The 57,671-nt window shown below is 35.6% G+C and carries 49 protein-coding genes and 1 tRNA gene (1 of these 50 running past the window's edge); 12 read left to right on the forward strand and 38 right to left on the reverse strand.

Annotation, left to right across the window (positions count from 1 at the left end; translation table 11 throughout):
* Positions 1-450: 450 nt before the first annotated feature.
* From BCR26_RS04070 to BCR26_RS04090, 5 genes are all read right to left on the reverse strand, one after another.
* A complete protein-coding gene (locus BCR26_RS04070) occupies positions 451-1,950 on the reverse strand; it encodes a HAMP domain-containing sensor histidine kinase (protein ID WP_069697700.1) in 1,500 nt (499 codons plus the stop codon).
* Entirely contained in the window at positions 1,947-2,633 is a 687-nt protein-coding gene (locus BCR26_RS04075; protein ID WP_069697701.1) for a response regulator transcription factor, read from the reverse strand. Before BCR26_RS04075 ends, BCR26_RS04070 begins: the two co-directional genes overlap by 4 nt.
* 173 nt (positions 2,634-2,806) lie before the next feature.
* Positions 2,807-4,228 (reverse strand): NADP-dependent phosphogluconate dehydrogenase, encoded by a 1,422-nt coding sequence (gene gndA, locus BCR26_RS04080; protein WP_069697702.1) that lies wholly within the window; start codon positions 4,226-4,228, stop codon positions 2,807-2,809.
* A gap of 382 nt (positions 4,229-4,610) precedes the next feature.
* Complete coding sequence (rpmF, locus tag BCR26_RS04085; RefSeq protein WP_069697703.1) at positions 4,611-4,790, reverse strand: 50S ribosomal protein L32; 180 nt, start codon at positions 4,788-4,790, stop codon at positions 4,611-4,613.
* Positions 4,791-4,846: 56 nt separating this feature from the next.
* Positions 4,847-5,416 carry a YceD family protein gene (locus tag BCR26_RS04090; RefSeq protein WP_069697756.1) on the reverse strand — a complete coding sequence of 190 codons (570 nt, stop codon included), beginning with the start codon at positions 5,414-5,416 and terminating at the stop codon, positions 4,847-4,849.
* A 154-nt stretch (positions 5,417-5,570) separates the two neighbouring features.
* On the opposite strand from BCR26_RS04090, the gene BCR26_RS04095 reads away from it, so the two are divergent.
* The gene (locus BCR26_RS04095; protein WP_069697704.1) at positions 5,571-6,350 is read left to right on the forward strand and encodes an ABC transporter ATP-binding protein; all 780 of its coding nucleotides are present in this window, start codon (positions 5,571-5,573) and stop codon (positions 6,348-6,350) included.
* A 90-nt stretch (positions 6,351-6,440) separates the two neighbouring features.
* Here BCR26_RS04095 and pyk read toward each other — a convergent pair whose 3' ends face one another.
* The 3 genes from pyk to dnaE all read right to left on the reverse strand — a co-directional run bounded on the left by pyk (position 6,441) and on the right by dnaE (position 12,737).
* The gene (pyk, locus tag BCR26_RS04100; protein WP_069697705.1) at positions 6,441-8,198 is read right to left on the reverse strand and encodes a pyruvate kinase; all 1,758 of its coding nucleotides are present in this window, start codon (positions 8,196-8,198) and stop codon (positions 6,441-6,443) included.
* A gap of 67 nt (positions 8,199-8,265) precedes the next feature.
* Complete coding sequence (gene pfkA, locus BCR26_RS04105; protein ID WP_069697706.1) at positions 8,266-9,228, reverse strand: 6-phosphofructokinase; 963 nt, start codon at positions 9,226-9,228, stop codon at positions 8,266-8,268.
* Positions 9,229-9,404: 176 nt separating this feature from the next.
* Positions 9,405-12,737: a DNA polymerase III subunit alpha gene (dnaE, locus tag BCR26_RS04110; RefSeq protein ID WP_069697707.1), complete on the reverse strand. Its 3,333-nt coding sequence runs from the start codon at positions 12,735-12,737 to the stop codon at positions 9,405-9,407.
* A gap of 187 nt (positions 12,738-12,924) precedes the next feature.
* Here dnaE and BCR26_RS04115 point away from each other — a divergent pair, with 187 nt between their 5' ends.
* Entirely contained in the window at positions 12,925-13,119 is a 195-nt protein-coding gene (locus tag BCR26_RS04115; RefSeq protein ID WP_069697708.1) for a YjzD family protein, read from the forward strand.
* A 74-nt stretch (positions 13,120-13,193) separates the two neighbouring features.
* Here BCR26_RS04115 and BCR26_RS04120 read toward each other — a convergent pair whose 3' ends face one another.
* From BCR26_RS04120 to BCR26_RS04135, 4 genes are all read right to left on the reverse strand, one after another.
* Positions 13,194-14,390: a multidrug efflux MFS transporter gene (locus BCR26_RS04120; protein ID WP_069697709.1), complete on the reverse strand. Its 1,197-nt coding sequence runs from the start codon at positions 14,388-14,390 to the stop codon at positions 13,194-13,196.
* A 210-nt stretch (positions 14,391-14,600) separates the two neighbouring features.
* Entirely contained in the window at positions 14,601-16,007 is a 1,407-nt protein-coding gene (locus BCR26_RS04125) for an NCS2 family permease (RefSeq protein ID WP_069697710.1), read from the reverse strand.
* 311 nt (positions 16,008-16,318) lie between these two features.
* A complete protein-coding gene (locus BCR26_RS04130; protein WP_245676910.1) occupies positions 16,319-18,583 on the reverse strand; it encodes a bifunctional metallophosphatase/5'-nucleotidase in 2,265 nt (754 codons plus the stop codon).
* Between the two features lie 81 nt (positions 18,584-18,664).
* On the reverse strand, positions 18,665-19,330 hold the full coding sequence (locus BCR26_RS04135; RefSeq protein WP_084387012.1) for a DUF1361 domain-containing protein: 666 nt from the start codon (positions 19,328-19,330) through the stop codon (positions 18,665-18,667).
* 184 nt (positions 19,331-19,514) lie between these two features.
* On the opposite strand from BCR26_RS04135, the gene BCR26_RS04140 reads away from it, so the two are divergent.
* The 3 genes from BCR26_RS04140 to BCR26_RS04150 all read left to right on the forward strand — a co-directional run bounded on the left by BCR26_RS04140 (position 19,515) and on the right by BCR26_RS04150 (position 22,512).
* Entirely contained in the window at positions 19,515-20,327 is an 813-nt protein-coding gene (locus tag BCR26_RS04140; RefSeq protein ID WP_069697712.1) for a Cof-type HAD-IIB family hydrolase, read from the forward strand.
* Positions 20,328-20,453: 126 nt separating this feature from the next.
* Positions 20,454-21,770 carry a putative DNA modification/repair radical SAM protein gene (locus tag BCR26_RS04145; RefSeq protein WP_069697713.1) on the forward strand — a complete coding sequence of 439 codons (1,317 nt, stop codon included), beginning with the start codon at positions 20,454-20,456 and terminating at the stop codon, positions 21,768-21,770.
* Positions 21,757-22,512, forward strand: a complete 756-nt coding sequence (locus tag BCR26_RS04150; RefSeq protein ID WP_069697714.1) for a TIGR03915 family putative DNA repair protein — start codon at positions 21,757-21,759, stop codon at positions 22,510-22,512. The genes BCR26_RS04145 and BCR26_RS04150 overlap by 14 nt, the downstream gene beginning before the upstream one ends.
* Before the next feature lie 120 nt (positions 22,513-22,632).
* On the opposite strand, the gene BCR26_RS04155 is transcribed toward BCR26_RS04150, so the two are convergent.
* The gene (locus tag BCR26_RS04155; protein WP_069697715.1) at positions 22,633-23,133 is read right to left on the reverse strand and encodes a prevent-host-death protein; all 501 of its coding nucleotides are present in this window, start codon (positions 23,131-23,133) and stop codon (positions 22,633-22,635) included.
* Between the two features lie 171 nt (positions 23,134-23,304).
* Between BCR26_RS04155 and BCR26_RS04160 the strand changes: the two genes are divergently transcribed.
* Positions 23,305-24,249, forward strand: a complete 945-nt coding sequence (locus BCR26_RS04160) for a DMT family transporter (RefSeq protein WP_069697716.1) — start codon at positions 23,305-23,307, stop codon at positions 24,247-24,249.
* Between the two features lie 184 nt (positions 24,250-24,433).
* Here BCR26_RS04160 and purD read toward each other — a convergent pair whose 3' ends face one another.
* The 9 genes from purD to purC all read right to left on the reverse strand — a co-directional run bounded on the left by purD (position 24,434) and on the right by purC (position 34,305).
* Positions 24,434-25,699, reverse strand: coding sequence for a phosphoribosylamine--glycine ligase (gene purD, locus BCR26_RS04165; protein ID WP_209591826.1), 1,266 nt, complete (start codon positions 25,697-25,699; stop codon positions 24,434-24,436).
* Positions 25,700-25,726: 27 nt separating this feature from the next.
* On the reverse strand, positions 25,727-27,268 hold the full coding sequence (gene purH / locus BCR26_RS04170; protein ID WP_069697717.1) for a bifunctional phosphoribosylaminoimidazolecarboxamide formyltransferase/IMP cyclohydrolase: 1,542 nt from the start codon (positions 27,266-27,268) through the stop codon (positions 25,727-25,729).
* Entirely contained in the window at positions 27,231-27,848 is a 618-nt protein-coding gene (gene purN / locus BCR26_RS04175) for a phosphoribosylglycinamide formyltransferase (RefSeq protein WP_069697718.1), read from the reverse strand. The genes purH and purN overlap by 38 nt, the downstream gene beginning before the upstream one ends.
* Positions 27,849-27,850: 2 nt before the next feature.
* Positions 27,851-28,891 carry a phosphoribosylformylglycinamidine cyclo-ligase gene (gene purM, locus BCR26_RS04180; RefSeq protein ID WP_069697719.1) on the reverse strand — a complete coding sequence of 347 codons (1,041 nt, stop codon included), beginning with the start codon at positions 28,889-28,891 and terminating at the stop codon, positions 27,851-27,853.
* A gap of 94 nt (positions 28,892-28,985) precedes the next feature.
* Positions 28,986-30,431: an amidophosphoribosyltransferase gene (gene purF / locus BCR26_RS04185; protein WP_069697720.1), complete on the reverse strand. Its 1,446-nt coding sequence runs from the start codon at positions 30,429-30,431 to the stop codon at positions 28,986-28,988.
* On the reverse strand, positions 30,416-32,638 hold the full coding sequence (gene purL, locus BCR26_RS04190) for a phosphoribosylformylglycinamidine synthase subunit PurL (protein WP_069697721.1): 2,223 nt from the start codon (positions 32,636-32,638) through the stop codon (positions 30,416-30,418). The genes purF and purL overlap by 16 nt, the downstream gene beginning before the upstream one ends.
* Complete coding sequence (gene purQ, locus BCR26_RS04195) at positions 32,635-33,318, reverse strand: phosphoribosylformylglycinamidine synthase subunit PurQ (RefSeq protein WP_069697722.1); 684 nt, start codon at positions 33,316-33,318, stop codon at positions 32,635-32,637. The genes purL and purQ overlap by 4 nt, the downstream gene beginning before the upstream one ends.
* 1 nt (position 33,319) lies before the next feature.
* Positions 33,320-33,568: a phosphoribosylformylglycinamidine synthase subunit PurS gene (purS, locus tag BCR26_RS04200; RefSeq protein WP_069697723.1), complete on the reverse strand. Its 249-nt coding sequence runs from the start codon at positions 33,566-33,568 to the stop codon at positions 33,320-33,322.
* Positions 33,569-33,588: 20 nt separating this feature from the next.
* Positions 33,589-34,305: a phosphoribosylaminoimidazolesuccinocarboxamide synthase gene (purC, locus tag BCR26_RS04205; protein ID WP_069697724.1), complete on the reverse strand. Its 717-nt coding sequence runs from the start codon at positions 34,303-34,305 to the stop codon at positions 33,589-33,591.
* Positions 34,306-34,596: 291 nt separating this feature from the next.
* On the opposite strand from purC, the gene BCR26_RS04210 reads away from it, so the two are divergent.
* A complete protein-coding gene (locus BCR26_RS04210; RefSeq protein ID WP_069697725.1) occupies positions 34,597-34,983 on the forward strand; it encodes a hypothetical protein in 387 nt (128 codons plus the stop codon).
* Between the two features lie 121 nt (positions 34,984-35,104).
* On the opposite strand, the gene BCR26_RS04215 is transcribed toward BCR26_RS04210, so the two are convergent.
* On the reverse strand, positions 35,105-38,530 hold the full coding sequence (locus BCR26_RS04215) for an FtsX-like permease family protein (protein ID WP_069697726.1): 3,426 nt from the start codon (positions 38,528-38,530) through the stop codon (positions 35,105-35,107).
* A 9-nt stretch (positions 38,531-38,539) separates the two neighbouring features.
* On the reverse strand, positions 38,540-39,241 hold the full coding sequence (locus tag BCR26_RS04220; RefSeq protein ID WP_069697727.1) for an ABC transporter ATP-binding protein: 702 nt from the start codon (positions 39,239-39,241) through the stop codon (positions 38,540-38,542).
* A gap of 181 nt (positions 39,242-39,422) precedes the next feature.
* Here BCR26_RS04220 and BCR26_RS04225 point away from each other — a divergent pair, with 181 nt between their 5' ends.
* Both BCR26_RS04225 and BCR26_RS04230 read left to right on the forward strand, forming a co-directional pair.
* On the forward strand, positions 39,423-40,085 hold the full coding sequence (locus BCR26_RS04225; protein ID WP_069697728.1) for a DNA/RNA non-specific endonuclease: 663 nt from the start codon (positions 39,423-39,425) through the stop codon (positions 40,083-40,085).
* 11 nt (positions 40,086-40,096) lie between these two features.
* Positions 40,097-40,480: a hypothetical protein gene (locus BCR26_RS04230; RefSeq protein ID WP_069697729.1), complete on the forward strand. Its 384-nt coding sequence runs from the start codon at positions 40,097-40,099 to the stop codon at positions 40,478-40,480.
* A 60-nt stretch (positions 40,481-40,540) separates the two neighbouring features.
* On the opposite strand, the gene nagA is transcribed toward BCR26_RS04230, so the two are convergent.
* Both nagA and BCR26_RS04240 read right to left on the reverse strand, forming a co-directional pair.
* The gene (nagA, locus tag BCR26_RS04235) at positions 40,541-41,689 is read right to left on the reverse strand and encodes an N-acetylglucosamine-6-phosphate deacetylase (protein ID WP_069697730.1); all 1,149 of its coding nucleotides are present in this window, start codon (positions 41,687-41,689) and stop codon (positions 40,541-40,543) included.
* Between the two features lie 98 nt (positions 41,690-41,787).
* Positions 41,788-42,615, reverse strand: a complete 828-nt coding sequence (locus tag BCR26_RS04240; RefSeq protein ID WP_069697731.1) for a helix-turn-helix transcriptional regulator — start codon at positions 42,613-42,615, stop codon at positions 41,788-41,790.
* Positions 42,616-42,781: 166 nt separating this feature from the next.
* Between BCR26_RS04240 and BCR26_RS18475 the strand changes: the two genes are divergently transcribed.
* The gene (locus BCR26_RS18475; RefSeq protein WP_169818855.1) at positions 42,782-42,958 is read left to right on the forward strand and encodes a hypothetical protein; all 177 of its coding nucleotides are present in this window, start codon (positions 42,782-42,784) and stop codon (positions 42,956-42,958) included.
* A 174-nt stretch (positions 42,959-43,132) separates the two neighbouring features.
* On the opposite strand, the gene BCR26_RS04245 is transcribed toward BCR26_RS18475, so the two are convergent.
* On the reverse strand, positions 43,133-44,350 hold the full coding sequence (locus BCR26_RS04245) for a pyridoxal phosphate-dependent aminotransferase (protein ID WP_069697732.1): 1,218 nt from the start codon (positions 44,348-44,350) through the stop codon (positions 43,133-43,135).
* Positions 44,351-44,942: 592 nt separating this feature from the next.
* On the opposite strand from BCR26_RS04245, the gene BCR26_RS04250 reads away from it, so the two are divergent.
* Positions 44,943-45,024: transfer RNA gene (locus BCR26_RS04250), tRNA-Leu, on the forward strand.
* 143 nt (positions 45,025-45,167) lie between these two features.
* Here BCR26_RS04250 and BCR26_RS04255 read toward each other — a convergent pair.
* From BCR26_RS04255 to BCR26_RS04295, 9 genes are all read right to left on the reverse strand, one after another.
* Positions 45,168-45,437 carry a type B 50S ribosomal protein L31 gene (locus BCR26_RS04255; protein ID WP_069697733.1) on the reverse strand — a complete coding sequence of 90 codons (270 nt, stop codon included), beginning with the start codon at positions 45,435-45,437 and terminating at the stop codon, positions 45,168-45,170.
* A 98-nt stretch (positions 45,438-45,535) separates the two neighbouring features.
* Positions 45,536-46,828 (reverse strand): transcription termination factor Rho, encoded by a 1,293-nt coding sequence (rho, locus tag BCR26_RS04260; RefSeq protein ID WP_069697734.1) that lies wholly within the window; start codon positions 46,826-46,828, stop codon positions 45,536-45,538.
* On the reverse strand, positions 46,825-48,108 hold the full coding sequence (locus tag BCR26_RS04265) for a UDP-N-acetylglucosamine 1-carboxyvinyltransferase (protein ID WP_069697735.1): 1,284 nt from the start codon (positions 48,106-48,108) through the stop codon (positions 46,825-46,827). Before BCR26_RS04265 ends, rho begins: the two co-directional genes overlap by 4 nt.
* Before the next feature lie 267 nt (positions 48,109-48,375).
* Positions 48,376-49,242 carry a class II fructose-bisphosphate aldolase gene (locus tag BCR26_RS04270; protein WP_069697736.1) on the reverse strand — a complete coding sequence of 289 codons (867 nt, stop codon included), beginning with the start codon at positions 49,240-49,242 and terminating at the stop codon, positions 48,376-48,378.
* Between the two features lie 169 nt (positions 49,243-49,411).
* Positions 49,412-49,864, reverse strand: a complete 453-nt coding sequence (locus BCR26_RS04275) for a hypothetical protein (protein ID WP_084387013.1) — start codon at positions 49,862-49,864, stop codon at positions 49,412-49,414.
* A gap of 12 nt (positions 49,865-49,876) precedes the next feature.
* Positions 49,877-50,638 (reverse strand): MurR/RpiR family transcriptional regulator, encoded by a 762-nt coding sequence (locus BCR26_RS04280; RefSeq protein ID WP_069697737.1) that lies wholly within the window; start codon positions 50,636-50,638, stop codon positions 49,877-49,879.
* A gap of 146 nt (positions 50,639-50,784) precedes the next feature.
* The gene (locus BCR26_RS04285; RefSeq protein WP_069697738.1) at positions 50,785-52,116 is read right to left on the reverse strand and encodes a 6-phospho-alpha-glucosidase; all 1,332 of its coding nucleotides are present in this window, start codon (positions 52,114-52,116) and stop codon (positions 50,785-50,787) included.
* 30 nt (positions 52,117-52,146) lie between these two features.
* Positions 52,147-53,733 (reverse strand): alpha-glucoside-specific PTS transporter subunit IIBC, encoded by a 1,587-nt coding sequence (locus tag BCR26_RS04290; RefSeq protein WP_069697739.1) that lies wholly within the window; start codon positions 53,731-53,733, stop codon positions 52,147-52,149.
* 194 nt (positions 53,734-53,927) lie between these two features.
* Positions 53,928-54,860, reverse strand: coding sequence for a YitT family protein (locus BCR26_RS04295; RefSeq protein ID WP_069697740.1), 933 nt, complete (start codon positions 54,858-54,860; stop codon positions 53,928-53,930).
* A gap of 175 nt (positions 54,861-55,035) precedes the next feature.
* Between BCR26_RS04295 and BCR26_RS04300 the strand changes: the two genes are divergently transcribed.
* Complete coding sequence (locus BCR26_RS04300; RefSeq protein ID WP_069697741.1) at positions 55,036-55,530, forward strand: YajQ family cyclic di-GMP-binding protein; 495 nt, start codon at positions 55,036-55,038, stop codon at positions 55,528-55,530.
* Between the two features lie 244 nt (positions 55,531-55,774).
* On the opposite strand, the gene BCR26_RS04305 is transcribed toward BCR26_RS04300, so the two are convergent.
* Positions 55,775-56,740, reverse strand: a complete 966-nt coding sequence (locus BCR26_RS04305; RefSeq protein ID WP_069697742.1) for an asparaginase — start codon at positions 56,738-56,740, stop codon at positions 55,775-55,777.
* A protein-coding gene (locus BCR26_RS04310; RefSeq protein WP_069697743.1) for an ATP-dependent DNA helicase crosses the window boundary here: on the reverse strand, positions 56,737-57,671 show its 3' portion. 1,465 nt of this gene lie beyond the right edge of the window; only the last 935 of its 2,400 coding nucleotides appear in the window; its start codon lies beyond the right edge, outside the window; it ends in the stop codon at positions 56,737-56,739. The genes BCR26_RS04305 and BCR26_RS04310 overlap by 4 nt, the downstream gene beginning before the upstream one ends.

Genomic DNA, 57,671 nt, shown 5'->3' on the forward strand with positions numbered 1-57,671 from the left:
TTTTTCAACTCGTTCTCTCTGTTTTAAAGAGACAACTGTTATAGTTTACCAACTTGTTTGTTATTTGTCAACAGTTTTTTTGTTGATTTTTCAAGTTGTTTCACTGCTTTTGTTTCAGCAACTCTGTTATTCTATCATGACTTTTTTTATTAGTCAATAATGAATTAAAACTTTTTTTTCGATTTTTTCTCTGAAAGAAATTCATCAGAATAAATATAAATATATCAATACTTCGTATAAAATGCAACTAGAAAATCAACAAATTTGTTGTTCTTTTTCATTATCGAACAAACCAGTTTTTGAAAGGATAAACATTCGTTTTTTCTACGATTTCCATTTGAACCTACTCTTATTTGTTCGCTTCTTAATATTTTTGAAACTTCTTGTTTTTGTACGCTAAAGAGAAAACCTTGGATGTGAAACTACTCACACCCAAGGTTACTATTAATTTCACTTTACAATCGGAAGATATATCCTAAAAATAGTTCCTTGGTGCACGACACTTTCAGCATCTATTCTACCTTTGTAATTTTCTACCAATTTTTTCGCAATGGATAATCCCAATCCATTTCCGCCTTTATTTCTAGCTCGAGCTTTATCTACACGATAAAAACGATCAAATACTCTATTTAACTCTTCTTCTCTTATCCCTTCACCAAAATCTTGAATTGCAATTTCAAATTCGTTTAGTGTTCTAGAGATTGATATATGAACTTCTTTACGTTCTGTAGAGTATTTAACTGCGTTATCTAAAATAATTATTAACAATTGTTCAAAGTGGTTACGATAAATTCCTAAAGTTAATTCTTGACTTAGATCATCATCCAATGTGATCGTAAAGTTTGGATAAAGAATTTTAAAATTATTGAACACTTGATAAACAACTTGCTTTGCATTTGTTCTATGATTTAAATACTGAATATCAACTTGTTCCATTCTTGATAAATCAAGCATTTCTTGAACCAAACTCTTCATTCTAATTATTTCTTGTAAGCTAGCCTGTAAAGATTCATCCAAAACTTCTGGATCATCTTTTCCCCAACGATTGAGTAAATTCAAGTGTCCTTCTATTATAGCTACCGGTGTTCTTAGTTCATGAGAGACATCTTCAACAAATTGTTCTTGCTGTTCGATATATCGACGCATTCTATCCAGCATCTCATTGAAAATCTCTGCCAAATCAGCTAATTCATCTTTAGAATGAATTTCTGGAACATGTACATCAGATTGAGGATCTTTTCTAATTGTAACCATTGTATCCCTTAACACTTTGATCGGCCTCAAATAATAAGAAGATAGTAAAAAGCCTAGTATACTACTTACAATTAATGAGACAATTTCTAAAATAATTAATGTCAGTAATAATTTATTCTGAATATCATAGAAAGAGGAGAGTTCATAGAAAGATTGAACATACCCTATTTTTTCTCTACTTGTTTTAGAATAGATTGGTTGAATAGCTAAAAAACCAGTTTTTTCATTTAATGTTGTAATTTTATTTTCTACTTTCTCTTTTTCAATAAGCTCTTGACGAATCTTTTGTGTTTCAAAGATTAATTCTCCATCTAAGTTATAAATAGAAAGAAACAATGCTGGCTGCCCTAGTTCTGAAATAAAGTTGTCCATTTCTACCAAAGAACCTTCTACTTTTAGTTTGTTACTATATTGTATGTCTTCATTTTCCTTAGGTGGTTGGAGCCATTCGAAAACCTCTGTAACAGTTAACTCTTCTTTTGCATTTGATAATCGATTGGTTACATTCGCTAATATTTGTTCTGCATTTTCTCGTTCTTTTGCTACAATTAGATTTACGGACGACTTGTATGTAATCACAGCAAAAATTGTAAACACGAAAAATATGAAGAAAGAACTTGCCAAGGCCCACTTTATAGTTAAAGAAGGCCCCTTCAGTTCTCTTTTTATTGCATTTTTTAGTTGTAATCGTTTCACGAGCGCATCACGTAACCTGTTCCACGAACGGTTTGGATATAACTTTCTTCCCCAGGAACATCGATTTTATTACGCAAATAACGAATATAAACATCTACAACATTTGTTTCTACTTCTGTTTCATATCCCCATACTTTATTTAGTAACACATCACGAGCCAGTACGACATTCACGTTTTCCATCAAAGTTAAAAGCAACTCATATTCACGTTTAGTCAGTTCGATCATTTCAGAGCTACGACGAACGACACGATTTTCTTTTTCAATTGTTAAATCACGATAAGTAATTGTTGTTTGTTTAGCAACATTTTTATCACCTTCGATATCGATACGACGAAGTAACGCACGTAAACGCGCAAGTAATTCTTCAATAGCGAAAGGTTTTACGATATAATCGTCAGCGCCATGATCTAAACCAGACACACGATCTATAACAGAATCTCTTGCTGTCATCATAATAATCGGTGTATTTTTTACTTGGCGAATTCGACGGCAAACTTCTAATCCATTTAATTCAGGTAACATCAAATCTAAAAGGATAGCATCCCAATCATTATTTAAAGCCGCTTCTAATCCTGTACGACCGTTGTAATGGACTTCTGTAGTGTAGCCCTCATGTTTCAACTCCAGTTCAACGAAACGCGCTAAATTTTTCTCATCTTCAATAATTAGAATATTACTCATTGGTTATTTGTCCTTTCTCTCTAAAAAGCAATCTTAAAGCCTACTCATTATACATACTTTTCTCTAAAAAAGCCAGCGTCAACCATTTGAACTTTTCTACCTTTACGATTTATTTACTTTAAAACCATAAGAAATAAATTTTTCTCACGGTTTCAAAGCAAAAAGAATTTCTTTTATTCTTCTGTATACCAGTTATAGTGATAGGTGCCATCCATGTCAATACGTTTGTAAGTGTGTGCTCCGAAGTAATCACGTTGTGCTTGAATCAAGTTCGCTGGTAAGCGTTCTGATCGATAAGAATCATAGTAGGAAATAGCTGATGAGAATGTTGGTACTGGTACACCTGCTTGAACAGCTATTGCTACAACATCACGAAGGGACTGTTGATACTTCTTAGTAAGGTCTACAAAGTAGTCATCAAGTAACAAGTTTTCAATTTCAGGATTTTTATCATAAGCATCTGTAATTTTTTGTAAAAATTGTGCACGGATAATACAACCAGCACGCCAAATTTTAGCAATCTCTCCAAATGGCAGATCCCAATTGTATTCTTCTGAAGCAACACGTAATTGAGCAAATCCTTGCGCGTAACTCATAATTTTACTGAAGTACAAAGCTTCACGAATTTTTTCTACTAATTCTTTTTTATCTCCAGAGTAATTGTATGCATCAGGTTTAGATAAAATTTCACTGGCTTTCACACGTTCGTCTTTGTAAGCAGAAATAAATCGAGCAAAAACTGATTCAGTAATTAAAGGCAGTGGCACACCTAAGTCGAGTGAGCTTTGGCTTGTCCATTTACCAGTTCCTTTATTTCCAGCCGCATCTAAAATGACGTCAACAACTGGTTTCCCTGTGCCCTCATCATCTTTACGCGTTAAAATATCTGCGGTAATTTCAATTAAGTAACTATCAAGTTCACCGGTATTCCACTCTTTAAAGATTTCTGCCATTTCATCAACAGACAAACCAAGAATGTTTTGCATTAAATCATATGATTCTGCGATTAATTGCATATCACCATATTCAATGCCGTTATGAACCATTTTTACATAGTGCCCAGCACCATTTGGTCCAATGTAAGCAACACAAGGTTCGCCGCCATCTACTTTAGCTGAAATTTTTTCTAAGATAGGTGCAACTAATTCGTAAGCTTCTTTTTGTCCACCCGGCATAATTGAAGGGCCTTTAAGTGCTCCTTCTTCTCCACCTGAAACTCCTGTACCGATAAAGTTAATACCTGAATTTGCTAACTCTTCATTACGACGAATGGTATCTTTAAAGAATGTGTTCCCTCCATCAATCAAAATGTCCCCTTTATCAAGATATGGCAATAATTCTTGAATCGTTGCATCTGTTGCAAAACCAGCTTGCACCATCAACATAATACGACGTGGCTTTTCAATAGATTCCACAAATTCTTCAATTGTGTAAGTTGCTTTAAAATTTTTGTCTGGATGTTCTTCTACCACTTCTGTTGTTTTTGAACCAGTACGGTTATAGAGCGCTACTGAATACCCTCTACTTTCAATATTTAAGGCTAGGTTTTTACCCATTACTGCCATTCCTACTACACCAAATTGCTGTTTTGTCATTTCGCGTCCTCCTACTATGCTTTAAGAAAGAATTCATTAAAATTCCCTTATAATCTCCATTATTATAACTTAGAATCTGTCATATGAAAACAAAATAGTTCCAATAAGTTCAAATCTTTTCTGAAATCTTTAAAATAAATCAAAATCTAAAATATCGTTCGCATTAAAGCGTTTTCTAGCAAGCTACTTTCTAAGGATAGCCTCTTCAGCTTTTTATTTCCCAAAATATTAGCGAACTCTTGTTTATTAGAATCAAATGAAAATAGTTGAGTTATTCCTTGTAAAAGAAAGACCCTCTATATAGGTATTAATAAATAAAAAAAGAAATCCCTTAGGCTCCATGGTTAGCCTAGGGGATTTTTAACATTTTCTAAAAAATGTTTTACGCTTCTTTAGACATTACGTTCTTTCCATCATAATGACCACATGCTGGACATACGTGATGGCTCTTTCTTACTTCTCCACAGTTAGAGCATGTGCTCAAACCATTGATTGTTAATTTGTAATGTGTACGACGCTTTGCTTTTTTTGCTTTTGAAGTTCTTCTAGCTGGTACTGCCATTGGTGTTCCACCTCCTTGTAAAAATTTGTGCAGTTACTGCACAATATATTCCAATCTTACTTCTTATCCTCTTCGTTAGCACTATCGCTAAACAATTCCGATAATTTGGCAAGACGAGGATCCATTGTTTGTTGCGATTCTTCTTGTCTTCGATTTAAAAAATCCTCTTCAGACAAAACTTCCCAATCTTTACCTTTAGGCATTTCATCGCTTTCTTTTTCTAATTCAGAAAGGACTTGGATTGGAATAGATAACAATATGTTATCTTCTACTGATTCATCCAAATCAATTGTAGGTTTTTCCAACAATATAATCTCTTCTTCAGCAATTCGTTCATCTTTTTGTTTCAACTGTTCTTCTGTCATAAATACTTCACTAACTTCTAACGTCATATTTAGAGGAACAGGTGTCAGCGAACGAGAAGATGGGACAGTTACAATAACACTAACTGAATAATGTAAAATGTACTCACCAGAACCTACTGTTATAAGACCATCTACTTTAGCTGGACCGACATCAAGGATTAGGTTATCTCTTTTTATCAACGATTCTTTCAAATCTAGTGTCTCTGAAAAATTGTATGGTTCATCTTTAAATTTGTTTAGTTCTAACAAGGACCACTTCATATTCATCACCCCTAAGCAACAAAAGCAATTATACAGGGCTATGAAAGCTTTGTCAATGAAATTTTCTTGACAGCCTTTTCTTAAATTCATTTTTCCCATTATTTTTTGATTCTCTCGACTTTTTAGTGCTAAAATAGAGAGAAGGAGGGTGCTTATGAAAGCTTTTGAATTTAAAAATGTTTCTTTTATTCGGGATGGAAAAAAGTTATTAAATAACATTAATTGGAAAGTAGAGAATAAACAAAATTGGGCGATTATCGGCCTCAACGGGGCTGGTAAAACTTTGTTACTACAGTTAATTTGTGGCTATCTCTGGCCCTCTTCTGGTTGCTTAGAAGTATTAAATCAAACGTTTGGCCAAACGTCAATACCTGACTTACAAAGGCGGATTGGTTGGGTCAGTACTGCTTTACAGTATCAAATCAAGAATGGGGAAACTGCTGAGAAAATTGTTTTATCTGGAAAATTTGCTAGTATTGGTATTTATGAATATTATTCAGACAAAGATCTAAATCAAGCGAAAGAAATTTTAAAAAAAGCTGGCGGCAGCTCTTTAGTTGGTAAAAAGTATCAAGTCTTATCTCAAGGCGAGCGCCAGTTAGTCTTAATTTCTAGGGCGCTTATGGCCCGTCCAGAATTACTTATTCTAGATGAACCCTGCAATGGACTTGATTTATTTGCTCGTGAAAAATTGTTGAAACAAATACAAGCTATTGCCGAAGAACCAAATAGCCCAACTTTATTATATGTTAGTCATCACACTGAAGAAATCCTTCCTTGTTTTGAACATTTAATGTTATTGAAGGACGGAACCATTTTCGCCCAAGGCATGCAACAAGAATTATTTACTGAAGCTAAATTAAGTGAATTCTATTCTGATTCGATAGAAATTATCCCATTAAAAGATACTCGCTTTGCAGTTTACCCCAGATAATCTTCTATACAATAAAAGCTCGCTTTTGACAGTAACTGTCAAAAGCGAGCTTTTTTGGACAACAGGACATTGTCCAACTTTTCTATTTAATTAAATCGCTGTTGTTGCTCCACGATAGACAATACCACGTCGAGGATCAACTGTGATTAATTCATCATTAGCAACTAGTGATGTTGCATCAGCAGCACCTACGATAACAGGAATATCTTTAGCGATAGCCACTACAGCAGCATGAGAAGTCAAGCCGCCTTCTTCAACTACTAAAGCAACAGCTTTATCAATTGCAGGCATATAATCTTTATCCGTTGTTTTAACAACTAGAATTGAACCTTCTGTTGTATTTGCAACAGCTTCTTCAGCGGTAGTTGCAACAACTGCTTTTGCAATAATCGCTTCTTCCCCAATTCCTTGACCTTGGACTAGTTTTGAACCAATCATTTGAATCTTCATTAAGTTAGTTGTTCCTCTTTCACCAACAGGAACTCCAGCAGTAATAATAATCAAATCGCCTTCACTTGCGTAGCCTTCTTCTTGCGTAATTGTTGAAGCCAAGCTGAACATTTCATCAGTACTACCTGGTTTTTCAGCAACGGTTGCATAAACTCCCCATGAAAGAGCCAAACTACGTGCTTTTTGTTCAGAGAAAGTAATTGCAACAATATGTGCTCTAGGACGATATTTTGAAATCATACGCGCTGTATGACCTGATTCTGTCGCCGCAACAATTGTTTGAATACCTAAATTACGTGCAGTATGACCAACAGACTGTCCAATTGCTTCTGTCATATCTGTTTTGCTGTATAGTTTCAAAGCAAAGGCATCTTGATTGATTAAAGCTTCTTCTGTACGAACAGCTATACGAGCCATTGTTTGGACCGCTTCTAAAGGATAGTCTCCAGCAGCTGTTTCTCCAGAAAGCATTACCGCGTCAGTACCATCGTAAATAGCGTTGGCAACGTCATTCGCTTCCGCACGAGTTGGACGAGGATTACGTTGCATAGAATCCAACATTTGCGTCGCTGTAATAACAGGTTTTCCAAGTGCATTACATTTTTGGATTAATTCTTTTTGAACAACAGGAACATCTTCCGTTGGAATCTCAACACCCATGTCTCCACGAGCAACCATTAAACCATCAGAGACTTTCAAGATTTCATCAATATTATCGATTCCTTCTTGGTTCTCGATTTTAGGAATGATTTGAATATGTGTTGCATCTTTATCTTCTAAAATTTTAGTAATTTCTAAAACATCCGTTGCACGACGAACGAAACTAGCAGCGATAAAGTCTACTCCTTGTTCGATACCGAAACAAATATCAGCAGCATCTTTATCTGTGATACCAGGAAGGTTTACAGATACACCAGGAACGTTTACCCCTTTTTTATTTTTTAGTACCCCTTCATTTTTAACAAGAGTTACAATTTCATTAGCAGCACGATCAATATCAGTAACTTCCAAGTCGATTAAACCGTCATCTAAAAGAATATGAGAACCAACATTTACATCGTCAATTAGTTCTGGATAGGTAATTGAAAATCTTTCATTTGTACCTAGTACTTCTTTCATTGAGATACGAATTGCATCACCTGTTCTTAAAGTGATTGCACCATTTTCCATCTCATTTGTACGGATTTCAGGGCCTTTTGTGTCCAGTAAAATAGCGACTTTTTTTCCAGTGATTTTTACTGCTTCTCGAATATTTTTAATACGGTTGCCATGTTCTTCAAAGTCACCATGTGAGAAATTCAAGCGACAAACATTCATCCCTGCATTAATTAAGTTTACTAGCGTATCAACGGATTCACTAGCTGGTCCGATCGTACATACGATTTTCGTTTTTTTCATTACTAAACGCTCCTATTCGATTTTTGTTTATACAAAAGCTAAAAAAGCCTATATATTATTTAGTAGTTTAAAATGAGATTTCTTGATTTAAGCTGTAAAGTGATAAATCTGGTTTATGTTTATTATTTTCTAATGTGTCAATGATATCCGCTGAAACAACTTGATTGTCTAACATTCCAATACAAAGTCCACCTTTTCCAGCTTTCAACAATTCTACGGCATATGAACCAAATTTACTTGCTAAAACACGATCACGAGCGCTTGGTGAACCACCACGAACAACGTGTCCTAAGATTGAAACGCGTGTATGGAAATCGCCATGCGTTGATAATTTTTCAGCAAACTCATTCCCACCCATAACACCTTCAGCCAGAATAATTAAGCAATGTTTTTTACCTCGGTCACGTCCATCACGGATACGTTGCGCAACGACAGCCATGTCAAAGTCGTGCTCTGGAATAATAATTTCATCTGCTCCACCAGCAACACCAGACCAAAGAGCTATATCACCAGCTCCACGTCCCATTACTTCAATAACAAAAGTTCGTACATGAGAAGTTGCTGTATCACGAATGCGGTCAATGGATTCCAATACAGTGTTAATCGCTGTATCGAAACCAATCGTGAAGTCTGTTCCTGGAATATCATTATCAATCGTCCCTGGAACACCAACAGCTGGGAAACCTCTTTTAGTTAAAGCCATTGCACCGTGGTATGAGCCATCTCCACCAATAACCACTAGCCCTTCAATACCAAATTTTTTCAATTGTTCAATACCTTTTAATTGTCCTTCTTCTGTTGCAAATTCAGGATAACGTGCAGAATATAAGAAAGTTCCACCACGTTGAATTTTATCGCCCACATCTGCAACGTCTAAACGGCGAATATCGCCAGCAACTAACCCAGCAAATCCATAATTAATCCCATAGACTTCGATTCCATCAAAAATACTTTTGCGTACTACTGCACGAATTGCAGCGTTCATTCCAGGGGCATCTCCCCCACTGGTTAAAATACCAATGCGTTTCATTCGTCTCTTCACCTCATATAATTATTATACTTTAACTGTCATAGATAATTTCTTTGCAATTGTTAATTATGCGAAAATATCACGTCACTCATTTTACCATTAATGGTGCAAAAAGTCTTGAAATACGGAGAAAAAAATGAAAAAAAATGAAAACAACTAGTAATTTTTACCGTAAATCATTTGAAAGCGATATTTTCCTCTCCTAAAATAGAGGATAACTCATGTTTCACTTCATTTGTATCTTTAATCCAGTTTTCGTCACTTAAGACAATTTTTTTGCCACTTTGCTGAAAATAGAGAATAACAGGAACTGGTCCCGGATGGTTTTTCATTACTTCTTGCACTTTTTGTAACGTTTTCTTAGTATCCAGTTCTTCTGTAATTCTCAAAAAGCAGGTCAACTCACTAATTGTTCCCTCGATTTTTTCAGCTTTTTCAATAACATCTACTAAAAGCTGTAATTCTTGGTTGTACTTGCTTCGCTCAACTTTTCCTTCCACGTAATACACTTGATTTTGCTCTACCGTCTGTCGAATCTGGCGGAAAACCGTTGGAAATAGCGTTAATGATAAGTCACCAGTCAAATCATCTCCTTCGACGAATGCCATTTGTTCTCCTTTTTTCGTGCGAATCACGCGAACATCTTTGACATAAATTAGCAATCTGGCCGTTTGCTTTTCTACACACTCAGTAATATCCATCACTTTTTTTGCAAGTCTTGTCTTTTTAAATTCTTCTGTAGGATGACCAGATAGATAAACTCCTAAGTAGCGTTCTTCCTGCTCTAGTTTTTCTTCTAACGAGTAATCAGCTATTTTCTTTTCTTTTAATTCTAGTGTTTCGAATAAGTCATCACTTCCACCACTATAAATGATATTTTGGATACGACCATCTAACCCATCTGCAAGTTCTCTCCGGTTAGGAGTTAACTCATCAAAAGCGCCTATCGAAATTAAAGGAAGTATATTCTCTTCTTTTAACCATTTACCATTGATACGAATTAAAAATTGATCGAAGGATTTAAATGGACCATTCGCTTTTCTTTCATCTAAAATATTTTTGATAAAATCACGACGAATTCCTTTTAATGAACTAAAACCAAACATAATTTGTTTGTCATCATTTAAGTAAAAGCTATACTGGCTATGATTGATAGAAGGTTGAATAATGGTTACTTTATTTTTACGTGCTTCTCCGATGTATTCTTTAATTTTACTTGGATTGTGTCTTACAGAGTGTAAAATAGCTGCATAAAAAGCGCCTGGATAATGAACTTTTAGATAAGCCATTTGAAATCCTATGAAAGAATAGGCAAATGCGTGAGAGCGATTAAATCCATAATTAGCAAACCGTTCAATATAATCGTAAACCTCTGTTGCAATTTCTTTAGAGTGTCCTTGTTTTTCAGCGCCACTGACAAAATGATTTCTTTCCTCATCTAGTACATCTTTTTTCTTTTTACTAACCGCTCGACGAAGAATGTCTGCCTGACCTAAACTAAATCCTGCCATTTTTGAAGCTACCTGAATAATTTGTTCTTGATAAACGATGACACCATAGGTATTTTTTAAAATAGACTCTAATGAAGGATCTGGATAATTAATTGCTTCGATTCCCTTTTTTCGTCGGATGAATAAATCAATATTTTGCATCGGGCCTGGTCGATATAGTGCGTTTACTGCTGCGATATCTTCAATACTTGTTGGTCCTAATTTTCTCAGAACGTTTCTAATTCCTGCAGATTCAAATTGGAAGATACCACTTGTTTCTCCTTTTTGGAATAAGGTCAGGGTTGCCTCATCATCCAGAGGAATTTTATTTAGAATGATGTCTTCTTGATAGACTCTTTTTACGGAGCGAATAGTATCATCAATAATGGATAGATTTCTAAGCCCTAGAAAATCCATTTTTAACAAGCCAATCTTCTCAACATCATTCATAGTAAATTGTGTTAGAGAGATATTATTCGAACCTGGTTGTAGCGGAATTAGGTTCAGCAAATTTTCGTCACTAATAACCACTCCAGCCGCGTGTGTAGAAACGTGCCTTGGTAAGCCTTCTAAGCGAACGGCTGTCTCGTATAATAGTTGATTACTTTCAGAAGACTGGATTAAGTCAACAAAATTCTTAGATTCTTCATACGCTCGTTTTAAGGTCATTTTCAGTGCATTAGGAACCGCATTTGACCAACGATTCGATTCACTTTGAGACAAACCAAATACTCTAGCAACGTCACGCAATACCATTTTTGCTGCCATGGTACCGAACGTTGCAATTTGAGCCATATGATGAGCTCCATATTTCTCACTAACATAAGTCAATACTTCTTCCCTTTTATTATCAGGAATATCTAAGTCAATATCTGGCATGGAATGTCTTTCTGGATTTAGGAATCGTTCAAAGAGCAAATCGTATTTTATTGGATCTACATCTGTAATCGCTAAAACATAAGACACTAATGATCCTGCAGCTGAACCACGTCCGGCACCTGTAACAATCTTTTGTTTATGGGCAAAAGCCATTACATCCCAGACAATCAAAAAATAATCATCAAAGCCCATTGTATGAATGATCGCTAGTTCTTTTGCCAATCGCTCTTGATAATCAACCGTCGCATCTGGTACGCGAAGAGGCAATCTTTCTTCACAAAGTTTTTTTAAATACGTTCCCGCATTCATATTATCTGGAACTGGATAGTGCGGAAGTAATTTTTGGTGCAAAGGAATTTCTAAAAAACAATTTTCTGCCAGCCAGTTAGCATTTTTGACACCATTCGCATTTCCTAGTGTGATTAGCTGTTTTTCAGCGTCTTCGTGTTTTCTTAGATAGTAAGGTCCCTCAAGATCTGGATATCCTTGTGTTTGAATGGACATTTGACTCCCTTCATCAATATGTTTCAATATTTTCAAAGCGAAGTCATCTTCTCTATTTATATATTTAATTTCTTGCAGTGCAAGGACTGGTTGCTTTTGGCGTTCAAAAAACTGAAAAAGTTCGTGGTTATTCTGAGGATTACAGGTAAACGATATCCCTGCAAAGAAAGAGTCATTATCAAAATAACTCCTTAATAAGTGCAAACATTCTTGTGCCTCGGCTTCACTTTTAGAAAGTGCAGTGACTATTTCGCTTTTGTCCGATGGTAGTACTGCAAAAATATCTTTTAAATATTCTTTGACATCATCTAAAACAAATCGATTCTCAGCCATCATTTTTGCACTTGAAATTCTCATTAGATTTTGATAGCCTTTTAGGTTTTTTGCGTAAAAGAGTATCTCTGCCTTCTGCTCAGATTTGGCTGGAATATACTCAAGTGTTAGGCCAATAATCGGTTTGATTCCTGCTTTCTGGCAAGCTTCATAAAATTCAACTGCTCCGTGTAGAACATTGATATCTGCTATACCTAAAGTTTTATAGCCCAGTTGTTTGGCTTGTTGAACAAATTCTGAAATACGAATAGTACTTGATAGTAGCGAATAAGATGTAATCGTATAGAGTTGTGGAAAAGACATTGGAACATCTCCTTCTTGTATAAAAAATTATCATTACATAAAAATACTCAACACGTCGGAATCAATCCTCGTAGGTTCTCTTTTCAAAGTTTAAAAAGAAGAACAATTGATTCACAAATTGAATAGATAGATTACTTTACATTTAAAAAAATTGTGCTAAACTAATAGCTAGAAAAGAGGTGTTTTCATGCGTTACATCCTTGTATTATTTTGGTCATTTGCCCTTGGACAAGTTGTTGGCTATATTGGTGGAGCTTTAAGTAATGGTTCATATGACTTTATGTGGACAGCCATCATTTCTTTAATAGCAGGAGTAATTATTTTGTTCATAGGTCATTTTGCTCTACCAAAAAAAGATACCTCTAAACCTGTTCATCAATAACAACCATTAAAATAGCTCTTTAAAAAACCAGTAACTACAAATATTGTAACTGGTTTTTTTGTCTTTTCAACTGTTTATAGCTTTTTATTTAAAATTTTTCTAAAATTAAATGTAGAAAGCCCAATATTTCCTAAAACAAAACAAGCAGTTACAATAAAGACTGCTGAATATCCCATACTATGAGCAACCGTTGAACCAACCATTGGACCCAGTACTTGTCCAAAATTACTAAACATTTGATTGTAGCTATAAATACGACTGACTCCCTCGGAAGGAGTGATTTTGCTAATCAAAGTATTAATTGACGGCATCAAGGCACCTGTTGAGAACCCTAGTATAAATCTTAAAATTCCTAATTGCAGTGGTGTCTTAACAAACGCCATAGGAAGATAGCAAAACAGTGACAACGTTAAACCCGCTAATAATATTTTTTGATTCCCTATTTTATCCCCAAGTCTGCCTAGTACAGGTGATGAGATTACTGCTGATACCCCAGCCACAGAAACAATTAAGCCACTAACAAATAAAATACTCCCTGTATCGTTACTTAACGAACGGACGTATAACGTCAGAATTGGACTAATGCTGGTTACTCCTATTTGTAAAATCAATGTTGTAATGAATAAACCAATCAATATAGATAGATGATCCATTTTTGAAAAAATTTCTTTTGTAGAAATTAAGTCTTTTTTCTCAATAGGTTTAAAGTCTTCCTTTACCATGAATATAGTTAGAAGTGTAGCGATCAATAAAATTACTCCAGTAATGATAAATACGTTCTCCATTCCAAACCATTGCGCAAGTGCACCACCAATAGATGGTCCAATCAGAGTTCCTGCAACTGCACCTGTTGATAAAGTCCCAAGAGCCCAACCACTTTTTGATCGAGGAGCCTGTGAAGCAATCATCGCTGTTGCATTAGGAATATAGCCAGACAAAATCCCAGTAAAAAAACGCATGATTAGCAACCAGTATACATTGGGCACAAAGGCTAAAGAACCCATAGTCAACGTCATCCCTGCTGCCGCTCGGATCATCATTATTTTTCGTCCTTTACGGTCCGCAAGATTCCCCCAAATAGGTGCTACAATCGCCGCTGCAAATGCCGTTACAGATATCGCCAACCCAGAAAATAATTCCACTTGACTCTTAGGCGTACCAAGCTGCTCCACATAAATTGGAATAAAGGGCATTACTAAGCTAATGCTCGCTCCTGTAAAAAAGCAACCGAACCAAGTAATATACAAATTTTTCTTCCAATTAATTTTCATTTTTCTACACACCTCTTACATTCTTCACTTATAACTATACTCCATATTTGGCAAACTCTCAAAAAATCTTACGATAAAAAATCATTCTAAGCTTGTTAGAATAGGAAAATTAGAGATAAAAATATTTTTCTATTCAAAAAAACTATTCTTTCTCTCACAACAAGGCTGTCGCTTAGAAAAGAATAGTTTTTAAAATTTATAAGTTCTCTACTACAAAATTGCTAAAATAATAAAATTCAGAATGAACAAAATATTAACTACCCAAAGAATCGGAGACACTTCATTTATTTTTCCTTTAGCAACTTTTACAATCGCATAAAAAATGAACCCTGCAGCAATCCCGTAAGAAATGCTGTAGCACAACCCCATAAAGATTGAGGCAAAAAATGCTGGTACAGCTTCTTCTAAGTCAGGCCAATTTATATCTTTGAATGAGGCCATCATCATTACCCCAACTAAAATCAAAGCTGGAGCCGTTGCTTGGGCTGGCACAATTGCAATCAGCGGTGAAAATAGGCTACTTAAGGCAAATAATGCTGCAACAACTACTGAAGTTAATCCTGTACGTCCACCTGCACCAATTCCAGCAGCACTTTCTACATAAGTAGTGGTATTAGACGTACCAAAAATTGCACCAATAGACGTTGCTACTGCATCTGCAAATAACGCTTTATCCATTTTTGTTTTGAACCCTTTGCTGTCTTCCAATGCTAGTTCATCCTCTTTCGAGAAGATGCCTGTACGGCGACCAGTACCGATAAATGTTCCAATAGTATCAAAAGTATCCGACAAACTAAAGGCAATAATTGTCATTAGTACTTGGGGAATTTTTGAACTATCACTAAATAGAGATTGCATCCCATTTTTACCGAAAGCAGCACCAAAAGTTGTTCCTAAAGCATTAAATGAATTGCTTAGTGAATTTGTTTGCCAATCAATTGCTGAAGTATCAACAACTCCCATCAAAATGGCTATGATGGTTGTTGAAACGATTCCTAATAAAATTGCACCACGGATATTCAAAACAACTAAGACAGTGGTAATCACTAAACCGATTACGGCTAAAATAATCTCTGGATTGTTAAAATTCCCCAAAGCAGGAACAATACTATTTCCATTGACAGTACCTTCAACCAGTTTATCTTGAACCGTAAACGTCAGTAAACCAGCATTTTTTATGCCAACATATGCTACGAAAATACCAATCCCACCACCAATTGCATGCTGCAAACTCTCTGGTATAGCTTTAATAATTAATTTACGAATTTTAGTTACTGTAATTAAAATGTTAATTAGTCCACAAATGAAAACCATAGCTAACGCTTCTTGCCAAGAATAACCTAAACCAAAAACAACGGTGAAGGTGAAAAAGGCATTTAAGCCCATCCCTGGTGCTTGAGCGTAAGGGACATTAGCGAAAAGTCCCATGATTAGTGTACCGATAATAGATGCAATAATCGTTGCAAGGAACACAGCCTGAAAAGGCATGCCTGTTTCAGATAAAATGGAAGGATTAACGAATAATATATAACTCATTGCAAAAAAGGTTGTCACCCCAGCCATCATCTCAATCGAAACTGATGTTTTGTTCTCTTTCAGTTTAAAAAACTTCTCCATTTTGTTCATACACTCCTTAAAATAATTTACTATGCTTACTTTTTCCTGTTTTTAATGGGTTTAAATAAAAATACTACTCCTTAATTTTCTACTATAACCTATAAAACAGCGATGACTTGGAAGTTTGTTATAAAAAATAGAATAATATCGTCTTTTACTAGCCAAGTACCTACAAATTATACGTCAGTCCTTTCGTATATTCAACAAATTATTAACTTTAAACATAAAAAATACTTTTAATGTTCGTCTTTTAAGGAACGAAAAAAAGCTTGCTATCAAAAATATAGCAAGCTTTTCCATTTTAAGATTATTTACTTAATGACTTTGTTTTTCTTAAATTCCCAAACTACAAAGGTTGAAGCAATCAATACTATTCCAAAATAGGCAATTCCTTGATTTGATTCACCTGTTTTGGGTAACTTATTTTTATCTTTACTAGATGAAGAGGTTTGAATCGTAGTTTGAGTGGTACTAGAACTTTCGGAAACAGCTTTTAATACTGTTACCGGGAAAGTAACTGAATTTTGATTTGAATCTGTAATCGTAACAACCAATTTCTCTCCTTCTTTTAAGTCAAAAGAACGGATATTCAGTTTAAATTTACCATCATTCGCAGCTTGTTCAACAACTGGTTCTTCTGTCGCTACGGCTTTTACAGAGCTGTTTTCAGTCGTTTCTTTTATCACGCTTAGCTTTCCATTTGGAATCGTTACACCTGTTAAATATTCATTCCCTACATACAACGGGTCAAAAGTTGTCGCTTTTTTTATTAACTCTTCACCTTCGTTTATTTCAGTAGTACTACCACCCGTTTCCTCTGTATATTTTGCTTTTCTACCTTCTATTTTGGCTGTAATTTCTTCGCCTTTTGCTGTTTTTGATTCAATATAATTGATAAATGTTTCGGTGTCGGGTTGCATCGCATCTATTAATTTTGCCCCAACAAACCCAGAGAAACCATCACCACCACCAAATAGAAAGTCATTGATTACTACGCGGTATTTTTGATCTTTAAGAATAGGTGAGCCATCTGTCTTTTTCATTTCAACTACTTTAAATGGTTGTGCAGCATCTGCATTTTCAATGAAAGTATAAGCTAAACCAGATAATTGTAAAAAGTATTTTTCTTCTTGATCGTATTGTTCGTTTAATACTTGTTCAATTTGTGCACCCGTCATTTCGACGATTTGCATGATATTACCAAAAGGTTGTACAGCTTGAGCCGCCCCCCAAGTAATTTCTCTATTTTCATTAACAAGTAAATCTGCCCGAACTCCGCCATTATTCGTCATAGCAAAATCAACATTTATTCCTTTGGCTTTTGCCATTGCAATTTGTCCATCTGTAATTAAGTTACCCAGTGCGGACTCCTTAAACTCATTTACTTCCCTTGAAATATTTCCATTTTCTTTACTGATTCCAATTTTTTTACTTGTAACACTTATCACACGATCATCAGCATCCTTAACGATAGTCCCAACATTTCCATCTGGAGCGGGAGCATTTACTGGAGAAACAGGTAACACTTCTGCCGTCGGAGTTTCGACAAAATCTTTCGTGGCCACATCTATTTTCCCTTGGAGATCTACATACCCTTTTCCTTGAGAAGTAGACTGAACCACTCGAGTTTTGTTGACTACACCATTAGTATATTGGTGATTGTGTCCTGCGAACAAAGCATCAACACTATTATCTGGATCTAGCGTATTCACTTTCGCTAAAATTTCAGCGGCATCCCCACTTACTTGTTGCTGTTTGCTAACTGCCGGAATATGGGCCAACACAACAATAGCATTCACTCCTTGTTCTTCTCTTAATGCCTTAGAGTACTTAGCAATCGTTGTTGCTTCATCTAAAAAGTCATATCCTTCATAATGTTCTCTTAAAACTAAGTTAGGAATTTCAGTTGTTACGACTCCAATAAAACCAATTTTTACTTTTTGTTCCCCTTCACCAAATTCTTTGATTGTATATGGTTGCCAACCATAAGGAATGTCTTTTGTCCCTTTTTTTACTACATTCCCAATGACTATTTCTGCTTTGGAAGCTTCTCTTGGATAACTTGCTAAAATACCATAGGGATCTTTAGTTGGTGCGCCAGCAGTCATGATACGGTTAAACTCTCCTAGCCCTTCATCAAATTCATGATTGCCTAAAGTTCCGATAGTAAAATTCATCTGATTTAATACGTTAACAGTCGGTTCATCTTGTAGTAACGCGGAATTCGCAGGACTAGCTCCTACCATGTCTCCAGAGTGAACGCGAATTGTCTGTCCACCGATATTATTCTCAGCAAAAGTTTTTTCAGCTCGATTGAGGTAACTGCTTAATAAAGCCGCTGATCCTGCCTTTTCCACTTTGACTCCTGCATCAGTATAAAAAGAACCTGTTGTACTCAATGCGCCATGAAAATCATTAATGCCCAGAATTTGGATAGGTATTTGGTTGCCTTTTACCGACACATTCTCGGCAGCAAGCGTTGCCTCTTGACCATTAACTAGGTCCTCAGCTTTTACATTAATTGGGAAAATGGTTGCCCCGACACCCATTCCACTAGCAAATAAAAAAAATACCATTGTGCTCTTTAGTGATTGTTTCCACTTTTTCATCTTTTTGCCTCTTTTCATCATAATAACTACCCTGTACTCATCACAAGATTACCAATGGTTTAAAGCGCTGTCAATACTACTTTTTCCTTTTTCTATATTCCTTCCAAAAACCAAGAATAGCAGCACACTTTGCAAGGCAGTAAACATCGCTATAAAAACAAGTTTATTCACTGTCCACTCAAAAAAAATAAACTGGATTGTCTCAATTGGTCTTGTAAAAAGATAAACACTATGCAACCGTTGAAATCGACCAACATAAATAGCTAAACTAGCTAACAAATGAATTCCCCCTATTAAAAAAATACTTGAGGTGTTTTTCAAAATAGAGCTACTTCTTTTCCATTCCATGATAACAGAAAGCATTGATTGAACGCCCCAAAAATAATAAGGAACAATCCCGACAACAAGTAAACAAAACGCCCACCAATCTTGTAATGATGAGGAAAATATCTGACTATTTTTTTGATAAATTGATAATACTTCTAGATGAAAAAAATCGGTTAATAGATAAGGAGCATTCGGATAAAATAGGAGCCAAAGAAAACTTGTTAAATAGAAAGTTTTTCCCTGCTTCCTATGAAAACTTATCTCTATTGGAAGATAAGCCAAAAATACGTTTAATGCCATGAATTGAAAATCAGAAGCAAAATAAAACATATAAAAACAGTAACATCCTGTAAACACTCGAATCACCCAACACTTTTGCTTGTCCATACAAATTACCACCTTTAAATTCAATAAAATAAAAAAGGAACAAATGACAGGTTCTCTATTCTTTCGCCTAATTTTATAAATTAAGTTTAACATAGAGCTCTTTTTTTAAAAAACAACTTTTAAAACTTGATAATCCCTTTTTTTGTGCTAGACTAGGTAAAAGAAATGTGACAGGGGGGATTTTTTGAAAAAATTGATAGCTATTGATTTAGATGGAACAACCTTAAACACTAAATCATTGATTAGCCCACGAACTGAAAAAGTGTTGAAAAATGCGATGAATAACGGTCATTATGTAAGTATCGTTACAGGCCGTCCATACCGAATGAGTGATCAATTTTATCAACAACTAGGATTAACCACACCTATGGTAAATTTTAACGGGGCATTAGTTCATATTCCAAATAAACAATGGGCAGAAGAAACAGAGTCGCGAATTCAGCGAGATCTTGTTTTTGATATTCTAGCACAGAAACAAGCGTTGAACTTAGATTTTGTGGCAGCTGAAAATAAAGAGACTTTCTATATTGATAATTTTGACTATTTTGATGCTGCATTTTTCGCTTCTGAAGCAAACGAAAAGAATCTTTTAACAACTAAAAATTTAGTATCTGATCCTACTTCTATGATGGTACGTACTTCAAGAGAAAAAGCTAAATATGTCTCTGATACACTGACTTCACAATATGGGGAATATGTTGATGTGCGAACTTGGGGCGGGCCAACAGCTATTTTGGAAATTGTTTCAAAAGGGATTCAAAAAGCTAAAGGTGTTGAACAAGTAGCAAACTATTTGAATGTTAAACGTTCGGATATTCTAGCTTTCGGTGATGAGCATAACGATGAAGAAATGCTGGAATATGCTGGCTGGGGCGTTGCCATGAAGAATGCAACGGATCATATCAAGTCTGTGGCAAACGACATTACAGAAAAAACAAATGAAGAAGATGGTTTAGCTGACTATTTAGATCAATACTTAGATTTACAAACAAAATAATTCTTTATCACTCGTAAAAATAAATTTTACGAGTTTTATTTTTACCTAAGTTCCTCCTTTGACGAACATTTGTTCTTGTGATAAAATAAGAACAAATGTTCTTTCTTTAAGGAGATGAATACTATTATGGAACTTTCTAAGAAAATTGAAATTCTTGCTGAGGCTGCAAAGTACGATGTCTCTTGTTCAAGTAGTGGGGTCAAAAATAATAGTAGGAAAGGGACCGTAGGCAGTACAGCTGCAGCTGGAATTTGCCATTCATTCACTAGCGATGGTAGGTGTGTTTCCCTTTTAAAGTTATTATTTACAAATGCCTGTATTTTTGATTGTCATTATTGTATCAATAGGAAATCAAATAGCATTCCAAGAGCTTCCTTTACTCCTAAAGAGGTTGCCGATTTAACAATGGGTTTTTATATGAGGAACTATATTGAGGGATTATTTCTAAGCTCAGCAATTATCAAAAATGTTGACTATACTTGTGAGTTATTAATTAAAACGTTAAAAATTTTAAGACATGAGAAAGGGTTCAAAGGCTATATTCATGTAAAAGCGATACCAGGAGCGGATGAAAAATTAATTGAAGAGCTTGGTTTTCTTGCTGATAGAATGAGTGTCAATATCGAACTTCCTTCCAGAGAAAGTTTGCAATTACTTGCGCCTGATAAAGATCCTTTTGCTTTATATAAACCTATGAAACAAATCACTCAAAAAAAGAAACAGCTTAGTTATCTACCAACTGTACGAAGAGGTCCTTCCTTTGTTCCTGCCGGACAATCGACGCAAATGATAGTTGGCGCTTCTCCTGAAAGTGATTATTCTATTGTGAAGATTGCTGAAAATCTTTATCAAAAATATGACTTGAAACGTGTTTACTATTCTGCCTATATCCCAGTAAATCAAGATTCTTTGTTACCTGCCATTACAAGCGATCCACCATTATTGCGCGAACATCGCCTGTATCAAGCAGATTGGCTACTGCGATTTTACCGTTTTTCAGCAGATGAAATTCTTAACGAAAAAAAACCAAATTTTAACCTTTATTTAGATCCTAAGGCTAACTGGGCTGTTCAAAATTATGAGCAATTTCCTGTAGATGTACAAACAGCTCCATATGAGCGACTTCTTCGGATTCCTGGAATTGGACCAAAAAGTGCACAAAATATTGTCAAAGCTCGAAAGTATTACCAATTGCATTTATCGGATTTAAAAAAACTAGGAGTAGTGATTAAACGAGCACAGTATTTTGTCTGTTGCAACAAGGCAACGATACCTGGTTTAGTAAAAGATCCCGAATGGATTATTGCCTCTCTAATTTCATCAAAGCAATACGATACTCTAAAGAAAGCAAACACGCAGTCACATCAAGAGCAGCTTTCATTATTTGATGTAGAAAAACTTGAGTCTCTCACAAGAAAGGAAAAACCGTATGTCTATTCGTAAAATAAGCGCTACTTGGGAATATGATGGTAGTTTTATTGGTTTTTTAATGATTGTTTACTATGCATTTAAAGAAAAGAATGTTCCTGAAACGATTTTAACACCCGAAACAGCGATTCAATCCTTGTTTCCAAGTCGTTGGATTGAAACTGACGTAGCTTTGGCAAACAAAATAAACAAACGATTAAAAGCTTGTTTACGCAAAGAAAATTTGCAATTTATTGTCGATGGCTTCTATTGTTCTTTAAAAAATAAGGAAGTTTTTTTACTGGATGCGATTGAAATTGCTTTGAATACAAATGACTTAGTGGAGAACTACCTCGGACACCCTTCTATTCTAGCTTTACAAAAATCACTTAAATCGCTATTTAGCGAGGTCCATCTATATACGGGTTTTGTAAGATTTGAATACGTAGGAGAATTTCTTTATAGTAAAATACAACCAAAGCACTTCTCACTTCCATATTTGTGTCCACATTTTGCTGAACGCTATCCACTGGAAACAATTATGATTTACGATGAAACACATCAATTATTAGGTATTATCGAACAAGGGCAGATTTCATTTATTGAAAATATCGAAGAGCCTAATTTTGAAACGCTTGGTCTGGAAAAAGAAATTCAAACCAATTGGCAAACATTTTTACAAGCTGTAACCATTGATGAAAGAAGAAATGAACGCTGCCAAATGTCACATCTCCCTAAACGTTTCCGTAAAAACATGGTAGATTTCCAGCAATTTTAGTCAAAAAAAAGAGCGACAAAAGAGATCGCTTTTTCAATGACCGAGCAAGTAAATTAAACCTAAACTACTTGTTTTCCAAAAATCTATTTAACTTTTTTTGTTGCTCGTATATTTGCCAGTTTACTCTACACGTAAGAGAATTTTCTTGACTAAGAGTTTATCAAATGTTTGAATTTTATTGGTTTGTTCTCCAATAACTTCTGCACTAATATTTCTGCGATCTTCTTTTTTCTTTAGTGAATAGTCTATCTTCCCTGTCTCAGTTATTTCAAGCATCATTGTTAGATATGCATAATCTTCTTCAGTATTTTTCTTTGATTGAAAACCTAAAGAACTGAGCTTTTCATCTAAGTTTTTAGCTGATATGATAGAATTCATTGGTATAGTATCTTTAATTTTTTGATTGAGTTCATTTATTTCAACTTTTTCTGAAGAATTTTCTGCTTTTTTCGTCTGTTGCAATAAATCCTCGTATTGTTCAACCGTCAACATAACACCGGCAATTTCCTCTTTGTCATAAACATAGACCGCTTTATTATTTTTTCTAGCCATATGAAAAATATCCATTGGCGATTTTTTTACATTTGAAACGGATGAAACATTTTCTTTACCCCTAACCATTTTTTATTCAACCCTTCTTTCTAGGAACGATTATACCATATTCTTGCTTTTGAAATAGCTTGCTGCTAGTAATTATTTTAATTGTTGTCAATATTGTTCAATTCTTATAGAATTTTTTTATTATAATATAAGAAAGGAATTATTTCGTTTTACAAAAAAGGAGGAGCTATTTTGCATTATTTCAAGGAAACAAAGGGTCATTTAGCAGCTATCATAACTATTTTCATTTGGGGAACAACGTTCATTTCAACGAAAGTTTTATTGAAGGATTTTGACCCTATTGAAATTTTATTTATTCGTTTCTTGTTAGGATTCTTATTCCTCTATTTGATTTATCCAAAATCTATGGGGAAAACGACGGCAAAACAGAACTTGACATTTGCTTTTGCCGGCTTATCCGGTGTTACCTTGTATTTTTACCTAGAAAACATTGCTTTAACCTATTCATCAGCATCGAACATCGGTGTAATTGTTACCTTGTCACCTTTTTTCACCGCTATTTTGATGTGGATTTTTGCAAAAGAAAAACTTTCTCAACGCTTTTTCTTAGGGTTTCTTCTTTCGTTGTTAGGCGTTTGCCTCATCAGTTTTAATGGACAGCAACAATTTCAATTTAATCCATTGGGAGACTTTTTAGGTATTCTTGCTGCTTTTTTGTGGTCTTGCTATTCTGTTCTAACAAGAAAAGTTAGTTCATTTCCTTTCCATGTTATTCAATCAACCCGTCGAATCTTTTTTTATGGTTTGGCATTTATGATACCTATTCTACTTTTCTCTGGATTCAATGTAACTTCAGCAAAGCTTCTTTTACCAATTAATTTCTTTAATTTGCTTTTCTTAGGTTTGGGAGCATCTGCCATTTGTTTTGTCACCTGGGGATTGGCTATTCGAGACCTCGGAACGGTAAAGACGAGTATGTATATTTATCTCGTACCTGTTATTACGGTTTTAACCTCAGTGTTGATTCTAAAAGAGTCTTTAACTATCCTTTCTTTTATAGGAATTGTCTTATCTTTATTCGGTCTCGTTTTATCAGATACCTCTTTTTCTAGAAAAACGTTAGCATCGAAATCAAGAAGCTCTGAAATATCATCTACAAACGCAGATTTAGAATAGCTTTTCTAGTTAGGAGTGTTTATTATAAATGAGGTTTAGACTAACGTCGTTTAGGTTGGAGTAATTGAAAAAAATGTAAAGTCTTCGTTTTTTGTGAAATTGCCGAAAAAATTGACTCTTTGCACCATTTACTAAAAGATAGAATCCGAGAGAAAACTAAAGATTCGTTTTCTCTCGGATTCTTCTATTTTATTCCTTTATAGCCAATGTCTTTTCGGTAAAAAGTTCCTACAGTATCTACTTTACTAAGAATTTGATAAACTTTTTCTTGTGCTTTTTCCAGTGTTTCGCCTGTCGCTTCAACCAAGTAAACACGACCTCCATTTGATAGCAACTGTCCCTCAACTTCTTCTACGCCAGCATAATAAATATGATGCCCTTTTACCTGTTCAAAATCAGGAAGCTTAGAACCTTTTTTATAAGCTTCAGGATAGCCTTCAGCAGCAACGACGACGCCTAGACTAAAGCCTTCGTTTTTCCAATGAATGATTGGCTGATTGCCTTTTAATAAATCGTCAATTATTTCAGCTAAGTCACTATCTAAACGTTGGAGAACTACTTGTGTTTCAGGGTCTCCAAATCGCGCATTAAATTCAATCACTTTCGGTCCACTTTCAGTCGCAATTAATCCTGCGTAGAGAATTCCTGTAAAAGAACGCCCTTCATTTACTAATCCGTAAGCAGCAGGCGTTAAAACTCGCTGAATTGATTCTGAGACTGTCTTTTCAGATATTTGTGGAACAGGACTGTAAGCGCCCATGCCGCCAGTATTCGGACCTAAATCCTCGTCGTAAACTCGCTTATGGTCTTGAGCAATAACCATTGGATACACTTCTGTTCCACGAACGAAAGCTAATAAGGAAAACTCCTCACCAACTAAAAATTCTTCAATAACAACTTTAGCCCCACTATCACCAAATTTCTGCTCCTGTAACATTTCTTTTAACGCATTTATAGCTTCGGCTTCTGTTTCAGCCACTACTACGCCTTTACCAGCGGCTAGTCCATCAGCTTTGATAACAATTGGTGCACCTTGAGCGATTACATATTTTCGGGCCTGTTCAAAATCAGAAAATGTTTGATGCTTTGCTGTCGGAATTTGATACGTTGTCATAAGATCTTTGGCAAAATCTTTTGAACCTTCTATTAATGCAGCTGATTGCAGTGGGCCAAAAATTAATAACCCTGCGTTTTGAAAATCATCAACAATACCATTCAACAATGGTATTTCAGGTCCAACAAAAGTCCAGTCAAGCTGCATTTTTTGGGCGAACTCAATTAACGCTTCATGATCGGTTTCTTCTATGTCTACTAATTGAATGCCATCTCTTTTCATACCTGCGTTTCCTTTAGCACAATAAACAGCAGATACTTTAGGGCTCTCTACAAATTTTTGTGCAATAGCATGCTCTCTGCCGCCACTCCCAATGACTAAAATCTTCAATCCCATAAGTTTACATCCACCTCGTTTAGTTTATCAATGTCTAAAATGTCGAACCTCTGTAAAGAGCATTGCAATATCATATTTATCTGCCATTTCTATAGATTCCTGATCTTTTATGCTCCCTCCCGGCTGAATAATTGCTCTAATTCCATGTTTGGCCGCATACTCTACACTGTCACTCATTGGAAAATAAGCATCACTGGCTAGTACTGTTTCTTGAATGCGATATCCTGCCTGCTGAATCGCCAGTGCTACTGAGCCTACTCGATTCATCTGCCCTGCCCCGATGCCCAATGTCTGATATTGATTAGCAACAACGATCGCATTACTTTTAACATGCTTTACAGCTTTCCATGCAAAAGTTAGCGCCGTTAATTCTTCTGGGGTTGGTTTTCTTTTCGTGACTATTGTCCAATTGTCGCTTTTTTCAGAAATCAAATCTTGATTCTGTATCAATAAACCTCCTAAAACGGTTGTTTTTTCTGGTTCATTTGCTTTATTTTTCTGACTAAAGGGTAACGTCATTACACGTAAATTCTTTTTCCTAGTCAATAATTCTAACGCTTCTTTTGTAAAGTCTGGTGCAATAATTATCTCTAAAAAGAGTTCATGCATTTTTTTAGCTGTTTTTAGATCAACTTCTCTATTTAAAACAATAATTCCACCAAAAATTGAAACTGGATCTGCTTCATAAGCATTTTGATACGCTTCAAATATAGTTTCTCCAATCCCAATGCCACAAGGATTCATATGTTTTACCGCTACAACAGCGGGCTCATCAAATTCTCTAGAAATTCGAATGGCTGCATCTGCATCTCTAATGTTGTTATAAGACAATTCTTTCCCGTGTAATTGCTTGGCATTAGCAATTGAAAACGCTACTGGTATGGCATCTTGGTAAAACACAGCCTTTTGATGACTATTTTCGCCATAGCGCAAATTTTGTTTCAAATCGTAAGTTAGGGTTAAGGTCTCCGGTTCTTCCTCTTGAACAATTTCGGTCAGGTACTTTGCAATCAGTGCATCGTACGCAGCTGTATGGCGAAAAACTTTTGCCGCTAGTTTTTTTCTAGTTGCTAATGTTGTACTTTGCTGTTTAGAAAGTTCTTTTATTACTACTTGATAATCTTGTGGATCAACAACAACTGTGACTGATTGAAAATTTTTTGCTGCACTTCGCAACATACTAGGACCACCTATATCAATATTTTCAATGGCCTCTTCTTCCGTAACTTCTGTTTTCTGTATGGTTTCTTTGAAAGGATAGAGGTTGACACAAACAAAATCAATCGGTGTAATGTCATGTTCACTCATCGCTTCCAAATGTGTATCCAAATCTCTACGACCTAGTAAACCTCCATGAATCTTCGGATGTAATGTTTTTACTCTGCCATCCATCATCTCAGGAAACCCTGTAATTTCTTCAATTGAAAGCGTAGGGACTCCTTCTGCTTCTAATATTCCTTTAGTGCCTCCAGTTGAAATAATTTCAATCTCATGTGCAATTAATGCTTTTGCAAAGTCAGCTACTCCGGTTTTATCGGAAACACTGATTAGTGCTCGTCTCTTTGCCATCTAACAACCACTCCTTGTTCTTACTTATTATTTTGTCTAATACTTCTGGATAAAGGCGATGCTCTATTTGATGAATTTTCGCTTCCACCATTTCTAAAGTGTCGTTATCGTTAATCGGAACTTTTTCCTGTTTAATTATCGGCCCCGTATCAACCCCGTCATCTACGTAGTGAATTGTCACTCCAGTTTCTTTTACTCTAGCTTCAAAAGCCTCTTTAATTCCATAACGTCCAGGAAATTGTGGCAATAATGAGGGATGAATATTGATCATTCGATTTTTGAAAGTTTCTAACAATGTCGAGCCAACAATTCTCATGTAGCCAGCTAGAACAATCAGTTGAATGTTATTTTCAGTCAAATGCTTCAATATTTCCTTCTCATATGCCGTCTTTGAGCAAAATTCTTTCGGAGAAAATACAATAATTGGAATGTTCAATTTCCTTGCCCTTTCCACTACGAAAGCACTAGAATTATCACAAAAAACAAACCCTATTTCACTAGCCAGTTGCCCGTCGTTTATAGCTTCAGCAATCGATTGAAAGTTACTTCCATTGCCAGATGCAAATATCGCAATTTTCATCTTTAGGCCTCACAAAATTCAAGGGCTTGATTCGTTCTTTCAACGACTTTACCAATAACATAGCTTGGTTCGTTCATTTCTTTAAGTCTTGTTTGAACTTCCGTTATCTTTTCTGGTGAAACTGCTAGAACCATACCAATTCCCATGTTAAAGATTTCATACATCTCCATTGAATCAAGAGTACCATACTTTTCTAACGTAGCAAATATAGGCAGAACTGGCCAAGAGCCTTTCTTGACTGATGCTGCCAATGATTCTGGTAACATTCGAGGGATATTTTCGACAAATCCTCCGCCAGTAATATGAGCGATGCCATGAATCAGATTATTTTTGATCAGTGGTAATAATTGTTGAACATAAATTTTGGTCGGCGTTAATAGTTCGTTTTTTAGTGTTTTTCCGTTCAAATCAGGTGAGCTCTCCTCCATTGAGAATGAATCCGATCCAAAAAATATTTTTCGAACAAGTGAGTAGCCGTTGGAGTGAATACCACTGGAAGGCAAACCTAAAAGAATATCGCCATTCTCTATTTCTTCTCCTGTAATCAGTTGGCTTTTTTCAGCGATTCCTACCGCAAAACCAGCTAGATCATACTCGTTTTCAGCATACATCCCAGGCATTTCTGCTGTTTCTCCACCAATTAAGGCTGCTCCTGCTTGAATACAGCCTTCAGCAACACCTGCAACTACTTTCTCTAGTCTATCAGGAATATTTTTCCCAGTAGCGATATAATCAAGAAAATACAATGGTTCAGCTCCTTGAGCAACAATATCATTTACGCACATTGCTACACAGTCGATACCAATCGTCTCATGTTGATCCGCTTCAATCGCAATCATCAGTTTTGTGCCCACACCATCTGTTCCAGAGACTAAAACGGGTTCTTTAACTGCTAACATACTTAAATCAAAACAACCACCAAATCCTCCCAAAGCGCTTATCACACCTAAACGTTCGGTTCTCTTGACATGCTTTTTTATTCGTTCAACCACTTCATAACCTGCTTCTACATCTACACCCGCTTGTGAATAAGCATTTCCCATGTGTTTCATCCTCCTGATAGTATTCTGTGGTTCCTGCTGATTTTCATTCGTTTTACCATTAATCTAGTTTCAAATACTAAAATTTTTTAATCGTTTAATGGCTATTCTTCTGACTTGTTTCTTTCAGTGATGATAAATAGAAGGCTTCATAATCATATAGTGGTGTTGGGTAATCTCCGTTATAGTAGGCCATGCATAAACCTGTATAGGGAGCATCATAGTTTAATCCGATTGCATCTATTAATCCTTGTTCACTTAAGAAATTTAACGAATCAGCCGTGATTAACTCTTGGATTTCACCAACAGAATGGTTCGCTGCAATTAATTCTTTTCTTGTTTGAATATCAATACCATAAAAACATGGATATTTGATTGGCGGAGAGGCAATTCGAACGTGAACTTCTTTCGCTCCAGCTTCTTTTAACAACTGAACAATTCTTCGACTCGTAGTTCCTCTAACGATGGAATCGTCCACCATAATGACTTTTTTTCCTTCAACTACGCCGCGAACAGCCGAGAGCTTCATACGAACACCTTGTTCTCTAAGTTCTTGTGTTGGTTGAATAAACGTTCGTGCAATATATTGACTCTTTACCAACCCCATTTCATAAGGAATTCCACTTGCTTCAGCATACCCACTAGCTGCCGAAAGAGAAGAATTAGGAACGCCCACAACCATATCTGCCTCAACAGGTGCTTCTTTTGCTAAAAGTTTTCCCATATTTTTACGAGCCGTGTGGACATTCACTCCTGCAATATTAGAATCTGGTCTTGCAAAATAAACATATTCCATGGAACAAATCGCATAGTGTGTTTCTTCGGTAAAATGATCAATTTCATACCCATTATCGTTAATTACAATGACTTCTCCTGGTTCGACATCCCGAATATACGTAGCACCAATCACTTCAAGGGCACACGTTTCACTAGCGATTACGTAAGCACCATTTTTCATCTGCCCGATTGCTAAAGGTCGAAAAGCATTGGCATCTAGACTAGCAATCATTGCTGTCTCAGTCATAATAAGATATGCAAAACCACCTTTAACTTGATTTAAACTTTCTTTTAGCTGTTCTATAAAGGTTGCTTTTTTACTTCTTCTAATGAGGTGCATCAATATTTCTGTATCAGAAGTTGAATGAAAAATAGCCCCGTCTTCTTCCAATTCTTTTCTCAAACTTCTCGCATTAGTCAAGTTGCCATTATGAGCCAAGCCAAAGGAACCGTCGTAAAAATTAAACAGAAAAGGTTGGATATTATCAACACTCCCATTGCCTGCTGTAGCATAACGAACGTGCCCAATTGCTGCTTGACCTTGTAAAGATTTTAGCGACCGTTCATCATTGAATACTTCTGATAAAAGACCTAATCCTCGATAACCTGTTAGGTTTCCTTTATTGTTGGCAACAATTCCAGCGCCCTCTTGTCCTCGATGCTGCAAACTATGCAACCCAAAATAAGTCACTTGCGCTGCATCTGGATGACCCCATACACCAAATACACCACACTCTTCATTTAAGCTTTTTACTTCATAAGACATGGAATTGCTTCCTCCCAAAGTTCTTTGGCCACTAGAGTATCAACAACTATCTTTTCTTCTTTCGTTTGAATAAAGATCTCGGAATTTAGCTTGGTTTTCCCAATATATTTCACTTTCTTGCCTACTATTTTTTCAAACGCTTCTTGATTTTCTGACTTTACTGACAAAACAAAGCGGGATTGAGTTTCTGAAAATAAATAACTCGTTGGCATATCTAACGTCACATCAAAACCTAGCCCGTTTTTAAAGACAGCTTCCGCTAAAGCAATTCCGATTCCTCCTTCAGAACAATCATGTGCACTTTCAACCAATCCAGCTTGAATCGCTTGAAGAACTAGTTGCTGATTTTCTTTTTCAACGGTTAAATCAAAATTCATGATTTTTCCTTCTATGTGACCTAATTGCATTTTTTGAATTTCACTACCGTTAAAATCTGCAGATGTCTGTCCTAAAACATAGATCAAATCCCCAGTATTTTTAAAGCTTTGAGTTGTAATATGTTCCAAAGATTTTATAACACCTACCATCCCAATCATCGGTGTTGGATAGATTGCCTTGCCATTCGTTTCATTATACAAAGAAACATTTCCTGAAATAACTGGTGTTTCTAAAATCTTACAAGCCTCTGCAATTCCATCGGCGGAAGTCCATAATTCCCAGAATCCTTCTGGCTTGTCTGGCGATCCATAATTTAAGCAGTCAGTAATTGCCAATGGTTGCCCACCACTAGCTACGATATTTCGTGCTGCCTCCGCAACAGCAATCTGTCCACCAATCTCCGGATTTAGATAAAGGTATCTAGCATTGCAGTCAGTAGTCATCGCTAAAGCCTTATCGGTTCCTCTCACCCTTAATACAGCGGCATCACTCCCTGGTAAAACAACTGTATTTGTTAGTACTTGAGAATCATAGGTTTGATAAATCATTTTTTTAGAAGCTATTGTTGGTTGTTGCAATAATTCTAAAAGTGTCTTTGTTCCATTTGTAATTTCCGGTTCAAAATCAACCATTTCTTGAAATGCTTTGATTCTTGCCGGCTCTCGTTTTTCCTTATGATAGACTGGCGCGTCTTCAGCTAAAGCATCCACTGGTAAGTTGGCAACTTCAACACCTAAATGGTTAAGTCGATACAAACCATCATCCGTCACTTTCCCAATTGTAACAGCGTCCAACTCATATTTTTTGAATAATTCTATAACTGTTGATTCGTGTCCTTTTTCAACACAAATCAACATCCTCTCTTGAGATTCTGAAAGCATCATTTCATATGCTGACATCCCTGTCTCTCTTTGAGGAACATTATCTAAGTCTAAAATAAGACCTGAACCTGCTTTTGAAGCCATTTCAGCACTAGATGAAACTAAACCCGCAGCCCCCATATCTTGAATCCCAACTAAAATGTCTCCATACTCTAAAATTAGTTCTAAACAGGCTTCAAGTAAAAGTTTCTCCATAAAAGGATCTCCAACTTGAACAGCAGAGCGTTGTTGTTCTTCACCCTCAACAAATTCTTCTGAAGCAAAAGTCGCACCATGAATACCATCTCGACCAGTTTTTGCTCCAACATACATAAGTGAGTTGCCCACGCCTTTAGCTTGTCCTTTTTGAATATCTTCATGATTAATCAATCCTACACACATTGCATTCACTAAAGGATTTCCTTCATAACAGGGGTCAAATGCAACTTCACCTCCAACTGTAGGAATACCGATACAGTTACCATAACCACTAATTCCCGCAACGACTTCTTCTAAAAGATATTTTGTCCGTTCATTATTTAATTCCCCAAAACGTAGTGAATCTAAAATCGCGATTGGTCGAGCCCCCATACTAAAAATATCTCTAATAATGCCTCCAACACCTGTTGCAGCTCCTTCACAAGGCTCAACTGCTGAAGGATGATTGTGACTTTCTGCTTTAAAAACAACTGCTTGACCATCGCCAATATCAACAATCCCAGCTCCTTCACCTGGTCCTTGTATTACTTGAGGTCCCTCTGTTGGAAATTTTTTTAGAACAGGTTTAGAATTTTTATACGAGCAATGTTCACTCCACATTACCGAAAATAACCCAGTTTCCGTATAATTTGGTAAACGGCCTAAAATATCTTTTTCAATCATGCGATATTCTTCGTCTGTTAATCCCCACTCTCTATAAATTTTTTGTTCTTTAATTTCTTGAGGTGTCGGCTCTTTTACTTTCATCATTGGTTATTCGTCACCTTCCCATGGTTTTTAATAATAGATTTAAAAAATCGCAATCCATCATTGGAACCCAGAAGACTTTCAACGGCTCGTTCTGGATGGGGCATCATTCCAAGAACATTTCCTTTTTCATTGATAATTCCAGCGATGTTCTCTAAGCTTCCATTCGGATTCTCTTCCGCGTAAGTAAAAACTATTTGGTTATTCTCCTTCAATTGTTTTAACGTTTCCTCATCACAGTAATAATTCCCTTCGCCATGAGCAATAGGAAGTTGAATCTTCTCTCCCCTACCATACTCAGAAGTAAAAAATGTTTGATTATTCTCTACTTTTAAAGAAACCGTCTTACAAACAAAATGTAATCGATCATTTCGTAGCAATGTACCTGGAAGTAATCCCGCTTCTGTCAATACTTGAAATCCATTACATGTACCAAAAACCGGTTTTCCTTCCTCTGCAAATCGAATAACTTCAGGGATAATTTTAGAAAATCTGGCAATCGCGCCACAACGTAAATAATCGCCATATGAGAAGCCTCCCGGTAATAATACACCATCAAATCCAACTAAACTCTCTGCATCATGTCTAACATAGTCAGCTTCTGCTCCTAAAATATCTTTCACTGCCCACAACATATCCATGTCACAATTCGATCCTGGAAAAACAATTACTGCGAATTTCATTTTAAGCTTCCTCCGTTATTTCATAACGATAGGTTTCCATGTTAATGTTGGCTAAAAGCTTATCACAAATCTCTTCAATCACTTCTTCAATGAGACGTTCCGTTTTTTGAACCTTTATTTCAAAATATTTTCCAATGCGAATTTCTTCAATTTCAGTGTAACCCATGCGATGAACAGCACCTTTGACGGCCTCTCCTTGTGGATCTAAAACAGAATCTTTGTAGGTCACGTATACTTTTACTCCATACATTTTAATTCGCTCCTTTGAATTTATTTTTCCAGTTGTTCCAAACGATCCAATACTTCTTGATAAACGGAGACCATATCTCCTAAATTTTTTCTATAAATATCTTTGTCCAACGACTGATTCGTTTTGCTATCCCAAAGTCGACATGTATCTGGTGAAATTTCATCTCCTAATAAAATCCTACCATCAATATATCGTCCAAATTCAATTTTGAAATCAACTAGTGTAATATCAATTGCTTTAAACAACTCTATTAATGCCTCGTTAACTATTAAAGCCACTTTTTTTATTTCTTTTATTTCATCCTCCGTTGCCAATTCTAAAAATTTCATATGATCTTCATTAATGAATGGATCATCCAAGCGGTCTTCTTTGTAATAAAATTCTAAAATTGGAAAATCAATTAGTGTTCCTTCTTTTACGTCTAACCTTTTAGAAAAACTTCCAGCAGCAACATTTCGAATAACTACTTCCAATGGAACAATCTGTAACGAGTTGACCAATTGTTCGGTTTTTGATATTTTTTTAATAAAATGACTTTCAACGCCCATTGCCTTCAATTGCTTAAAAATGAAACTGCTAATTTGGTTATTCAGTAATCCTTTACCTTGTATTTCATCTTTTCTCGCACCATTTAAAGCTGTTGCTTGATCAAGGTATTCGATCCAAAGGACTGAAGAATCCTCTGTTTCAAATATTTTCTTTGCTTTTCCCTCATAAAGTAATTTTCCTTTTTCCAAAAGCTACTTAGCTCCTTTCATCTTTCAATAAAACATAAATTGTAAGAATCTTTCTCTGTATTATGCCTACAGTCTAACAATCAAATATTTTTCAGTCAACAAAAACTTAACTATTTAAACTTCAAAACTAAAAATAGTTCGTTTTTAAAGGTGTAGGTGTCGATATCTATTAAACTCTTGAAAAGTATGTAAGCGTTAAAAAAACATATAGAACATGTTATTTTATTAGTGATAAAAAGTGGCATTTGTTTTATAATAGAAACGACTGAACTTTTTGGGAGGGAAATTTATATGGATAGTGATTGTCAATTGTTAGCAACTGAGTTCCTAGCAGGTCTATCACCTAAAGAAAAGACAAACTTGTATAATGATTTATTAGCATTAGAAGACGTCCATCAATTAAACCAAGATATTACTTACTATACTTTTAAAAATTTGAAACGAGTTGCCAAGCGCCATTCCGAGAGAAGAAAACGATCCTTTCAGTACATCAACAAATATAATAATGAGTTGTTAATTCACCAAATCCACGAGCAACACTTTTTCAAAAATATCTATCGGATTCAAATCTTTATTAATTTACAAGAAGTGAATTATACTTTTGTTGAATGCCTGCTTTCTTCCTTGAGAGCACCTACTCTAGAAAATATGTTTACTTATCAAGAAATATCTATTTAGTCCAAGTTAAAAAACTTGGTTTTCTATTTTCAAAGCAAAATAAAACTGTCCGCTTTCGCGAACAGTTTTTTCATATTCATTTTCTACCTAAATTATTAACATCTAATTCAGAAATAATTGTCTATTCATTTGCCTTAAGTGCTTCGATCATATCTACTTTTTTTAATTTTCTATGCATAATCACCATGACTAGTAAAGTAAAGAATAGTGTAATTAGCGCTGAATACAGATAACTCATCCAATGAATTGTGGGTGAAAACATCAGCATGTCAACTTCTACAGTACTTAAAACATAACTATGAACTACTTTTCCAAAGAAACAGCCCACAATAATTCCCATTAAAGTTAGAATAATATTTTCGCGATAGACATACATCGTTACTTCGTTGTCATAAAAACCTAAAACTTTGATAGTTGAAAGCTCTCTTATTCGCTCCGAAACATTAATGTTCGTCAAATTATATAAGACAATAAACGCCAGCAATCCAGAAACGATAATCAATACCCAAACAACAATATTCAAGCTATGAATAGTATCATCTAAAGCATCACTTGCACTAGACAAGAAAGAAATATTAAGAACTTTTCCTTTGCTCATCAAGTCTTCTCCAACTTTCATTTCTCTGCCTTTTGTCAGTTTTTTATCAAAAAGTAAAAATTCATTATTATATTGAGGGACTTTTGAAAATACTTTTTGGTAATAGTCCGGTGACATGTAAGCGAAATGACCAGTATAGTTTTCAACCACTGCTGCTATTTTCAATTTATACTGACGGTTCTCTCCATCTTTAAGAAGAAGAGTATCACCAATTTTAAACTGAAACAAATTCGCTAGCTTTTCATTGATAATTACCCCATCATCCGATAGATAGTATTTTTTCTTAGTTTGACGGTCGTTAAACAAGACAAATTGATCCATTTCTTTCACTTTTTCAGGAACATAAACAGTCACATTTTGTTTTACGACATCTTTACTTGTTGTTTGGAGAGTTGCAACTGACATCGGCATTACGTTCTTAAGCTCTGTTACTTTCTTTAGTGCCTCTTCATATTCTTTATTCTCCTCTATAGAAGCTTCTTTATTAAAACTAACCACTGCTTGGTAATGGAAAATTTTATTAAATTGAATATTCACGACATCAGAAATTGAATCTTTTAATCCGAAGCCTGTAATAACCAAAGCCATACAGCCTGCAATCCCCAAAACCGTCATTAGCATCCGCTGTTTGTATCTAAACAGATTTCTAGCGGTCACTTTTTCGATAAAGCTCATACGATGCCACAAAGGTCTAATTCTTTCTAAAAAGATTCTTTTACCAATCTTTGGTGCTTTCGGTCGTAACAAGCTGGCTGGTGTACTAAACAAATCAATTCGCAATACAACCATAGCCGCCCCAGCTGTACATAGTACGGCAACTAAAATGGCAATTACACTGTAATCCAGATACCAAGGAGTAACGAAATCAGGAATATTATAAAGTTGTCCATAGGCATCAAAAATAATAGTCGGAAATAGATAGTAACCAACGATTAAACCTAGAACAGCACCACTTAGACTTGCTAAAACAGCATAAGTTAGAAATTTAAACGCTATTTCTCCATTTCGATACCCTAAAGCTTTAAGACTTCCAATCTCCATCCGCTTCTCTTCAACCATCCTAGTCATCGTTGTCAAGCTAACTAAAGCTGCAATCAAAAAGAAGAAAACAGGAAATACAGTTGAAAGAGAGGAAATACGATTTGCATTATCTTCATATTCTGAAAATCCCGGATTATCCTCTCTAGTTAAATAATAGTAATCTGCCGGTGCTAAATCAGCTAATTTTTTTTCTTGCTCTTGAACTTTTCCCTTTGCTTCTTTTAGTTTCGGAACATTCTCACTTTTTTCTTTTTCAAATTTTGCTAAACCTTGATCATATGCTGCCTGCCCTTCATTAAGTTTAGCTTGTGCGTCATCAATCTTAGCCTGACCTTCTATTTTCGATTGTTCGAGTTGCTGCCTTCCAACGGCTAATTGTTCTTTCCCAGCAGCTAAATTCGCTGAAGCTTGCGCTAGTTGCGCTTCTCCATCAGCAATTTGTTGTTGCCCAGCCTCGTACTGCGCAATTGATTGTTGAATAGGCTGAATTTGCTGATCGATTACCTGGATTCCTTGGTCTACTTGTTGTTGCTGACTGGAAATAAAAGATAAAGCATTATTAAAAGCCCCCATAACAATAGCTATATTTGTTTTAGTTGGATTAGCTAATAATTGCTGAACTGCGCCTAATAGCTCATCCGGAGCTTGCATTGCCTTTAATGCAGCTATCCATTGTGGCGCTGCATTTGTTATCGCTTCAGGCAATTGGTCATCTGGAATCATTTGCATTCCTGCAACTGAATAAGCAACGCCCTGATAACCGTTAAATTGCTGTATTAACAACTCTTTCTGGCTGTTTAATTGGTCTCTTTTTGCTTGTAAATCCACTAACGCTTGTCTGCCTTGCTCTACCTGTGGAGTGGCAGCAGCTAATTCATTTTTTTTAGTCGCTAATAAAGCTTGTTGCGTTGCTAACTCAGCTTCCCCTGAATCTAACGCTGTTTGACTCGTTGCTAATTGACTTTCAGCTTGACCGATTTGCTGTGAATACGAAGCTTTGGCGTCTGCTAACTGTTGTTTCCCCTTATCTAGCTCTTCTTTACTAGATTGTAATTTGATTTCGCCATCTTTTAACGCTGTTTCACCATCGCTAATTTCTTTTTTCGCTTGATCTAACTCGATTTGTGCAGTTTGACGAATTTCTGTTACTCTTTCCTGAGGACGATTTTTTAACACATTTTTTAATTCATCAATATTTTTCGTTCTATTCTCTTCATATTTATTTGAATAAGTGTCATATTTTTCCAAATCAGCAAATGAAACTAACATCTCTGTGTAAGCAGACATAGTCATGTCTGCTTTTGGAACCACCGCAAAAAAATCAAGCGTTCCTTTTCCAATTGTCGTATTTCCTCTAGACATGTTTTCAATATACTCAGGAGAACGGACAAATCCTACGACTTTAAAATTTCGCTGTTTCAGCACATTGTCTTCATCATCTTTTTCAGAAACCGATAAAGTATCACCTAGCTTGTAATATTTTCGTGTTTCAGCAATTTCATCTAAAACGATTTCCCCACTCTTTTCAGGCATTCGGCCTTTTACAACAGAATAGCTTAGTAGAGGTTGCTTTTCCTTCAAATCATAACTGACGAATTTCACTGCTAAATTCCGATCACAAACAGCGATATCTTTAGTATATCTTGGTAAAACTGCTTTGACTGTTGAAACTTTTCTTATGTTATCTAAGTCTTTATCAGTTAAGCCTAAAGTCGAGATAACTCGAGCATCTGGCAACTTTTGTTTTTGATAATAATTATTGGCAGTTTGAGTCATGTCAGGTCCAGTTGCTTTTAATCCCACAAAAACCATCACACCCAGAAAAATAATCCCAAAAATCGAAAAGAATCTTGTCTTTGATTGTCTAATTTCTCTGAGACTGGTTTTAATCAACGCTTTTTTATTCATTGACTACACCTACCATTCTATCTCTGCCACGGGTTTTGGTTTATCGTTTATTGTAATGCTACGAACCTTTGCATCGTTAATGTGAATCACTCGATCAGCCATCGCTGCGATGGCTGAATTGTGGGTAATGATGATGACAGTCGTTCCTGTGTTAACAGCAGTTTCTTGCAAAATTGTTAAAATCTGTTTACCCGTTTCGTAGTCTAACGCACCTGTTGGTTCATCACACAAAAGCAATTTTGGTCTTTTCGCAATCGCTCTAGCAATTGTTACCCGCTGTTGTTCTCCTCCTGATAACTGCGCTGGGAAGTTATCAAGTCGATTGCCTAACCCTACTGATTGAAGTACTTCTTCTGGATCCAGAGCATTGGAAACAATCTGCGAAGCCAATTCAACATTCTCTTTTGCCGTTAAATTAGGAACTAAATTATAAAATTGAAAAACAAAGCCAACATCGTTTCGACGATACGTCGTCAATTGCTTTTCAGAAAATTTTGCTATGTCTGTATTATCAATGATGATTTTTCCTTCATCACAAGAGTCCATCCCACCTAAAATATTTAAAACGGTTGATTTTCCTGCACCACTAGGTCCTAAAATGACAGCCACTTCTCCTTTTTCTACCGAAAAAGTAATGTCATCATTTGCTGTAATCGTTGTATCTCCCATTTTATAACGTTTATATTCGTTCATCACATCGATGTATGCCATTTAAATTCCTTCCCTTCCCAATAAAAAGATTCTATCATATTCCCTAGCACAAATCTCCTAAAGTATAATTCATTTTTGATTTTTTAATTTTTTTACGTATAATGAATAGATGGTCTTTTAAAGCTTAACTAGTAATTGACCTAAAGTTCAAACTATTTTTAGGTATTCAAGGAGAAAAAACATGGCAAGAAAAAAGAAAAAAGCCCCCTTTAGTCCAGCAGTAATGTTGATGATTGCACTAGTTATCTTGTTATTAGGAGCTTTTGGTATACAGGTTCCTAACAACATCCAAGAATTAGTCGGCCTTCGTCAAGAGCAAGCTCAAACCCATACACCAAAGAAACCCTCTAACTCGGCAAACCCGGGACCAAAAGAATTGGGCGCAGCAAGTTTTACCAATGATGAATTGAAAAATAGTGCTAAAGGCTGGATTGACTATCATCCGTTAGATAGTTTAGGACGGGCAACTGGAGCAGACGCTCTTTTAAAACCGGACATGGTTAATACAGGAACATCTGCTAATCAAGATATTCGCCCCCCAGGCTTTATTTCAGGAGAGGCTAATCATTCAAGAGGGCACTTAATCGGTCGTCAGATGGGTGGTACAGGCGATGATGCAAGAAACTTAACTACGCTATATCAAAACCCCGTAAATACACCATTTATGACAAAATACGAAAACCAGATTCGAAAAGCTTTAGATACTGGAGAAACTATTCGCTATCGAGTGACTCCCATTTACGAAGGCAATGAACTACTTTGCAAGCAAATTAACATGGAAGCTAAAGGATTAGATAGAAACAGTTCTATTAATTTTAATGTCACGATTTTAAACGAAGAATAGAGGGAGAATAGATGGATTTCAAAAAAATAAAAGAGCAATTAAGTGATCGTAAACCTATTTCTTTTTTAAAGATTATTTTAAGTCAGCCTTCAGAAAAAGATTCTATTTTTACATTTAGCCAAACAATTGAGAATCAGTTTGAAACCAATGTGAACTACTTACTTTCTGAGGAAACCGTTTCTCCAGAAGAACTTTCAAGTTGGAAAAAAAATGGATTTTTAGTGGTGGCTCAGACAATTGACGGCGACTATATCGCTGGAATTGAAAAGCAAACGTTCGTTATCCCTGTTTCTCTTTATAAATCAGATATTGAAATATATGACCTGACACTTAGTGACTTTTTCATATCCTATTCGGAGGGAAAAATAGAGTCTCAGATCCTACCAAAAATCTAAGCTACTCTAAAAAATCAGCAGCCAAACGTCTAAATAGCGTCTGGTTGCTGATTTTTCTAATTATGCACGATAACGTTCTACGCCATCTAAATAAGTCGCTGCTAATTCCATATTTGGATTTAATACAATAAAGTCAGCATCTCTTCCTTGACTTATCATCCCACATTTATCATCAATCTTACAACTAATTGCTGGAACTATTGTTGCCATCATTATCGCCTGTTCTGGCGTGGCAAGCTCCCAATCTACAACATTTTTTATTGCCTCTTTTAATTTCAAGATACTTCCAGCTAAATTACCAGAGTCTAAACGAGCTGTCCCATCTTTAACTACCACTGGGAATTCCCCTAAATTATAGTTTCCATCGGGCATACCGCCTGCCATCATACAATCGGTAATTAAAGCCACATGATTGTGTCCCGCTGTTTCCATCAAAATATTGGCAGCATTTGGATGAACATGATGTCCATCACAAATCAATTCTGAGAAAACTTGGTTTAATGACATTAAGGCTCCTACCATCCCAGGTTCGCGATGATTCAACCCTCTCATACCGTTAAACGCATGAACAAAAACACTAGCTCCCGCTTCAACTGCTTCTGTCGCTTCCTCTAAAGTTGCATCACTATGTCCTAAAGCAACAACAACTCCTTCTTCGGTAACGGCTTTAACAAATTCCTTTACACCTTTACGTTCAGGTGCTAAAGCAATTTTTTTAATAATGCCACCAGATGCTTCTTGCCACTCATTAAATGTAGCTATATCTGGATCACCAAAATAGCTTGGATTTTGGGCTCCTTTATATTTCTCAGTAAAAAATGGTCCTTCAAAATAAATTCCTTGTACTTTCGCTCCTGGAACATCTTGAGATACTTCCCCAATCGTTTTAGCGACTTTTGTCAGGTGATCTTTGCTTGAAGTTAAAGTTGTAGGTAAAAATGATGTCACACCACAAGATAACAAGCCTTCAGACATCACTTTTAAACCGTCAGCATCATTATCCATCACATCATGATTCATATACCCATGAATATGGGTATCAACTAACCCCGGTGCAATCCATTTTCCTTCTTCTTTAATTATGTTTGTCTCACCTTCAGGCACTTCTTTGAAAAAACCACCAAAGATGCCATCAGTAATTTCCAAGTAACCTGGCCCCTTCACATCACTTTTCAAAAAGAACTTTTCAGCAAAGATAAATGTTCTCATCTTTCATCCTTCTTTCATAAAATTTTCTACTTTAAAAGTACTCTTAAAATCAGTATAAGTCAAGAATGGTGTAGACCTTTTTAACAAAAAATTGGTTTCTAAATGACCAACTGTTCAATTTTATCAACTTGATCAGATAATTTTTGAAATTCTGTTGCTTCTTCATGACGCCCTTGTAAAGAAAACAGTTCACTTTGCAAACTGAATAATTCACTTAAGTAATAATAGCTCGTTTTTTGTTGAGCCCAAGAAATCCCTTGTGTAACATGAATTTGTGCTTCTTCATTTCGGCCTTGTTCCAATAAAAATTTGGAATAATTATAAAAAATCTTCGTTAATTCCACATTCACTCGTTCATTTGGTAATTTGTTAAAATAATGAATACTTGATTTCAGATACTTTTCTGCTTCTTCTATTTGGCCGATATTGCTATAGGTACTACCAATACAACTCATCAGCTGAACTTCATAGTCTGAAATATTCATTTTATCTGCTTGAAATGTGTAGGACAATCCCTTTTTTAAATCTAAAATAGCTTTGTCATAGTTCCCATATAGAAAATATTCGCAAGTCCCTAAATAATAATAGTAACGTTGCCAATCTGTTTCTAAATAAATCTGATCTTCAATATGTGTATCAACAATACAAGAATACAATTTCTCATATTCCTTGTGTCTGAGAAAGTTCGCCATTTTAAAAAAAATTGTCGTTACTTGTCTAACTTCATCTGACTTTGACTGCATGATTTGATCCATAGTTACCCCTAGACGCTTACATATTTGCTGCATCACAACAACATTAGGTAACTCTTCATTGTTCTCTATCCTACTAAGAACGCTTTGCGAACAAATGTCTTCCGATAACATCTTCTGTGTCAATTTTCTGGTTTTACGTATTTCTTTAATGATACTGCCAAAAGAACCCATGCTCTCTCTCCCTTGCCTTCTCAATCTTTGTAAAGAATCATTTGTATTGTTTTCAAAATATGCGAATTCGCATTATGTATTTATTCTACTTTATTGCATAATATACTGCAAGTACATGGTACAAGTATTAATTCAGTTTTATTTATCTAGTAAGGGGTGTTTAGTCATGGCTCAAGAAAAGCAAATTAGCTTTCGTTTTGAAAAAGAAAATTATCAAGGGTATGTGGAAAAAGAATATGAAAATTCATATCTTGTAGTAGTATCTGATCCGACTCCTGATATGAAAGAAAAGTACACTGACCGTATGATTATTAGCAAAAAGAATTGTGAAGCAACCAATTAATCAAAAATAGAAATAACCATTCGAAAGACTGACATATTTCCTTAATAAACTGTAGAAAAAAGAAAAACTTCTATTAGTTAAAAGGAGAGAGTTCAGATATCCGAATGGTTATTTTTCTATTTATTTTTTTTATATTCTAGTTAATTTTCCTCAAAAAAAAAATTTTTTTCATTATTATTTCTGTTTGTATGAACTCAAAAACTCTCGCATTTTCACAGCGGTAAATTTCAAGTCTTCCATTTTAGGTAGATAAACAATGCGGAAATGATCTGGCTGCGCCCAGTTAAAGCCTCCACCATGCACTAATAAAATATGGTGTTCATGAAGGAAATCTAACACAAATTGCTCATCATTTTTAATATTAAAGCGGGCCGTATCAATTTTAGGAAAAATGTAAAAAGCTGCCTTTGGTTTTACTGCTGACAGACCTGGAATGTCGTTAATTGCGTTGTAAATAAACTCGCGTTGCTCATATATCCTTCCACCTGGCAGTAATAACTCATCCACACTTTGATAACCACCTAAAGCAGTTTGAATAATTTGTTGAGATAAAACATTTGAACATAAACGCATTGAAGCTAACATATTCAACCCTTCAATATAACCAGTAACTCTAGATTTATCTCCACTTAAAACCATCCAACCGCAACGGAATCCAGCAACACGATGCGACTTAGATAAACCGTTCAACGTCACAACAAAAAGATCTGGTGCCAATGTTGCAATTGGTATGTGAACCAAACCATCCATCAGTAAACGGTCATAAATTTCATCAGAAAAAATGATTAAATCATTTTGCCTAGCAAATTCCACAATCTGTTCCAATATTTCTTTTGGATATAACGCTCCTGTTGGATTGTTAGGATTAATGATAACAATTGCTTTTGTATTTGAAGTCACTTTCGACTTGATATCGTCAATATCTGGATACCATTCTGCTTGCTCATCACAAATATAGTGAACAGGGCTCCCACCTGCTAATGATACTGATGCAGTCCATAACGGATAGTCTGGCATTGGTACCAAAACTTCGTCACCATTATTTAGCAAACCTTGCATACACATTGTGATTAGCTCACTCACACCATTGCCTGTGTAAATATCGTTAATCGTTACATTAGGAAAATTTTTCAACTGGCAATATTGCTCAATCGCTTTGCGTGCTGAAAAAATCCCTTTTGAATCGGAATAACCTTCAGAACTACGAACATTCATAATCATATCTCGAACAACTTCATTTGGTGCATCAAAACCAAATGGAGCTGGATTTCCAGTATTCAATTTCAAAATACGAATACCTTCTTCTTGCATTCTATCTGCTTCATCTAAAACCGGACCACGTACATCATAGCTGACATCTCTCAACTTCTCTGATTTTTCAAAATTTCTCATACTGAATCCCTCATTTTTAAAAAATTTATACCTTTAAAGTTACGACACACAAAGAAAAAAAGCAATCAAAATTTCGATTTTTTTAGAAAAAACCTAGAAAAAAGTCTTGAATCAGAAAATTTCATTTGTTTTTTACTAGAATTATCTTTTACTTCTTAACAAGAAAAAAATTATTTATTCATTAATAGATTCTATTTCAAAGCTATTTCGCGGCATTTCAAAACATAAATATTGATTTTTCCGAGAAAATAAAGAGATATTCTCTTTAAAATAGATTAAAAAACAACATATGTAATGAAACTAGTTTCAGACATTTCTAAAATTTCAGTAACAACAATTGGATTAGTTGATTCGTAAATCATGTAAAACAACCTAATGAACCAGAAGGATCTCAGCTTGATAAAAAGTACTCGTTACAAATGAATAGTAATTGCTGACAACGATCATTTTTATTCAGCTAAGATTAATTAATATAACAAAAATCCGACAAAACATTGACAAAATTAGCGGCTTATTCTATTATGAGAATGCATCAGTTTTTCTATTTTAGGTTGTTTTTCTTTACATTGGAACAACCGTCCAAATTATACACGCAGATGTGGCGGAATGGCAGACGCGCACGCTTGAGGGGCGTGTGAGCTAAGCTCGTGTGGGTTCGACTCCCATCATCTGCATTTTTAGTAAAACTTCTCCATGGAGAAGTTTTTTTGTTGTAGAAAAATAGAAGTCAATCAACCGGTCTTGTGATAAATCAAAAAAAGCCTCTCTCCTAAAGAGAAAGGCTTTATAAATACTGAGACAACAGTATTCTTTTTTATTAAGCGTCTGGATTTGCGTTTGCGTCTTTGATACCGTATTTCTTGTTGAAACGGTCCACACGTCCATCTGCTTGCGTGAATTTTTGACGACCAGTGTAGAATGGATGAGAATCAGAAGTTACTTCGACACGAATCACAGGATAAGTGTTACCATCTTCCCATTCAACTGTTTCTTGTGAGTGCTTAGTAGAGCCTGACAAGAATTTAAAACCAGTTGTAGAATCCATAAAAACGACTGGATGATATTCTGGATGAATATTTTGTTTCATACTTTTTTCGCTCCTTTGCCCTGCCCCATTTGCTGAACCAGAGTTATTTTGTCGGTGTACAACAGTAATATAATATCACGATTACATTCTCGATGCAATTATCTTTTTACATTTCTTTTCGTTTGTTTGCCAAAAGATACATCCTGAAAAGTATTAAATAACATTTCATTATTTTTCGTCTTACGTAAAAATTTAATCAACTGATCGGTATACTCCAAAGAATCTCCTGTCATATGATTTCTTAATTTCCACGTTTCTTCCAATTGTTCTGGCGTCATCAATAACTCTTCTTTACGAGTGCCTGATTTTTTAATATCAATAGCTGGGAAAATTCTCCGTTCGGAAAGATCACGAGACAAATGAAGCTCCATATTACCAGTTCCTTTAAATTCCTCGTAAATAACATCATCCATCCGACTACCAGTATCTACTAAAGCTGTAGCTAAAATAGTTAAACTACCGCCTTCTTCAATATTTCTGGCCGCTCCAAAGAAACGTTTAGGCTTATAGAATGCTGCTGGGTCAATCCCACCACTTAATGTTCTACCACTTGGAGGAACAACTAAATTATACGCACGAGCCAAACGAGTAATACTATCCATTAAAATAACAACATCACGTTTATCTTCTACTAAACGCATTGCTCGTTCTAGAACTAATTCTGAAACTCTTGTATGATTCTGCGGTTGTTGATCAAACGTTGAAGAAACAACATCTCCTTTAACGCTACGCTCCAAATCTGTCACTTCTTCGGGGCGTTCGTCAACTAATAATAAAATCAATTCCACCTCTGGATGATTTTCAGTGATACCATTAGCGATTTCTTTTAGAACGCTGGTTTTACCAGCTTTAGGAGGTGCGACAATCAAGCCACGTTGACCAAAACCAACAGGAGAGAAAATATCAATCATTCGTGTGGATAATCTTCCTGGAGTTGTTTCTAATTTAAGATGTCTTTCTGGATAGAGAGGGGTCAGTGCAGGGAAATGAGGTCGCTCTTTTGCTTCCTCAGGATCTTTTCCATTAACACTTTCTACGTGCATCAAACCATAGTAACGCTCAGATTCTTTAGGTGGACGGGCCTTGCCTGCAACTTTATCACCATTTCGTAAACCAAAACGACGTATTTGTGATGACGAAATATAAATATCTTCTGCACTTGGACCATAATTGATTGGTCGCAAGAAGCCATAACCATCCTGAGAAATGATATCAAGTATTCCTTCCATGAAAAAGAAGCCTTGCTTTTCAGCTTGTGCACGAATAACCGCTAAAGACAATTCCTTTTTGTTCATTTGACTATAATAAGGAATTTTAAATTCTTTTGCATAAGCATAGATATCTTTTAACGTGCTGTTTTCCAGCTCCGCCATTGTTAAATAGTCACTCATTTGGTCACCTCAACTTCCTCTTCTATTTCAACCATTTGAATATCTGCTCCAAGCGCGGTTAGTTTTTCAATAATATGATCATAGCCACGCAAAATATGTTCCACATCATAAATAGTTGTGGTTCCTTCTGCCATTAAGCCAGCCGTCACTAAACAAGCTCCTGCTCTTAAATCTGAAGCAACTACCTCAGCCCCTTGGAGTTTTGACGGACCATTAATCACAATCATATTTCCTTCTATCGAAGCATTAGCGCCCATTCGAACAAGCTCTGGTATATGTTTGGTCCGTTGAGAATAAATACTGTCAACAATTTCTCCAGTTCCATTCGCTTTTAATAGTAGCGGTGTAATAGGTTGTTGTAAGTCAGTAGCAAATCCAGGATAAGGATATGTTTTAATCGTTGTCATTTTTAATTCTTTTGACGGATGAACTTCAATCGTATCTTCTTCGATTGTCATGTTAACACCCATTTCTTGAAGTTTGGCAATAAAACTCTCTAAATGTTCATAAATGACATTACGTACCTTAATTCCTTCACCAACTGCTGCAGCTAATGCTAAATATGTCCCAGCTTCGATGCGGTCAGGAATAATCGAATGTCTACACCCATGAAGTTGTTCTACGCCTTCAATCCGAATGATGTCTGTACCTGCCCCACGAATTTTTGCCCCCATATTGTTCAGTAAAGTAGCAACATCAATAATTTCTGGTTCACGAGCAGCATTTTCAATAATTGTCTTGCCTTTAGCTTTTACAGCAGCTAGCATAACATTGATTGTTGCGCCAATAGAAACCATATCCATAAAAATTCTTGTTCCCTGCAACCCCTCTTCATCTGTCCTTAAATACATGGCACCATGCTCATTTGTGATTTCCGCACCTAAAGCTTCAAACCCTTTGATATGTAAGTCGATTGGACGAGGGCCTAAATAACAGCCACCTGGCAAGCCAACGACACCTTCCCCAAATTTACCTAATAAAGCCCCCATAAAGTAATAAGAAGCCCGTAAACTATTGATTTTCCCTGTTGGCATTGGAATTGAAACAACATTGGTAGGATCTATGACTAATTTATTATTGCTAAAAGTTATTTTAGCACCCATTATTTCTAAAATTTCAATTAAAGAATGAACATCCTGGATATCTGGAACACCTTCTAAAGTGACTGGCGAATCAGCTAAAATAGCTGCTGGAATCAATGCTACTGCACTGTTTTTTGCACCACTAATACAAACTTCTCCTGATAATGGACGATTGCCATTAATTATAATTTTTTTCATTTATTCTCACCTATCTATAGTCAACAATTTAGTTTTCTTTTTTATATACATCTCAACTATTCTACCACAATCAGCAAGAAGAAAAAAGGAATCATTGCGAAATAAAGTAACTGAACAATTAAAATTCACTAAAGAATCGAATCTATCTAAATGTAACTACTGAATCTAAGTTATTTTTAAACAAAACTGATTTATTCACAGAAGTGTTGATAAGAAAAAAGGACTAACTACTTCAAAAAAAGTAGTCAGTCTTTTAATATCAAATTATTATGCTTTGCCTTCAGAACCGAACCATTCAATACGTTGTTCAACTAATTCAGTAACAGCTTTTGTACCTGGAGCTAATAATTTACGAGGGTCAAATCCTTTACCTTCTAAATCTTTGCCTTCTTCGATATATTTACGAGTCGCAGCAGCAAATACTTCTTGACACTCAGTATTTACATTGATTTTAGAAACACCCATAGAAATTGCTTTTTGAATTTGATCTAAAGGAATACCAGAACCACCATGTAATACTAATGGAATATCTCCAACAGCATCAGCGATTGCTTGTAAATGGTCAAATGCTAGACCTTTCCAGTTTTCAGGATATGAACCGTGAATGTTACCAATACCGCATGCTAAGTAATCAATACCAGTTGCAACCATTTGTACACATTCATCGATATCAGCTAATTCGCCAGAACCAATGATTCCATCTTCTTCTCCGCCAATAGAGCCAACTTCACATTCTACAGAAACACCTTTAGCATGTGCTTTAGCGACAACATCTTTTGCTTTTTCGATATTTTCATCAAATGGTAGATGAGAACCATCGAACATTACTGAAGAGTAACCTACTTCAATACATTCTAATGCATCTTCATACTCACCATGATCCAAGTGAAGAGCTACAGGGACTGTAATACCCATAGAATCAATTAGGTCTTTTACTAAGTCATAACATACTTGGTATCCACCCATGTATTTTGCAGCGCCCATAGAAGTTTGAATCAACACTGGTGCTTTCTTTGCTTCTGCAGCTTCAAGAATTGCTTTTGTCCATTCTAGGTTATTTGTATTGAATCCTCCAACACCGTAACCGCCTTTGCGAGCAGCTTTAAGAAATTCTGTTCCTGATACTAATGGCATAAAAAATTCCTCCTAAGTTTTAAAAAACCTTTTTTGTTAAGGTTTCCCTTAATCAACATCTACATTTTATCAGACTTTATGGTACTTTTCTACTAAAATTACTTTTTTCAGAAAATTTTTGCCCATCTTTTCACAAAACCGCCGTAACTAACGGTTTATCTTACCAACTTTACAGAGAGAATCGGATACAAACAATTAGTAATGTAACTACTCCAATGAAGCTCATTAACAAATAGAGAGGGATTTTTATTGATGATAAAGCTCCTTCTTGTTCCTTTTTACTTGGCAAGTACCAGAAACAAAGTCCGCTTAGGAGCAAACCGATAAAGTTAAGAGTAAATAATTGCTGAACCATTGAAAATATAAGATAATTTCCTAATAAAGATTTTCTGCTTGCTGCCACATCATTCAAAAGATATAATCCGAAAGCTTGGAAAAATTGTAATAGCGCAACAATTAAACTAATCGCTAAACTAGGTATCGTTGATACTAACGCCATAATGGGAATTTGTTGGACAGAAGACATCACAATCAGATAACTACCAAATAACACCGGAACAATTAACCAATAAAAAAAGAGAATCTTCTTGGTTCGATCTGTTTCTCGAAGTAAACTCAACATTTGCTTTCCCTCCTAAAAATTTTTATTTAAATACTCTACATATTTTCTAAAAATAACATCCATCAAGACACTTAACCCTACTAAAGATTGTGCAATATGATTTTTTCCTAAAATCTCAAAAGGCGTCGAATAATAAAAATAGGAATGTTGAGCATGTTCTGCAAAATAATTATGGCTAAATGTTGTAACTGCAACTACTGGGATTTTTCGTGCATTTAGAGATAAGATATTCTCCTTAATGCCATCTGTTTCACCACTTAACGAAACAAACCAAACCAAGTCATCTTTGCTAATCATTGACATACTTATGTCCAATTCTGTTTTTACTGGAATCACAATCGAGCGTTTGTCGCAAAGCATCAACATCTTGGAAAATTCTTCTACAACTTTCCTCTGAGAATAGCCTGTCGCATAACAATAAATCGTATTGGCTGCTTTAATTGCTTGGATAACTGGTATAAAATCCGTTTGCTGTGCTAATTTTATTGTATTAGCTATATCTTTATTCTGTAGCTGTAGCAAGTCAATTTCTTTTTCATTCTCAGTTGTTTGTTTCGATTGTCTGAGAAAGTATTTGAATTCTGAATACCCAGAAAAACCTAATTTTTTTGTTAACCGTAAAACGGAAGATTTTGAACTGTGAACTCTTGCTGCTAACTCCACAATACTTAACTTCATTACTTCTTGTTCGTTTTCTAAAATATACCCTAAAATAGACCAATCTAATTCACTAAGCTCTCTTTGATACTTTTGCATTAACGTCTCTAAATTCATTTTTATCCCTTCTCATTTCATAGTCTTACATTCTATTATAAAGGATAGGGGTAAACAAAAATAGCTGAAAAGAAAACGTGCCGAAATTGTTTATCCTCTCAAACAAACCATTTCAGCACAGATTTCATTTCTTCTTTTTTTCTATCTTAATTCAAAGTTGGCCAAAACTCTTTGTTGACTTCAATTAGATCGTCTAAAATTTCTCTTGCAACTCTTGCATTTGGAACAATTCTTGACAGTGTTAATGCTTGCCAAAGTTTTTGATATGAACCTTCCGCCCAAGCTTCTACAACTAATTTTTCTACTGCTACTTGTTGTTCCATCAAACCTTTTTGGAAACGTGGAATTTTCCCTTGAACAATTGGTTCTGGTCCATTACTACCTACTATACAAGGAACCTCTACCATAGCCGTTTCATCAAAATTCACCACCGCTCCTTGATTCTCTACGATTAACAACATTCTTTCATGTGTGTTATAAGCAATCGCTCTTGCTAAATCAACGATATAGGAAGCATGCTCATCTACTTCTAAAGTAGTTCCTTTTGCTGTTCCTTCTGCTGTAATACGATTACATTCACTAAAGACATGTTTCTCTCTGCCAGCCATCACTTCATTCGCTCTAGTATACTCTGGGTTTGCGTGAGCTACTTCATCTTGAGGGTAGAAGTAATATTTTAAATACGTGTTAGGTAGCGTGTCTGGATCAACTGCATAAAGCTCTTTTGCCTTAGAAAACGTATGCATCCAGCTTGCATCCGTATGTTGCGACTCTTCAATTTCCTCCAATAAAGAATAACCATGTTCTTTGACATGCGCTTTTATTTTCGGCATCAAGTCATTCCCTTCAGTATCACGAATATCTGTCCACCAACCAAAATGATTCAAGCCATAATAACGAACAACTATTTCTTTTCGAGAAGATAAACCGATAGCATTTGCCATACGCTCTTCTATTCCCACTGGCATATCACAAATATTGATAATCTTAGAATTAGGACGTAATTTTCTCGTTGCTTCAGCTACGATAGCTGCTGGATTTGAATAATTTAGCATCCATGCATTTGGAGAATATTTTTCCATATAGTCGATCAATTCTAAAACACCACCAATAGAACGCATCCCATAGGCTATCCCACCAGGTCCACATGTTTCTTGACCAATAACACCATATTTCAAAGGAATTTTTTCATCTTTTTCACGCATCGCATACAAACCAACTCGAATATGAGCCATAACAAAATCAATATCTGTAAATGCTTCTTGAGGATCAGTAGTTGAGACAAAGACAATCTCTGGTGCCTGCTCCTTCACGATAATTTCACATGCATCTGCTATTTGTTGTTGACGCTCGGCATTATTATCATAAAATTTGATTTGTCTAATAGGAAATTTATCCAAATTATTTAATAACATTAAAACAATTCCTGGCGTAAAAGTACTTCCTCCGCCTGCAATCACTACTGAAAATTTTTTCATTTTTCTCGCTCTCTTTCTCTTCTGTATTTTTTATTCTCTCATTGCTAATAAATTCTCAAACTGTTCTCTTACCTGTGGAACATCCAATCCAACAATCACTTGGAAAGCAGCACCATTACGAACCACACCATGTGCTCCCCCTTCTTTAAATGCACTGTCTGGCAAAACTATGTTTTCGTCTTTCACTGTAATTCTCAATCGAGTCGCACAATTTGTTACTTTCTCGATATTATCACTACCACCAAATGCTTCTAAATAGATTGCTGCCTGCTCTGTATACTGATTTCCACCTGCCACTACTGCTCCTGCTTTTTTCGATTCTTTGTATTCTTTTTTGCTGTATAGCTTCACTTCTTTATCTTCTTCTTCGCGCCCTGGAGTGGCAAAATTGAATTTTAAAATCAAAGCTCTGAAAACAACAAAGTAAATCAACGTAAACCCTAATCCAATCAATAGTTGCGTAAAGATCATCCCTTTATGGTTAGCAAATAACGGAATCCAGTTCTTCGCCAACAAATCAATGAATCCTCCACCCATATCACCTACAACGCCAAAGAAGAACATTGTAGCAGACATTGTTGCGGCCAAAATTGCATGAAGAACAAACAATGGTGGTGCTACAAATAAAAACGTAAATTCAAGCGGTTCTGTAATTCCCGCTAATACCGCAGTTAAAGTTACAGGGATTAGGATGGCCAGTACTTTTTTACGTTTTTCAGGTTTCGCTGTAAAATAGAAGGCCGCCGCAATCCCTGGGGAAGCGAAAATTTTTGAATTTCCATGCAAGGCAAATCCACCTTGTGGGAAAAGTTGTTTCAATGGTGTTGTTGTTTGAGCATACTCATTCAGATGTGCCATCCAATATTTAGTGATCCCATTTTCAACCACCGCTGGACCAAAGATAAATGGTGTGTAAATGAAATGATGCAGCCCTGTAGGAATTAATATTCTTTCCAAGAATGTATAAAGCCAAACACCAAATATTCCTGCACTTGCTAAGAACGTTTGCATAGAACCAATTCCCATTTGAATTTTCGGCCAAATAAGACAAATCATAAATGCAACTGGTAACATAGTGAAAAAACCTAAAATCGCAATTAAAGATGAGCCCTGGAAAATACCTAAAAAGTCAGGTAGTTTTGTATCAAAATAGCGATTGTGAAGCCATACGACGATGGCCGAAATAAAAATAGCTCCGATGATGCCAGTATCCAATGTTTTGATCCCAGCAATTAATTTCATTCCGCTTTCACCACCAACTTCTTGGGAAAAGTCTACCCCAAAAAATGGACCAAAATATTCCATCATACTACTGATAAAATAATTGCATGTTAAGTAAACAACGAACGCTTCCATAGCTGCTCGTGCATTGGCTTTTTTGGCTAAGCCAATCGGTAATCCAATAACAAATAATAATTCCATTTGGTTAAAAACCGTCCAAGCGCCACTCTCTAATACAGACCAAATGCCATACCAAACAGTTCCTTCATTAGCAATAGAGCCAACAATCATGGGATTCTTAAAAATAATTGCCAAAGCAACCATGATACCTGAAAAAGAAAATAATAAGACTGGTGTAAACATCGCCCCACCAAAACGTTGCACTTTTTCCATCATTGAAAAAAACCTCCTTTAATTTATTTGTTTCTATGTTATTTATACCACTGAATGAATCCGCTAACAATAACTATCTCAATGATAGGGAACTCAATTTCATGCTAGAGAAAAGGTGTCACTTATTGGGAAATTTACCAAATTGCACAAAAAAAGATAACTCCTAAATCAATTTTTAGTATGTTATCTTTTTTCATTTATTTTTTTATTTTATGGGATTTGAGTTCTGGAAAAGTGCCAGTGTTTCGATATATTTTTTGTTCATCTTCATTAGCAAACTTCCCTAAAACAGATTGCGTTGGAACAATATTCATAAATGCATTCTCATCAACACGGTAAACAACCTGTTCCAATTCATAAAGTTCATAACGAGTAATTACCATCATAATCATTCGTCCCTCTGATTTAGAATAGCCGCCAACAGAAGGTAGTAATGTCATTCCTCGCACCATCTCTTGAGAAATAGCTTCCACTACAGCATCGGGACTGGTCGTCACAATCATAGCGGTAACTTTTTGATGGCTGGTATGGATCGTATCAATCACTTGAGTCATACAATAAATTGAAATCATCGTATAAAGCGCACTCTCCCAGTCAAAAATAAAGCCTGCCACTGCAACAATGATACCATTTAGAAAAAACATATATTTGCCTACTGTTTTTCCTGTTGTTTTCGAGAGAACCAGAGAAATAATGTCCATACCACCAGTTGTGAATCCCATTTTCAGGGACAAACCAGCCCCTACACCAAGCAAAACACCACCTACAATCGCATTCATCAATGGATTCTCTGTGATCGTTTCAATGGGAAAAAACATTGTCATTAAAGAAACTCCAGCAACATTAAAAAAACTAAAAATAGTAGCTTCTTTCCCTAACTTCATAAAACTCAAAATGAATACAGGAATATTTAATAGTAAAATAAACAGACCTGTGTTCACTGTAATTGAAAAATTTGTTTCTAAAAGTGCCGCTGTAATTTGAGCAACACCGTTCATTCCAGCAGAAAAGACTTTTGCAGGAATAAGGAAAAAATTAAGAGCAATTGCTGCCGTAATACCTGTCACTAAAATAACAAGTATTTTTTTTATTTTTTCACTGTTCTTACTATTGCTTATTAGATTGCCCATCTCTTTCTCCTCCTTATTTTAATCCCCGAATTAGAATAACAGGTTGTGGAAGAAAAAGAAAGAGTCTTACTTAAAATAGACTGCTTTTTAAAAATTTTTTTCCAACTTTTCACTTGTCTCTTCTCAATTTAATGGTACTATTATTATATAACACAAAATGACTGGAGGTTATCTAATGGCAGCAAAAGAAGCAAGTTTTGATGTAGTTTCAGAAATGAATATGGAAGAAGTCAAAAATGCCCTTCAAATCGCGTTAAAAGAAATTAAAAATCGCTTCGATTTCAAAGGTTCTATCGCTGATATCAAACTAGAAAACGACAAACTGGTAATCGTTGCTGAAGATGATTATAAAATCGAACAAGTAAAAGATGTTCTCTACAGTAAACTCGTAAAACGTGGTGTACCAATTAAAAATATTCATTTTTCTACTAGCGAAAAAGCACTAGGTGGAGCAGCTCGTCAATACGGTGAATTAATTAGTGGCATTGATAAGGAAAATGCCAAAAAAATTAACGTTGCTATTAAAAATTCTAGCCTAAAAGTTAAATCTCAGATTCAAGAGGATAAAATTCGTGTGACCGGCAAAAATCGTGATGACTTACAAGAAGTTATTGCTTTATTAAGAAAATTAGATTTACCTGTGGAATTACAATTTAATAATTATAGATAGGCTCTCAATTTGTAAGAAATAGAAAGAGGATGAGACAGAAGTCGTTTTGAGGCGAGAAATTGGACTGAAAAGCGCACAATAGGCTTTATGTAATGAGTGATTTTCAAGAAATTTCCTAAGACCCAGACTTTTGACCCCCGTTTATTCCAATTTAGAGGATGAAACAAAACTGATTTTTAGTTTTGTTTCATCCTCTTTTGCTTTTATTTTTTTAATTGAGCATTTATAGTTTTCTTGCACTTTTTTATTGGCTTAAAAACTGACGTAATTCTTTTTCGTTTTTCCCACTATTTATACCGACAATCATTTTTATTCTTGCTTTAGGTCCATTAATTCCACGCGTAAAGATAACGCCCATTTTTTTCAGACCTACGCCACCACCTTGATAGGCATAAATATCTTCTGCAATCCCATTTGAACATCTAGAAACTAGCGCAATTGGTATATTTCTGTCGACTAATTTTTGGATTGCTGGCAACGTTTCTGGTGGCAAATTTCCTGCACCAAGCGCTTCAATAACAATACCATCCGTTTCTTCGTTGTCTAACAGTTGAAAAAGACTCCCGTCCATACCTGCATAAGCCTTCACAATATAAACATTACCTGCTACTGAATCAATAGAACAGACTTCTTGTGGCAAAGCTTCTTTTGCAAAAAAAGTTCTTTCTTTTGTGAGCATTCCGATTGGGCCAAATGTTGGGGTTCTAAATGTTGCAACATTAGTCGTATGCGTTTTTGTTACATATTTTGCCATATGAATTTCGTCATTCATCACAACTAATACCCCTTTATCTTGCGACTCCTCAGAACAAGCAGTCCAGACAGCACTGACAAAATTATAAAGCCCATCTGTCCCGATTTCGTTACTAGAACGCATTGCACCTGTTAATACAACAGGTATTCTTTTTTCAAGAGTGATATCAAGAAAATAGGCTGTTTCTTCTAATGTATCTGTTCCATGAGTAATGACCACTCCATCAATATCTTCATTAAAAGCTTTGGTGATTCGATTTTTCAATAACAACATTTTCTCTAACGTGATTTGAGGAGAAGGAAGATTAAAAATACCCTCCACTACTAGCTCTACTTCATTATGAAATAATTCTTGCTGTTCTAGCATTGGGTTTACTTGATTCGTAACTACATTGCCTTCTGTTCCCTTAGACATTGAGATCGTTCCACCTGTGTGTAAAACTAATATTTTTTTCATTTATCTTCCTCCACTACTTTGTTAAGTTCAGTCTGCCTTTGTTTTTCTCTCCAGAAATTCTCAATGCTTTTTTCTATTTGTTGACCGTTTCTAGATACCACCGCTTGTTTCCAATGATTCGGGAAAAAATAGTGATAATCGGCTGTTGAAAAACGTTGATCCAATAATAACACAACACCAACATCCTCCGCATCTCGAATCACTCGTCCACCTGCTTGTAGAACTTTATTCATTCCTGGAATTTGATAGGCAAATTGAAATCCCTGTCTCTTTTCTCGGTCGTAGTATTCTTTAATCAATTCTTGTTCATGATTTATTTGTGGTAAACCAACACCTATGATTGCTGTTCCAATTAGACGTGTTCCTTTCAAATCAATTCCTTCAGAAAAAATTCCTCCTAAAACACAAAATCCCACTAATGTTTTTTCTGGATTAAACTTAAAATTTGCTAAAAATGCTTCTCGCTCTGCTTCATTCATCTGGGAAGCTTGAATCAGAGTTTTTACTTGAGGATTCTTTTCGATAAACCTTTCATAAACAAGATCCATATAGCTATAGGAAGGAAAGAAAACAAAATAATTCCCTCTTTGCTGCTGAACCATCTTATTGATACTTTCTACTATTAAATCAAGACTATTTTCACGTTCTCGAAACGTTGTTCTAATATGGTTGCCAATCAATAACAGTTGATTCTCTTTTGGAAAAGGACTAGGAATCCGATAACGTAAACTAATTTCCCCACCGCCTAAAATCTCTTGATAATAGTCTAACGGTGTTAAGCTAGCCGAAAAAAGAACGCTGGCTTTCCCTTTGTCCAATTTCAATTTTAATAAATACGATGGATCTATACAAAACTGTTTAATCAAAACATCATGATTTGCTATATTTACATAGGTTACATAGTGGTCATCATAATGTTCACTAATATCTA

Origin of the sequence: Enterococcus rivorum (assembly GCF_001742285.1) — a bacterium.
Taxonomy (GTDB): domain Bacteria; phylum Bacillota; class Bacilli; order Lactobacillales; family Enterococcaceae; genus Enterococcus_L; species Enterococcus_L rivorum.

What these genes read in the sequence shown, in the direction of transcription:
- BCR26_RS04075 (WP_069697701.1), bottom strand. Translation starts at nt 2,633, where the DNA reads ATGAGTAATATTCTAATTATTGAAGATGAGAAAAATTTAGCGCGTTTC.
- gndA (WP_069697702.1), bottom strand. Translation starts at nt 4,228, where the DNA reads ATGACAAAACAGCAATTTGGTGTAGTAGGAATGGCAGTAATGGGTAAA.
- rpmF (WP_069697703.1), bottom strand. Translation starts at nt 4,790, where the DNA reads ATGGCAGTACCAGCTAGAAGAACTTCAAAAGCAAAAAAAGCAAAGCGT.
- BCR26_RS04090 (WP_069697756.1), bottom strand. Translation starts at nt 5,416, where the DNA reads ATGAAGTGGTCCTTGTTAGAACTAAACAAATTTAAAGATGAACCATAC.
- BCR26_RS04095 (WP_069697704.1), top strand. Translation starts at nt 5,571, where the DNA reads ATGAAAGCTTTTGAATTTAAAAATGTTTCTTTTATTCGGGATGGAAAA.
- pyk (WP_069697705.1), bottom strand. Translation starts at nt 8,198, where the DNA reads ATGAAAAAAACGAAAATCGTATGTACGATCGGACCAGCTAGTGAATCC.
- pfkA (WP_069697706.1), bottom strand. Translation starts at nt 9,228, where the DNA reads ATGAAACGCATTGGTATTTTAACCAGTGGGGGAGATGCCCCTGGAATG.
- dnaE (WP_069697707.1), bottom strand. Translation starts at nt 12,737, where the DNA reads ATGTCTTTTCCACAACTCTATACGATTACATCTTATTCGCTACTATCA.
- BCR26_RS04115 (WP_069697708.1), top strand. Translation starts at nt 12,925, where the DNA reads ATGCGTTACATCCTTGTATTATTTTGGTCATTTGCCCTTGGACAAGTT.
- BCR26_RS04120 (WP_069697709.1), bottom strand. Translation starts at nt 14,390, where the DNA reads ATGAAAATTAATTGGAAGAAAAATTTGTATATTACTTGGTTCGGTTGC.
- BCR26_RS04125 (WP_069697710.1), bottom strand. Translation starts at nt 16,007, where the DNA reads ATGGAGAAGTTTTTTAAACTGAAAGAGAACAAAACATCAGTTTCGATT.
- BCR26_RS04130 (WP_245676910.1), bottom strand. Translation starts at nt 18,583, where the DNA reads ATGGTATTTTTTTTATTTGCTAGTGGAATGGGTGTCGGGGCAACCATT.
- BCR26_RS04135 (WP_084387012.1), bottom strand. Translation starts at nt 19,330, where the DNA reads ATGGACAAGCAAAAGTGTTGGGTGATTCGAGTGTTTACAGGATGTTAC.
- BCR26_RS04145 (WP_069697713.1), top strand. Translation starts at nt 20,454, where the DNA reads ATGGAACTTTCTAAGAAAATTGAAATTCTTGCTGAGGCTGCAAAGTAC.
- BCR26_RS04150 (WP_069697714.1), top strand. Translation starts at nt 21,757, where the DNA reads ATGTCTATTCGTAAAATAAGCGCTACTTGGGAATATGATGGTAGTTTT.
- BCR26_RS04155 (WP_069697715.1), bottom strand. Translation starts at nt 23,133, where the DNA reads ATGGTTAGGGGTAAAGAAAATGTTTCATCCGTTTCAAATGTAAAAAAA.
- purD (WP_209591826.1), bottom strand. Translation starts at nt 25,699, where the DNA reads ATGGGATTGAAGATTTTAGTCATTGGGAGTGGCGGCAGAGAGCATGCT.
- purH (WP_069697717.1), bottom strand. Translation starts at nt 27,268, where the DNA reads ATGGCAAAGAGACGAGCACTAATCAGTGTTTCCGATAAAACCGGAGTA.
- purN (WP_069697718.1), bottom strand. Translation starts at nt 27,848, where the DNA reads ATGAAAATTGCGATATTTGCATCTGGCAATGGAAGTAACTTTCAATCG.
- purM (WP_069697719.1), bottom strand. Translation starts at nt 28,891, where the DNA reads ATGGGAAATGCTTATTCACAAGCGGGTGTAGATGTAGAAGCAGGTTAT.
- purF (WP_069697720.1), bottom strand. Translation starts at nt 30,431, where the DNA reads ATGTCTTATGAAGTAAAAAGCTTAAATGAAGAGTGTGGTGTATTTGGT.
- purL (WP_069697721.1), bottom strand. Translation starts at nt 32,638, where the DNA reads ATGATGAAAGTAAAAGAGCCGACACCTCAAGAAATTAAAGAACAAAAA.
- purQ (WP_069697722.1), bottom strand. Translation starts at nt 33,318, where the DNA reads ATGAAATTCGCAGTAATTGTTTTTCCAGGATCGAATTGTGACATGGAT.
- purS (WP_069697723.1), bottom strand. Translation starts at nt 33,568, where the DNA reads ATGTATGGAGTAAAAGTATACGTGACCTACAAAGATTCTGTTTTAGAT.
- BCR26_RS04210 (WP_069697725.1), top strand. Translation starts at nt 34,597, where the DNA reads ATGGATAGTGATTGTCAATTGTTAGCAACTGAGTTCCTAGCAGGTCTA.
- BCR26_RS04215 (WP_069697726.1), bottom strand. Translation starts at nt 38,530, where the DNA reads ATGAATAAAAAAGCGTTGATTAAAACCAGTCTCAGAGAAATTAGACAA.
- BCR26_RS04220 (WP_069697727.1), bottom strand. Translation starts at nt 39,241, where the DNA reads ATGGCATACATCGATGTGATGAACGAATATAAACGTTATAAAATGGGA.
- BCR26_RS04225 (WP_069697728.1), top strand. Translation starts at nt 39,423, where the DNA reads ATGGCAAGAAAAAAGAAAAAAGCCCCCTTTAGTCCAGCAGTAATGTTG.
- BCR26_RS04230 (WP_069697729.1), top strand. Translation starts at nt 40,097, where the DNA reads ATGGATTTCAAAAAAATAAAAGAGCAATTAAGTGATCGTAAACCTATT.
- nagA (WP_069697730.1), bottom strand. Translation starts at nt 41,689, where the DNA reads ATGAGAACATTTATCTTTGCTGAAAAGTTCTTTTTGAAAAGTGATGTG.
- BCR26_RS04240 (WP_069697731.1), bottom strand. Translation starts at nt 42,615, where the DNA reads ATGGGTTCTTTTGGCAGTATCATTAAAGAAATACGTAAAACCAGAAAA.
- BCR26_RS18475 (WP_169818855.1), top strand. Translation starts at nt 42,782, where the DNA reads ATGGCTCAAGAAAAGCAAATTAGCTTTCGTTTTGAAAAAGAAAATTAT.
- BCR26_RS04245 (WP_069697732.1), bottom strand. Translation starts at nt 44,350, where the DNA reads ATGAGAAATTTTGAAAAATCAGAGAAGTTGAGAGATGTCAGCTATGAT.
- BCR26_RS04255 (WP_069697733.1), bottom strand. Translation starts at nt 45,437, where the DNA reads ATGAAACAAAATATTCATCCAGAATATCATCCAGTCGTTTTTATGGAT.
- rho (WP_069697734.1), bottom strand. Translation starts at nt 46,828, where the DNA reads ATGAGTGACTATTTAACAATGGCGGAGCTGGAAAACAGCACGTTAAAA.
- BCR26_RS04265 (WP_069697735.1), bottom strand. Translation starts at nt 48,108, where the DNA reads ATGAAAAAAATTATAATTAATGGCAATCGTCCATTATCAGGAGAAGTT.
- BCR26_RS04270 (WP_069697736.1), bottom strand. Translation starts at nt 49,242, where the DNA reads ATGCCATTAGTATCAGGAACAGAATTTCTTAAAGCTGCTCGCAAAGGC.
- BCR26_RS04275 (WP_084387013.1), bottom strand. Translation starts at nt 49,864, where the DNA reads ATGTTGAGTTTACTTCGAGAAACAGATCGAACCAAGAAGATTCTCTTT.
- BCR26_RS04280 (WP_069697737.1), bottom strand. Translation starts at nt 50,638, where the DNA reads ATGAATTTAGAGACGTTAATGCAAAAGTATCAAAGAGAGCTTAGTGAA.
- BCR26_RS04285 (WP_069697738.1), bottom strand. Translation starts at nt 52,116, where the DNA reads ATGAAAAAATTTTCAGTAGTGATTGCAGGCGGAGGAAGTACTTTTACG.
- BCR26_RS04290 (WP_069697739.1), bottom strand. Translation starts at nt 53,733, where the DNA reads ATGATGGAAAAAGTGCAACGTTTTGGTGGGGCGATGTTTACACCAGTC.
- BCR26_RS04295 (WP_069697740.1), bottom strand. Translation starts at nt 54,860, where the DNA reads ATGGGCAATCTAATAAGCAATAGTAAGAACAGTGAAAAAATAAAAAAA.
- BCR26_RS04300 (WP_069697741.1), top strand. Translation starts at nt 55,036, where the DNA reads ATGGCAGCAAAAGAAGCAAGTTTTGATGTAGTTTCAGAAATGAATATG.
- BCR26_RS04305 (WP_069697742.1), bottom strand. Translation starts at nt 56,740, where the DNA reads ATGAAAAAAATATTAGTTTTACACACAGGTGGAACGATCTCAATGTCT.